Annotated in this window: 58 protein-coding genes (1 of these 58 running past the window's edge); 31 read left to right on the forward strand and 27 right to left on the reverse strand. The window is 60.8% G+C overall.

Going from position 1 to position 55741, the window contains the following annotated elements:
- Positions 1-4 carry the end of a TetR/AcrR family transcriptional regulator gene (locus CKW26_RS17020; protein ID WP_007913599.1) on the forward strand. Its footprint begins 668 nt before the window's first position, so 4 of the gene's 672 nt are visible here — the last part of the coding sequence; its start codon lies off the left edge, out of view; its stop codon occupies positions 2-4.
- A 32-nt stretch (positions 5-36) separates the two neighbouring features.
- On the forward strand, positions 37-891 hold the full coding sequence (locus tag CKW26_RS17025; protein ID WP_095049447.1) for a sulfurtransferase: 855 nt from the start codon (positions 37-39) through the stop codon (positions 889-891).
- Positions 892-969: 78 nt separating this feature from the next.
- Here the strand turns inward: CKW26_RS17025 and CKW26_RS17030 are convergent, their stop codons facing one another.
- The 5 genes from CKW26_RS17030 to CKW26_RS17050 form a co-directional block, all read right to left on the reverse strand.
- Positions 970-1800, reverse strand: a complete 831-nt coding sequence (locus CKW26_RS17030) for an AraC family transcriptional regulator (protein WP_095049503.1) — start codon at positions 1798-1800, stop codon at positions 970-972.
- The gene (locus CKW26_RS17035) at positions 1797-2792 is read right to left on the reverse strand and encodes a hydrolase (RefSeq protein WP_095049448.1); all 996 of its coding nucleotides are present in this window, start codon (positions 2790-2792) and stop codon (positions 1797-1799) included. Before CKW26_RS17035 ends, CKW26_RS17030 begins: the two co-directional genes overlap by 4 nt.
- A 63-nt stretch (positions 2793-2855) precedes the next feature.
- Positions 2856-3470: a 16S rRNA (guanine(966)-N(2))-methyltransferase RsmD gene (gene rsmD, locus CKW26_RS17040; RefSeq protein WP_038358861.1), complete on the reverse strand. Its 615-nt coding sequence runs from the start codon at positions 3468-3470 to the stop codon at positions 2856-2858.
- Positions 3470-4957, reverse strand: a complete 1488-nt coding sequence (locus CKW26_RS17045) for a pitrilysin family protein (RefSeq protein WP_095049449.1) — start codon at positions 4955-4957, stop codon at positions 3470-3472. The genes rsmD and CKW26_RS17045 overlap by 1 nt, the downstream gene beginning before the upstream one ends.
- A complete protein-coding gene (locus CKW26_RS17050) occupies positions 4950-6305 on the reverse strand; it encodes a pitrilysin family protein (protein ID WP_095049450.1) in 1356 nt (451 codons plus the stop codon). The genes CKW26_RS17045 and CKW26_RS17050 overlap by 8 nt, the downstream gene beginning before the upstream one ends.
- Before the next feature lie 344 nt (positions 6306-6649).
- Here CKW26_RS17050 and ftsY point away from each other — a divergent pair, with 344 nt between their 5' ends.
- The 4 genes from ftsY to rpoH all read left to right on the forward strand — a co-directional run bounded on the left by ftsY (position 6650) and on the right by rpoH (position 10808).
- Positions 6650-8149, forward strand: coding sequence for a signal recognition particle-docking protein FtsY (gene ftsY / locus CKW26_RS17055; RefSeq protein ID WP_095049451.1), 1500 nt, complete (start codon positions 6650-6652; stop codon positions 8147-8149).
- Positions 8146-8817, forward strand: coding sequence for a cell division ATP-binding protein FtsE (gene ftsE, locus CKW26_RS17060; RefSeq protein WP_008065082.1), 672 nt, complete (start codon positions 8146-8148; stop codon positions 8815-8817). Before ftsY ends, ftsE begins: the two co-directional genes overlap by 4 nt.
- Positions 8814-9839: a permease-like cell division protein FtsX gene (ftsX, locus tag CKW26_RS17065; RefSeq protein WP_095049452.1), complete on the forward strand. Its 1026-nt coding sequence runs from the start codon at positions 8814-8816 to the stop codon at positions 9837-9839. The genes ftsE and ftsX overlap by 4 nt, the downstream gene beginning before the upstream one ends.
- 114 nt (positions 9840-9953) lie before the next feature.
- A complete protein-coding gene (rpoH, locus tag CKW26_RS17070) occupies positions 9954-10808 on the forward strand; it encodes an RNA polymerase sigma factor RpoH (protein ID WP_003229146.1) in 855 nt (284 codons plus the stop codon).
- Positions 10809-10989: 181 nt separating this feature from the next.
- Here rpoH and mtgA read toward each other — a convergent pair whose 3' ends face one another.
- Positions 10990-11712: a monofunctional biosynthetic peptidoglycan transglycosylase gene (gene mtgA, locus CKW26_RS17075; RefSeq protein ID WP_095049453.1), complete on the reverse strand. Its 723-nt coding sequence runs from the start codon at positions 11710-11712 to the stop codon at positions 10990-10992.
- Between the two features lie 74 nt (positions 11713-11786).
- Here mtgA and CKW26_RS17080 point away from each other — a divergent pair, with 74 nt between their 5' ends.
- The 5 genes from CKW26_RS17080 (at position 11787) to CKW26_RS17100 (ending at position 14986) form a co-directional block, all read left to right on the forward strand.
- Entirely contained in the window at positions 11787-12167 is a 381-nt protein-coding gene (locus tag CKW26_RS17080) for a DUF423 domain-containing protein (protein WP_095049454.1), read from the forward strand.
- A 71-nt stretch (positions 12168-12238) separates the two neighbouring features.
- The gene (gene thiS, locus CKW26_RS17085; RefSeq protein ID WP_167359915.1) at positions 12239-12439 is read left to right on the forward strand and encodes a sulfur carrier protein ThiS; all 201 of its coding nucleotides are present in this window, start codon (positions 12239-12241) and stop codon (positions 12437-12439) included.
- 60 nt (positions 12440-12499) lie between these two features.
- Positions 12500-13294 carry a thiazole synthase gene (locus CKW26_RS17090; protein ID WP_007913621.1) on the forward strand — a complete coding sequence of 265 codons (795 nt, stop codon included), beginning with the start codon at positions 12500-12502 and terminating at the stop codon, positions 13292-13294.
- Between the two features lie 9 nt (positions 13295-13303).
- Entirely contained in the window at positions 13304-14029 is a 726-nt protein-coding gene (gene trmB / locus CKW26_RS17095) for a tRNA (guanosine(46)-N7)-methyltransferase TrmB (RefSeq protein WP_095049455.1), read from the forward strand.
- Positions 14030-14197: 168 nt separating this feature from the next.
- The gene (locus CKW26_RS17100) at positions 14198-14986 is read left to right on the forward strand and encodes a hypothetical protein (protein WP_095049456.1); all 789 of its coding nucleotides are present in this window, start codon (positions 14198-14200) and stop codon (positions 14984-14986) included.
- Between the two features lie 126 nt (positions 14987-15112).
- On the opposite strand, the gene CKW26_RS17105 is transcribed toward CKW26_RS17100, so the two are convergent.
- The 10 genes from CKW26_RS17105 to CKW26_RS17150 all read right to left on the reverse strand — a co-directional run bounded on the left by CKW26_RS17105 (position 15113) and on the right by CKW26_RS17150 (position 22075).
- The gene (locus CKW26_RS17105; RefSeq protein ID WP_007913629.1) at positions 15113-15436 is read right to left on the reverse strand and encodes a DUF3392 domain-containing protein; all 324 of its coding nucleotides are present in this window, start codon (positions 15434-15436) and stop codon (positions 15113-15115) included.
- 22 nt (positions 15437-15458) lie between these two features.
- Positions 15459-16664, reverse strand: coding sequence for a radical SAM family heme chaperone HemW (gene hemW / locus CKW26_RS17110; protein WP_095049457.1), 1206 nt, complete (start codon positions 16662-16664; stop codon positions 15459-15461).
- Positions 16661-17257 (reverse strand): RdgB/HAM1 family non-canonical purine NTP pyrophosphatase, encoded by a 597-nt coding sequence (gene rdgB, locus CKW26_RS17115; RefSeq protein ID WP_095049458.1) that lies wholly within the window; start codon positions 17255-17257, stop codon positions 16661-16663. Before rdgB ends, hemW begins: the two co-directional genes overlap by 4 nt.
- The gene (locus CKW26_RS17120; RefSeq protein WP_095049459.1) at positions 17254-17688 is read right to left on the reverse strand and encodes a DUF4426 domain-containing protein; all 435 of its coding nucleotides are present in this window, start codon (positions 17686-17688) and stop codon (positions 17254-17256) included. The genes rdgB and CKW26_RS17120 overlap by 4 nt, the downstream gene beginning before the upstream one ends.
- A gap of 26 nt (positions 17689-17714) precedes the next feature.
- A complete protein-coding gene (metW, locus tag CKW26_RS17125) occupies positions 17715-18335 on the reverse strand; it encodes a methionine biosynthesis protein MetW (protein WP_007913638.1) in 621 nt (206 codons plus the stop codon).
- A gap of 7 nt (positions 18336-18342) precedes the next feature.
- Positions 18343-19482: a homoserine O-acetyltransferase gene (locus CKW26_RS17130; protein WP_095049460.1), complete on the reverse strand. Its 1140-nt coding sequence runs from the start codon at positions 19480-19482 to the stop codon at positions 18343-18345.
- Between the two features lie 179 nt (positions 19483-19661).
- Positions 19662-19949 carry a DUF167 domain-containing protein gene (locus CKW26_RS17135; protein ID WP_095049461.1) on the reverse strand — a complete coding sequence of 96 codons (288 nt, stop codon included), beginning with the start codon at positions 19947-19949 and terminating at the stop codon, positions 19662-19664.
- The gene (locus CKW26_RS17140; protein WP_095049462.1) at positions 19946-20536 is read right to left on the reverse strand and encodes a YggT family protein; all 591 of its coding nucleotides are present in this window, start codon (positions 20534-20536) and stop codon (positions 19946-19948) included. Before CKW26_RS17140 ends, CKW26_RS17135 begins: the two co-directional genes overlap by 4 nt.
- A gap of 10 nt (positions 20537-20546) precedes the next feature.
- Positions 20547-21365 (reverse strand): pyrroline-5-carboxylate reductase, encoded by an 819-nt coding sequence (gene proC, locus CKW26_RS17145; protein WP_095049463.1) that lies wholly within the window; start codon positions 21363-21365, stop codon positions 20547-20549.
- Positions 21366-21388: 23 nt separating this feature from the next.
- Complete coding sequence (locus tag CKW26_RS17150) at positions 21389-22075, reverse strand: YggS family pyridoxal phosphate-dependent enzyme (RefSeq protein ID WP_095049464.1); 687 nt, start codon at positions 22073-22075, stop codon at positions 21389-21391.
- 56 nt (positions 22076-22131) lie between these two features.
- Between CKW26_RS17150 and CKW26_RS17155 the strand changes: the two genes are divergently transcribed.
- Positions 22132-23166, forward strand: a complete 1035-nt coding sequence (locus CKW26_RS17155) for a type IV pilus twitching motility protein PilT (RefSeq protein ID WP_095049465.1) — start codon at positions 22132-22134, stop codon at positions 23164-23166.
- Between the two features lie 125 nt (positions 23167-23291).
- Here CKW26_RS17155 and CKW26_RS17160 read toward each other — a convergent pair whose 3' ends face one another.
- Positions 23292-23909, reverse strand: a complete 618-nt coding sequence (locus tag CKW26_RS17160; RefSeq protein ID WP_095049466.1) for a C40 family peptidase — start codon at positions 23907-23909, stop codon at positions 23292-23294.
- A gap of 248 nt (positions 23910-24157) precedes the next feature.
- Between CKW26_RS17160 and CKW26_RS17165 the strand changes: the two genes are divergently transcribed.
- Positions 24158-24589 (forward strand): TM2 domain-containing protein, encoded by a 432-nt coding sequence (locus CKW26_RS17165; protein WP_007913651.1) that lies wholly within the window; start codon positions 24158-24160, stop codon positions 24587-24589.
- A 102-nt stretch (positions 24590-24691) separates the two neighbouring features.
- On the opposite strand, the gene CKW26_RS17170 is transcribed toward CKW26_RS17165, so the two are convergent.
- The 7 genes from CKW26_RS17170 to gshB all read right to left on the reverse strand — a co-directional run bounded on the left by CKW26_RS17170 (position 24692) and on the right by gshB (position 30738).
- The gene (locus CKW26_RS17170) at positions 24692-25963 is read right to left on the reverse strand and encodes a dihydroorotase (RefSeq protein ID WP_095049467.1); all 1272 of its coding nucleotides are present in this window, start codon (positions 25961-25963) and stop codon (positions 24692-24694) included.
- The gene (locus tag CKW26_RS17175) at positions 25960-26964 is read right to left on the reverse strand and encodes an aspartate carbamoyltransferase catalytic subunit (protein WP_007913665.1); all 1005 of its coding nucleotides are present in this window, start codon (positions 26962-26964) and stop codon (positions 25960-25962) included. The genes CKW26_RS17170 and CKW26_RS17175 overlap by 4 nt, the downstream gene beginning before the upstream one ends.
- A gap of 27 nt (positions 26965-26991) precedes the next feature.
- A complete protein-coding gene (gene pyrR, locus CKW26_RS17180) occupies positions 26992-27498 on the reverse strand; it encodes a bifunctional pyr operon transcriptional regulator/uracil phosphoribosyltransferase PyrR (protein ID WP_034153653.1) in 507 nt (168 codons plus the stop codon).
- An 80-nt stretch (positions 27499-27578) separates the two neighbouring features.
- Entirely contained in the window at positions 27579-28016 is a 438-nt protein-coding gene (ruvX, locus tag CKW26_RS17185; RefSeq protein WP_064589634.1) for a Holliday junction resolvase RuvX, read from the reverse strand.
- Positions 28016-28588: a YqgE/AlgH family protein gene (locus tag CKW26_RS17190; protein ID WP_095049468.1), complete on the reverse strand. Its 573-nt coding sequence runs from the start codon at positions 28586-28588 to the stop codon at positions 28016-28018. Before CKW26_RS17190 ends, ruvX begins: the two co-directional genes overlap by 1 nt.
- A 171-nt stretch (positions 28589-28759) precedes the next feature.
- The gene (locus tag CKW26_RS17195) at positions 28760-29659 is read right to left on the reverse strand and encodes an energy transducer TonB (protein ID WP_093429840.1); all 900 of its coding nucleotides are present in this window, start codon (positions 29657-29659) and stop codon (positions 28760-28762) included.
- Positions 29660-29766: 107 nt separating this feature from the next.
- Positions 29767-30738, reverse strand: coding sequence for a glutathione synthase (gshB, locus tag CKW26_RS17200; RefSeq protein ID WP_095049469.1), 972 nt, complete (start codon positions 30736-30738; stop codon positions 29767-29769).
- A 225-nt stretch (positions 30739-30963) separates the two neighbouring features.
- Between gshB and pilG the strand changes: the two genes are divergently transcribed.
- The 16 genes from pilG (at position 30964) to madM (ending at position 49358) form a co-directional block, all read left to right on the forward strand.
- On the forward strand, positions 30964-31368 hold the full coding sequence (pilG, locus tag CKW26_RS17205; RefSeq protein ID WP_007913673.1) for a twitching motility response regulator PilG: 405 nt from the start codon (positions 30964-30966) through the stop codon (positions 31366-31368).
- 59 nt (positions 31369-31427) lie between these two features.
- Entirely contained in the window at positions 31428-31793 is a 366-nt protein-coding gene (gene pilH, locus CKW26_RS17210; protein ID WP_026000666.1) for a twitching motility response regulator PilH, read from the forward strand.
- A 10-nt stretch (positions 31794-31803) separates the two neighbouring features.
- The gene (locus CKW26_RS17215) at positions 31804-32343 is read left to right on the forward strand and encodes a chemotaxis protein CheW (protein WP_095049470.1); all 540 of its coding nucleotides are present in this window, start codon (positions 31804-31806) and stop codon (positions 32341-32343) included.
- A gap of 154 nt (positions 32344-32497) precedes the next feature.
- The gene (locus CKW26_RS17220) at positions 32498-34546 is read left to right on the forward strand and encodes a methyl-accepting chemotaxis protein (protein ID WP_095049471.1); all 2049 of its coding nucleotides are present in this window, start codon (positions 32498-32500) and stop codon (positions 34544-34546) included.
- 11 nt (positions 34547-34557) lie between these two features.
- Positions 34558-40455 (forward strand): Hpt domain-containing protein, encoded by a 5898-nt coding sequence (locus CKW26_RS17225; protein WP_095049472.1) that lies wholly within the window; start codon positions 34558-34560, stop codon positions 40453-40455.
- Positions 40448-40918: a chemotaxis protein CheW gene (locus CKW26_RS17230; RefSeq protein ID WP_095049473.1), complete on the forward strand. Its 471-nt coding sequence runs from the start codon at positions 40448-40450 to the stop codon at positions 40916-40918. The genes CKW26_RS17225 and CKW26_RS17230 overlap by 8 nt, the downstream gene beginning before the upstream one ends.
- Positions 40919-41450: 532 nt before the next feature.
- Positions 41451-41816: a DUF6124 family protein gene (locus CKW26_RS17235; RefSeq protein ID WP_095049474.1), complete on the forward strand. Its 366-nt coding sequence runs from the start codon at positions 41451-41453 to the stop codon at positions 41814-41816.
- 295 nt (positions 41817-42111) lie between these two features.
- Positions 42112-43782, forward strand: a complete 1671-nt coding sequence (mdcA, locus tag CKW26_RS17240) for a malonate decarboxylase subunit alpha (protein WP_007913685.1) — start codon at positions 42112-42114, stop codon at positions 43780-43782.
- Positions 43782-44654, forward strand: coding sequence for a triphosphoribosyl-dephospho-CoA synthase (locus tag CKW26_RS17245; protein WP_095049475.1), 873 nt, complete (start codon positions 43782-43784; stop codon positions 44652-44654). Before mdcA ends, CKW26_RS17245 begins: the two co-directional genes overlap by 1 nt.
- Positions 44654-44953 (forward strand): malonate decarboxylase subunit delta, encoded by a 300-nt coding sequence (locus tag CKW26_RS17250; protein ID WP_095049476.1) that lies wholly within the window; start codon positions 44654-44656, stop codon positions 44951-44953. Before CKW26_RS17245 ends, CKW26_RS17250 begins: the two co-directional genes overlap by 1 nt.
- Positions 44946-45797, forward strand: coding sequence for a biotin-independent malonate decarboxylase subunit beta (locus tag CKW26_RS17255; RefSeq protein ID WP_095049477.1), 852 nt, complete (start codon positions 44946-44948; stop codon positions 45795-45797). Before CKW26_RS17250 ends, CKW26_RS17255 begins: the two co-directional genes overlap by 8 nt.
- The gene (gene mdcE / locus CKW26_RS17260; protein ID WP_095049478.1) at positions 45794-46579 is read left to right on the forward strand and encodes a biotin-independent malonate decarboxylase subunit gamma; all 786 of its coding nucleotides are present in this window, start codon (positions 45794-45796) and stop codon (positions 46577-46579) included. Before CKW26_RS17255 ends, mdcE begins: the two co-directional genes overlap by 4 nt.
- The gene (locus CKW26_RS17265) at positions 46573-47193 is read left to right on the forward strand and encodes a malonate decarboxylase holo-ACP synthase (RefSeq protein ID WP_095049479.1); all 621 of its coding nucleotides are present in this window, start codon (positions 46573-46575) and stop codon (positions 47191-47193) included. Before mdcE ends, CKW26_RS17265 begins: the two co-directional genes overlap by 7 nt.
- Complete coding sequence (mdcH, locus tag CKW26_RS17270; RefSeq protein ID WP_095049480.1) at positions 47190-48110, forward strand: malonate decarboxylase subunit epsilon; 921 nt, start codon at positions 47190-47192, stop codon at positions 48108-48110. Before CKW26_RS17265 ends, mdcH begins: the two co-directional genes overlap by 4 nt.
- Positions 48111-48175: 65 nt before the next feature.
- The gene (gene madL, locus CKW26_RS17275; protein ID WP_095049481.1) at positions 48176-48592 is read left to right on the forward strand and encodes a malonate transporter subunit MadL; all 417 of its coding nucleotides are present in this window, start codon (positions 48176-48178) and stop codon (positions 48590-48592) included.
- A gap of 1 nt (position 48593) precedes the next feature.
- Positions 48594-49358, forward strand: a complete 765-nt coding sequence (gene madM / locus CKW26_RS17280; RefSeq protein WP_095049482.1) for a malonate transporter subunit MadM — start codon at positions 48594-48596, stop codon at positions 49356-49358.
- Positions 49359-49547: 189 nt separating this feature from the next.
- Here madM and CKW26_RS17285 read toward each other — a convergent pair whose 3' ends face one another.
- Positions 49548-50468, reverse strand: coding sequence for a LysR substrate-binding domain-containing protein (locus CKW26_RS17285; protein ID WP_095049483.1), 921 nt, complete (start codon positions 50466-50468; stop codon positions 49548-49550).
- Positions 50469-50677: 209 nt separating this feature from the next.
- Here CKW26_RS17285 and CKW26_RS17290 point away from each other — a divergent pair, with 209 nt between their 5' ends.
- Entirely contained in the window at positions 50678-51295 is a 618-nt protein-coding gene (locus CKW26_RS17290; protein WP_047596560.1) for a hemolysin III family protein, read from the forward strand.
- Positions 51296-51406: 111 nt separating this feature from the next.
- Here the strand turns inward: CKW26_RS17290 and CKW26_RS17295 are convergent, their stop codons facing one another.
- The gene (locus CKW26_RS17295; RefSeq protein WP_007913710.1) at positions 51407-52126 is read right to left on the reverse strand and encodes a 16S rRNA (uracil(1498)-N(3))-methyltransferase; all 720 of its coding nucleotides are present in this window, start codon (positions 52124-52126) and stop codon (positions 51407-51409) included.
- A gap of 132 nt (positions 52127-52258) precedes the next feature.
- Positions 52259-53665, reverse strand: a complete 1407-nt coding sequence (locus CKW26_RS17300; RefSeq protein ID WP_095049484.1) for an adenosylmethionine--8-amino-7-oxononanoate transaminase — start codon at positions 53663-53665, stop codon at positions 52259-52261.
- A gap of 223 nt (positions 53666-53888) precedes the next feature.
- Between CKW26_RS17300 and CKW26_RS17305 the strand changes: the two genes are divergently transcribed.
- Positions 53889-55652 carry a flavin monoamine oxidase family protein gene (locus CKW26_RS17305; protein WP_095049485.1) on the forward strand — a complete coding sequence of 588 codons (1764 nt, stop codon included), beginning with the start codon at positions 53889-53891 and terminating at the stop codon, positions 55650-55652.
- Positions 55653-55741: the final 89 nt, after the last annotated feature.

Raw genomic sequence — 55741 nt, forward strand, 5'->3', positions numbered from 1 at the left:
ATAAACCGTTCTGTTGAAATCCCCCAGGAGCCTGTTATGCCGATTGCGCAACTGATCAGCCCCGAAGCACTGGATGCCCGCAAGGGGCAGCCAGGGCTGGTGATTCTCGATTGTCGTTTTGCCCTCGAAGACTCGGTCTACGGTCAGCGCAGCTATGCCGAGGGGCACATTGCCGGGGCGAGCTTTGCCGATCTTGAGCGTGACCTCAGCGGTAAAGTGGTCAAAGGCGTGACTGGCCGTCACCCGTTGCCCGAGCCGGCGGCGTTTATCGAGCGGCTGCAGGCTTGGGGCATCAACAACGACAGCGACGTGGTTTTGTACGACGACGGTCCCGGTGCCTACGCGGCGCGGGCGTGGTGGTTGCTGGCGTGGCTGGGTAAGCGCGATGGCGTGTTCATTCTCGATGGTGGGCTCAAGGCGTGGCATGCGGCGGGGCTGCCGCTGAGCCTGGATGCGCCGACGGATACCCGTGGCAATTTCATTGGCCAGCCGGACACCCGCCTGCTGCTCAGCGCCGAGCAACTGCAACAGCGGCTTGGTCAACCGGCGCTGACGTTGATCGATGCCCGGGCTTTGCCGCGTTTCAAAGGTGAGGTCGAGCCGATTGATCCGGTTGCCGGGCATATTCCCGGTGCGCAATGCGCGGTGTTCACCGACAACCTCGGCAGCGATGGGCGATTCCTGCCGGCGGATCAACTCAAACAGCGTTTTGCCGCGAAGCTGGGTGAGCGTTCGCCAGCGGATCTGGTTGCGTATTGCGGATCCGGCGTGACGGCGTGTCACAACCTGTTTGCGTTGTGTCTGGCGGGTTATCCGTTGGCGGCGTTGTACGCCGGGTCGTGGAGTGAGTGGATCAACGAGCCGGCTCGCGGCATCGCCACCGGAGAATAAGATCAAAAGATCGCAGCCTTCGGCAGCTCCTACATTGGAATGCATTTCCCTGTAGGAGCTGCCGAAGGCTGCGATCTTTTAGCTTTCCATCCGGGCGCTGCGGTACGCGGCGGGGCCGACGCCATAAGCCTGCTTGAACTGCCGGCTCAAATGGCTCTGATCGGCAAATCCCAGTTGCGTGGCGACTTCCACCGGCAAGCAGCCGTGTTGCAGAAGTGCGCGAGCCTGGGCGATGCGTTGCTGCATCAGCCAGGTGTGCGGCGGCATGCCGGTGGCGCGACGGAATACTCGGGCGAAATGGAAGGGCGACAGATTCACCGCCGCTGCGAGCTCTTCCAGCGATGGCGGCGCCGCCAGTTGCGCGTGCAGCAGTTCTTTGCCCAACCGCACCGCGCGGTGTTCTTTACCCGCTCGACCGGGCACCGGCACTGCCGCATGGCGCTGCAACAGCCGCAACATCATCTCGCGCCACACCGTCTGCTGTTGCAGCGCGGTGGTCGGGCTTTCGAGCAAGCGGTGCAACTGCGCAAAGCCGTTGACCAGATCCGCATCGCGATACAACGTGGCGCCGAACGCCGGCAGGTTGCTGGTGGACAGCTCCAGCTCATCCAGCAGCGAAACGATTTGCGCGGTATCGGGATAAAACGCCCGGTACAGCCAGCCGTCCTCGGTGCCCTTGTGCCCGGTGTGCAGCTCGTCCGGATTGATCAGTACCAGCGTGCCGCTGCCCGCCAGGTGCTCGGCGCCGCGATAGCGATAACGCTGGGCGCCGGCCATGATCATGCCGATCACATAGCCGTCATGCACATGCGGGGCGAAGCGATGCTCGATGTAGCGCGCCGACAGCAACTCGACCCCGGCCAGCGGCGCGGTTTGCCAGAAGCGGATCGACTCGCCCTGATCGCTCATGCGGGCACGCGCGCCAGCCACTGCGGGATGCGTCGTTCCAGATAGTAGCCGGGCTGACGCAGCGAGCCGTCGACAAAGCCGACATGCCCACCACGCGCCTGCAGTTCGAAAGCGGTCGACGGCGACAGCTCATTGACCTGCGGCAAACTGTGGGGGAACACGAACGGATCGTCCGCCGCCTGAATGATCAGGGTCTGCGTGCGGATCTCGCCGAGGAAATAGCGGCTTGAGGCGCGACGATAGTAATCCTCGGCATCCTCGAACCCGTGCAACGGCGCGGTTACCCGGCCATCGAAATCCCAAAAGGTGCGCATGTTTTCCAGCGAGCCGAGGGCGGCCAGCGCGGCGAGTCCTTCTTCACGCCCGTCGTGTTGAAACTGCCGCTGCTTGTTCTTGATGTAGGCGACCATCTCGCGCATGAAGTGCGCCTGATAGACCTTGGAAAATCCCTGGCCGATGCGGTCGGCGCATTGATCGAGGCGAAACGGCACTGATACCGCTACGGCGCCGAGCACGCCGCTGGCGCTGCCGGTTTCCCCGAGGTGTTTGAGCAGCACGTTGCCGCCCAGGGAGTAGCCGACGGCATACAGCGGTGCCAGCGGTCGTTTGGCGCGCAGATGTCTGATGGTTTCGGCGAGGTCTTCGCTGGCGCCGGAGTGATAGCTGCGCGGCAGCAAATTCGGTTCGCCAGAGCAGCCGCGCCAGTTCAACGCAACACTGGCCCAGCCTTGATCAGCCAGTGACTTCTGGATGCCCGCTACATAAGGCGAATTGGAGGACCCGGTCAGACCGTGCAATACCAGCACCAGTGGTGCATCGGCGGTGTGCGGGCCGTGCCAGTCGAGATCGAGAAAGTCGCCATCCTCAAGCCACAGGCGTTCGCGTTCACGCTCGATATGTACGGTTTTGCGCCACAGCGGCCCCCACAAGGTTTGCAGGTGCGGATTGCCGAGGCCGAAGGCGGGGTTGAAGCGTTCTGAAGAGGTGGACACGATGGTTCTCGATGCAGAGCGGCGACCCTGTTGGAAGGGGCGCCGCTTATTCAGACCGGTCGGTTAACCGGCGATCTCTGCCGTACGTTGCCACAGCGCGTAGTAAACCCGGCCGGATTTCTGCTCGCGATGCAGGCGCCAGTTGCCCGGCAGGCCCAGCGTCGATGGCGCCGTTTCGCTTTCAGTGTAGATCCACGAGTCCGGCGCCAGCCACTGGCGCTCTTCGAGCAAGGTGCAGACGGCAGGCAGCAGGTTCTGGTTGAACGGCGGGTCGAGGAATACCAGATCGAACGGAGTTGCGGTCTGGGTTTCCAGATAACGCAGGGCGTCGGCGGTCTGTACCTGGCCGTTGGTGCAGCGCAGGGTGCCGAGGTGTTCTTTCAGGCTGGACACGGCAATGTTGCTGGCATCCAGCGCCTGACCCATGGCCGCGCCACGGGACAGCGCTTCGAGAAACAGCGCGCCACTGCCGGCGAACGGATCAAGCACCTTGGCCCCTTCAACGTACGGTGCGAGCCAGTTGAACAAGGTTTCACGCACGCGATCCGGCGTCGGGCGCAGGCCCGGTGCGTCGGGGAAGCTCAGCTTGCGGCTGCGCCATTGGCCGCCAATGATGCGCAACTGGTTCACACCGTTGTGGACGTTTTGCGCAGGTTTTTTAGGCGATCGGGTAGCCATTAGTGCTCCGGAACCCCGAGCGGTTGCTCGGCAGGTTTATCAGATGGGGCCGGTAACGGCTTTTGCGGCACGGTCGGGCCAGCGGTGACGATGACCATTTTGTCCGTGCTCAGGTGTTTGTTCAGGGCGTCGCGGACTTGTTCCACGGTCAGGCTTTGCGACTGACGCATGAAGTCGTCCAGATAGCTCAGCGGCAGATTATAGAAGCCCATCGCGCCGAGTTGGCCGACGATATCGGCGTTGCTCGCGGTGGACAGCGGGAAACTGCCGGCCAGTTCGCGTTTGGCGTCGTCGAGTTCTTTCTGCGTCGGCCCGGTTTTCAGGTAGTCGGCGAGCACGTCCTGCACCAGTTTCAGGGTGCCTTCACTCATTTCCGCGCGGGTCTGCAGGTTGATCATGAACGGGCCGCGTGCCTGCATCGGGCTGAACGCCGAGTACACGCCGTAGGTTAGGCCGCGCTTCTCGCGCACTTCACTCATCAGGCGCGTGCCGAAACCGCCGCCACCGAGGATCTGGTTGCCCATCGACAGCGCCGCGTAATCGGGGTCGTCACGGTCGATGCCCAACTGCGCGAGCATCAGGTTGGTCTGCTTCGACGGGAACTCGATGTGGTTGATGCTGGCCTTCGGTTCCTGCGGCTGAGCGATTTTCGCCAGCGCTGGGCCTTTGGGCAGGGCAGAGGAGACCTGATTGGCAATCGCTTCGGCATCCGCCCGCGACAGGTCGCCGACCAGCGCGATCACCACGTTGCCAGCGGCGTAGGCCTTGGCGTGGAACTCACGCAACTGCGCGAGGGTGATCTTCGGCACGCTCTGCGGGTTACCGTCACTCGAATGCGCGTACGGGTGATCGCCGTACAAGCGCTTCATCAGCTCAAGGCTGGCGAGTTTGCCGGGGTTCTGTTTCTGGTATTCGAAACCGGCGAGCAGCTGGTTCTTGATGCGTGCGAAGGAGTCGGCCGGGAAGGTCGGTTTGCCGACCACCTCCGCGAACAGCTTCAGCGCCGGTTCACGCTTGTCGGTGGCACTCAAGCTGCGTAGAGAAGCCAGCGCCATGTCCTTGAAAGCACCGTTGCCGAAATCCGCACCGAGGCCTTCGAAGCCTTGCGCGATGGCGCCGACGTCTTTGCCGGCGACACCTTCGTTGAGCATCGCGTTGGTCAGCACTGCCAAGCCCGAAGCGCTGCCGTCCTGGCTGCTGCCAGCGGCGAAGATCAGGCGCATGTCGAACATCGGCAGCTCATGGGCTTCGACGAACAATACTTTGGCGCCTTCGGCGGTGTTCCAGGTTTGCACGTCGAGTTTGCGGCTGGCCGGGGCCTTGCCGTCGAGTTCGGTCAGTGATTGCAGCTTCTGGCTGGTCTTGGCGTTGTCGAGGGCTTCGCTGGCATTGCTGTCAGCGCCAGGCGACAGGTAGAGCGCGGCAGAGCCGATCACCGCCACGGCAATCAGGCCGAGTAGCAGGCGTGGGGATTTGCGCTTACTCATGAGTCGTCTCCAGTGGCAGGACGTGGGCGACGCTGAGACGTTCGCGGGTGAAATACAGCTTGGCGGCGTTCTGGATGTCTTGCGGGGTCACGCTTTCCAGATCGGCCAGTTCGGTGTCCATCAGTTTCCACGACAGACCGACGGTCTCGAGTTGACCGATGGCGGTGGCCTGACTGGTGATCGAGTCACGTTCGAAGACCAGACCGGCAATCACTTGTGCTCGCACGCGCTCCAGTTCTTCAGCGGACGGCGCGGTGGTTTTCAGCTGTTCCAGCAGTTTCCACAGACCGGCCTCGGCTTGCGCGATAGTCTTTTTCTTCTGGGTGTTCGGGGTTGCCGACAGGGTGAACAGACTGTCGCCACGGGTATAGGCGTCGTAGCTCGACGAACCGCCGGAGACCAGCTCTTCGCCGCGCTCCAGTTGCGTCGGGATGCGCCCGCTGTAACCGCCGTCGAGCAACGCCGAGATCAGGCGCAAGGCGTTGACCGAGCGTTTGTCTTCAGCCGTGGCAATGCTTGGTACGTTGAAACCGAGCATCAGGCTAGGCAATTGCGTCTGCACGTGCAGGGTGATCTGGCGTTCGCCGGGTTCGGCCAGTTCCAGCGGCTTTTTCGCCGGTGGCACGTCGCGTTTGGCGATCGGGCCGAAATAGCGTTGAGCGAGGTTTTTCACCTCGTCCGGGGTCACGTCGCCGACCACCACCAGCGTGGCGTTGTTCGGCACATACCAGGATTGGTACCAGTGGCGCAGCTCTTCAACCTTCATGCGGTCGAGGTCGGCCATCCAGCCAATGGTTGGCGTGTGGTAGCCGCTGGCCGGGTAAGCCATGGCCTTGTAGCGCTCGTAGGCCTTGGACATCGGCTTGTCATCGGTGCGCAAGCGGCGCTCTTCCTTGATGACTTCGATCTCCTTGGCGAACTCGTCGGCCGGCAGGCGCAGATTGGCCATGCGGTCGGCTTCCAGTTCGAAGGCGACGCCCAGACGGTCGCGGGCCAGTACCTGGTAATAAGCGGTGAAATCGTCGCTGGTGAAGGCGTTCTCTTCGGCGCCGAGGTCACGCAGGATCAGCGAGGCTTCGCCGGGACCGACTTTTTCACTGCCCTTGAACATCATGTGCTCAAGCGCGTGGGACAGACCGGTCTGGCCCGGGGTTTCGTAGCTGGAGCCGACCTTGTACCAGACCTGCGACACCACCACCGGTGCGCGATGGTCTTCGCGCACGACGACCTTGAGGCCGTTGTCGAGGGTGAATTCGTGGGTCGGTTGCGGGTCGGCCGCCAGGGCCGAAAGGGGCAGGCAGACTGTGCTGAGCAGCAGGCCTGCAGCGCGGCGGGCTAGAGCATTCATTCGTTTTTTAACCTGTTGGGCTGCCCGCTTGGTCTTAGCGTCGGCGGGCGAGAGGGTGCTAGGATACTGATCCGTTTTACCGGCGACCACGCCTATCAGGTTTTCAGACCTGATCTGGCTGAATGGGTTTGCGGCAGAAAGCTACAGTTTATCGACTAAACTTCGCTTTTTCGCCGAATTTGCCGGTTTAGTCCTTCGTTTATACGATTCTTTGAGGTGCCGCTGGCGCCTCGACAAAATGTTGCGCGTGAACAAGCTGGATGAAACACAGTCTGTTCTGCATCGAATATTTATTTGCCGGGGCGCCCTTATGGCGCGTCGCTACCGTGAGATAGCCGTCCTCCATGTTTGGTTCCAACGACGACAAGAAGACCCCAGCTGCGGCTGGCGAGAAGAAAAGCCTGTTCGGATGGCTGCGTAAGAAACCGCAGGAACCCGTCGTCGAACAGCCGCCGGTGATTCCTGAGCCAGCGCCTGCGCCGGCGCCGGCTCCAGTCATAGAAGAAGAGCCGGCACCGATTGTGCTGCCGATTGCCGAGCCGGTGTTGCAACCGGTTGAGCCTGAGCCAGAGCCTGAAGCGCCTGTGGCGGCTGAACTACCGCTGACTCCTGCGGCTGAACCGTGGCTGACCTTGCCGGTGGCGGAAGAGCCGGTGGCGTTGGTTGAAGAAGCTGCGCCACACATCACCCCGGAAATTCCAGCGCCTGCTGCGTTGGTGCCCGAGGTGGCTCGGGCGCCTGTGGTTGAGCCGGTTGTCGAGCCTGCGCCGGTTGTTGCTGAGCCTGTTGCGCCGGCGTTTGTTGCTCCGGTCGTTCAACAGCCTGCACCTGCACCGGTCGTCGCTGCGCCAGTTGTGCCGGTTGAAGTGGTTACCGAGTCCCCAGTCGAAGCCCCGCGCACCGAAGAAACCAAAGCCGGTTTCTTCGCCCGTCTCAAACAAGGCCTGTCGAAAACCAGCGCCAGCATCGGCGAGGGCATGGCCAGCTTGTTCCTCGGCCGCAAAACCATTGATGACGACCTGCTCGATGACCTCGAAACCCGTCTGCTCACCGCTGACGTCGGCGTCGAAGCTACCACGCAGATCATCCAGCGCCTGACCCAGAAGGTCGCCCGCAAAGAGCTGGCCGACGCCGACGCGCTGTACAAATCCCTGCAGGCCGAACTGGCAGCGATGCTCAAGCCGGTCGAACAACCGCTGAAAATCGTTTCGCAGAACAAGCCGTTCGTGATTCTGGTGGTTGGCGTCAACGGCGCCGGCAAGACCACCACCATCGGCAAACTGGCGAAGAAGCTGCAACTGGAAGGCAAGAAAGTCATGCTCGCCGCCGGTGACACCTTCCGCGCCGCTGCCGTGGAGCAATTGCAGGTCTGGGGCGAGCGCAACAAGATTCCGGTCATCGCCCAGCACACAGGCGCCGACTCGGCCTCGGTGATTTTCGACGCCGTGCAGGCTGCCAAGGCCCGTGGCATTGACGTATTGATCGCCGACACCGCCGGTCGTCTGCACACCAAAGACAACCTGATGGAAGAACTGAAAAAGGTTCGCCGCGTCATCGGCAAGCTCGACGCCGACGCGCCGCACGAAGTGCTGCTGGTGCTCGACGCCGGTACTGGCCAGAACGCGATCAACCAGGCCAAGCAATTCAACCAGACCGTCGAACTCACCGGTCTGGCGCTGACCAAGCTCGACGGCACTGCCAAGGGCGGCGTGATTTTCGCCCTGGCCAAGCAGTTCGGCTTGCCGATCCGCTACATCGGCGTCGGTGAAGGCATCGACGACTTGCGCACTTTTGAAGCCGAACCCTTTGTCCAGGCACTGTTTGCCGAGCGGGAGCGTTCATGATTCGTTTCGAACAGGTCGGTAAACGCTACCCGAACGGTCACGTCGGCTTGCATGAGCTGAGCTTTCGAGTCCGTCGTGGCGAGTTCTTGTTTGTCACCGGTCACTCCGGCGCCGGTAAATCCACGTTGTTGCGCCTGTTGCTGGCGATGGAGCGTCCGACCAGCGGCAAACTGCTGCTGGCTGGGCAAGACCTGAGCACCATCAGCAACGCGCAGATTCCGTTCCTGCGTCGGCAGATCGGCGTGGTGTTCCAGAATCACCAGTTGCTGTTTGATCGCACGGTGTTCAACAACGTCGCCTTGCCGCTGCAGATTCTTGGCTTGTCCAAGGCCGAAATCGCCAAGCGTGTCGATTCGGCGCTGGAGCGCGTGGCGCTGTCGGATAAAACCGATCTGTATCCGGGCGACCTGTCCACCGGTCAGCAACAGCGTGTCGGCATTGCTCGCGCCATCGTGCACCGTCCGGCCTTGCTGCTGGCGGACGAACCGACCGGTAACCTCGACCCGCGTCTGGCGGCTGAAATCATGGGCGTGTTCGAAGACATTAATCGTCTGGGCACCAGCGTGCTGATCGCCAGTCACGACCTGGCGCTGATCGCGCGCATGCGTCACCGCATGCTGACCCTGCAACGCGGCCGATTGATCGGCGACGGGGAGGCCGGAGAATGAGTGCGACACGCAGTCCGAAGGTTTCCGAACGTGTGGCGCCGAAAGCCGCCGATCCGCAACCACCGAAGAAGAAAAAACACGACGAAGACGATGGCCCGGACTTCGCCACGCTGTTCCGTGCCTGGGTCGAAAGCCATCGCGCCAGTCTGCTCGACAGCCTGCGTCGTCTCGGCAAGCAGCCGATCGGCAGCTTCTTCACCTGCATGGTGATGGCGGTCGCGCTGAGTCTGCCAATGGGCTTGTCCCTGTTGCTCAACAACGTCGAGCGTCTTGGCGGTTCGTGGCAGCGTGCAGCGCAGATTTCGCTGTATCTGCAACTCGACGCCAGCCCGCAGCAGGGCGAGTCGTTGCGCGAGCAGATCAAAGGCATGCCCGGCGTAGCGGATGCTGAATATGTCGGCCGCGATCAGGCGCTGGAAGAGTTTCAGCAGCAATCCGGGTTGGGTGAAGCCCTGCGCGAGCTGCCGGAGAACCCGTTGCCGGGCGTGGTGCTGGTCACCCCGAATGAGGTCGACAAGCCGACGCTGGAAGCATTAAGACAAAAACTTTCCGAATTGCCCAAGGTACAACAGGCGCAACTTGATCTAGTCTGGGTCGAGCGTCTGGCCGCCATCCTCAAGCTTGGCGATCGTTTTGTCTTCGGTCTGACGGTGCTTTTGGTTTCTGCATTACTTTTGGTGATAGGCAATACCATTCGTCTTCATATTGAAAACCGCCGCACCGAGATAGAAGTGATTAAACTCGTCGGCGGCACTGACAGTTATGTGCGTCGCCCTTTCCTTTATATGGGCGCGTTGTATGGCTTCGGTGCGGGGCTATTGTCCTGGGGCGTCTTGGCGTTCGGCCTGAACTGGCTGAACGATGCGGTGGTTGGGCTGGCCGGTTTGTACGGCAGTGATTTCGCTCTGGCCGGAGTGCCAGTTGCCGACGGTCTGTCGCTCTTGCTTGGCGCGGTGCTGTTGGGTTATATCGGTGCATGGATTGCAGTCGCACGCCATCTCAGGGAGCTGGCGCCGAAGTAGAATCTTTTTTGCGCGTGATTGACCTCGCGGTTTTTTGGGAACTTGTATTTGAGTTCCCGGTCAATTTTTCGCAGTGCTGAGAAGCACGAGTATGTAAGTGGGAGGTTTTTTCGCATGACCAATTCTTTGCAACCTGCGTATGCGTTGGTTCCGGGTGCGAACCTGGAAGCCTACGTGCACACCGTCAACAGCATTCCATTGCTGACGCCGGAGCAGGAGCGTGAACTGGCCGAGAGTCTCTACTATGAGCAGGATTTGGGGGCGGCTCGGCAGATGGTGCTCGCCCACCTGCGTTTTGTTGTACATATCGCCCGTAGTTATTCCGGCTACGGTCTGGCTCAGGCTGACCTGATCCAGGAAGGTAACGTCGGCCTGATGAAGGCCGTGAAGCGCTTCAACCCGGAAATGGGTGTGCGTCTGGTGTCGTTCGCTGTGCACTGGATCAAGGCGGAAATTCACGAGTTCATCCTGCGCAACTGGCGCATTGTGAAAGTCGCGACCACCAAGGCCCAGCGCAAGCTATTCTTCAACCTGCGCAGCCAGAAGAAACGTCTGGCGTGGCTGAACAACGAGGAAGTCCACCGTGTGGCGGAAAGCCTCGGCGTTGAACCGCGTGAAGTGCGCGAGATGGAAAGTCGCCTGACCGGCCACGACATGGCCTTCGACCCGGCTGCTGAAGCCGACGATGACAGCGCTTTTCAATCGCCGGCCAACTACCTGGAAGACCACCGGTACGACCCGGCGCGTCAACTGGAAGATGCCGATTGGAGCGACAACTCCAACCACAACCTGCACGAAGCGCTGGAAGTGCTGGACGAACGTAGCCGCGACATCCTCTACCAGCGCTGGCTGGCAGAAGAGAAAGCCACGCTGCATGATCTGGCGCAGAAGTACAACGTGTCGGCCGAGCGGATCCGTCAACTCGAGAAGAGCGCGATGAACAAGCTCAAGTTGTCGATCGCCGCATAACCGGCGAGCAGGCAATAAAAAACGCCCCGATCAGCGATGATCGGGGCGTTTTCATTTCTGGCTTCACACAAAACCAATGTAGGAGTGAGCCTGCTCGCGATAGCGGTGTGACAGTCAGCATTGCCGTCACTGATGTACCGCTATCGCGAGCAGGCTCACTCCTACATTTAGATCCTCGGTGTTATCGCGACCACGGTGCCCGGCGCGAATCGTTGAGCCCCAACAGATAACTATCCCCACCCAACTGACTCATCTGCTGGCGAATCCACCCGGCCCGCCGCGAGACATAAGCGGTCGGATGGCTGGCACTCCAGACACGCGGATTGGGCAGAACAGCCGCCAGATAACTCGCCTGCTGCCGTGACAACGACTTCGCGCTAACACCAAAGTGATGGCGGGCTGCGGCTTCGGCGCCAAACACCCCGTCATCCCACTCGACGCTGTTGAGATACACCTCAAGAATCCGCTGCTTGGGCCAGAACACCTCGATCAGCGCAGTAAACCACGCCTCCAGGCCTTTACGCAGATAGCTGCGACCGGCCCACAGAAACAGGTTTTTCGACACCTGCTGGCTCAAAGTGCTCGCGCCGCGAATCGAGCCGCCAAGCTCGTTGTGGGCCAATGCAGCCTGGATCGCACTGAAATCAAAACCCCAATGCTCGGGAAACTTCTGATCCTCACCGGCCATGACCGCCACTTTGAGGTCGTCGGAGATCTCGTCCCACGGCTTCCACGTGCGTTGCAGGTCAATTGGCTCACCGTCGACCCAGGACTCGATCTTGCGTTCGACCATCAACGCCGTACCCGGCGGCGGCACGAAGCGAAACACCAGCACCAGCAAGACGCTGCCGCCGGCGAACCAGAGCAGGGCCTTCGTGAGACGACGGAAAATAGTACGCAGCATAGAGATGGCTTGGCCGAACCGGTGGAGCGGGCCATTATACAGACCCTGCCGATCGCGTCTGACTGGAGTTCCCAATGCTGCGTGGCTTTTTGATGCTGGCCGCTTTTTTCGGTTTCACCGGGGTCGCCTTGGGTGCATTCGCCGCCCATGGCCTGAAAAACCGTCTGACACCCGAGTATCTGGCGATCTTCCATACCGGCGTCACCTATCAATTGGTGCACACCTTGGCGCTGTTTGGTGTGGCGCTGCTGGCCACACAGATTCAGGGTCGACTGGTCACTTGGGCCGGCGTGTCATTCACCATTGGCATCCTGCTGTTCTCCGGCAGCCTGTACGTGCTGACCACCACCGGCATCAGCAAGCTCGGCATCATCACCCCGTTTGGTGGCCTGGCGTTCCTGATTGGCTGGCTATGCCTGGGCCTCGCCGCCTGGCGCTTGCAACCAACCGCTTGACGCTTGGTGCTGACCTTTAGGTCATGATCGGGCTAGAATGCCAGCCCCTAAAAATGATGGCGGCGTTACGCATGCGCATTCAGTTGAACGGTGAATCCCTTGAACTGCCCGACGGTGAAACCGTTGCGGGCCTGATCACCCGTCTGGAACTGACCGGACGCCGGGTGGCAGTCGAACTCAATCTGGATATCGTCCCGCGCAGCCAGCATGCCGACACCACGCTCAACGACGGCGACAACGTTGAAGTGGTGCACGCCATCGGCGGCGGCTGATCGCCCGCCCCGCAAGGGCACAGAATTCTGCAAGACCCTCACTCCTAAAGAGGATTCCCCATGAGCATCGTTCGTAGCGACAAGCCTTTTGTGCTGGCCGGTCGTACTTACCAGTCGCGTTTGCTGGTCGGTACCGGCAAGTACCGTGACATGGAAGAAACCCGTCAGGCCATCGAAGCCTCGGGTGCCGAGATCGTCACCTTCGCCGTGCGCCGCACCAACCTGGGCCAGATCGAAGGCGAGCCGAACCTGCTCGACGTGCTGTCGCCGGAGCGCTACACCTTCCTGCCGAACACCGCCGGTTGTTACGACGCCATCGAAGCTGTGCGCACCTGCCGCCTGGCCCGTGAGCTGCTCGATGGCCACAACCTGGTGAAGCTGGAAGTACTGGCCGACCAGAAGACCCTGTTCCCTAACGTCATCGAAACCCTCAAGGCCGCGGAAACGCTGGTCAAGGAAGGCTTCGACGTGATGGTGTACACCAGCGATGACCCGATCATCGCCCGCCAACTGGCGGAAATCGGCTGCATCGCGGTCATGCCGCTGGCCGGTCTGATCGGTTCCGGTCTGGGGATCTGCAACCCGTACAACCTGCAGATCATCCTCGAAGAAGCCAAAATCCCTGTGCTGGTCGATGCCGGTGTCGGCACTGCGTCCGATGCGACCATCGCCATGGAACTGGGTTGCGATGCGGTGCTGATGAACTCGGCCATCGCCCACGCCCAGCAGCCGGTGATGATGGCTGAAGCCATGAAACACGCCATCGTTGCAGGCCGTCTGGCCTACCTCGCTGGCCGTATGCCGAAAAAACTCTATGCCAGCGCCTCTTCGCCGCTGGATGGTCTGATCAAGTAAGAGCCATTGATGACTGAATCGAACGACACGCCTGTCCAGACGGAAGAGGGCGACGAGCGCCAACACCGCCGCATCAAGAGCTTCGTGATGCGCGCCGGGCGCATGACCGAAGGCCAGCAACGCGGCCTGGATCAGGGCGCGCCGCTTTACGTGCTGCCGCTGGCCGACACCCCGGTGGATTACGATCAAGTGTTCGGCCGTTCGGCACCGCGCTCGCTGGAGATCGGTTTCGGCATGGGCCACTCGCTGCTGGAAATGGCTGCGGCCGCGCCGGATCAGGACTTCATCGGCGTTGAGGTTCACCGTCCGGGTGTTGGCGCGCTGCTCAATGGCGTGCTGACTCAGGGCCTGACCAACCTGCGGGTCTATGATTGCGACGCGATCGAAGTGCTCAACCGCTGCATCGCCGACAACAGTCTCGATCGCCTGATGCTGTTCTTCCCGGATCCGTGGCACAAGAGCCGTCACCACAAGCGCCGTATCGTTCAGGCCTCGTTCGCTGAGCTAGTGCGCAGCAAGTTGAAGGTTGGCGGCATTCTGCACATGGCCACCGACTGGGAACCGTACGCCGAGTACATGCTGGAAGTGATGAACGTCGCCCCGGGCTACCGCAACCTCGCCGAAGACGGCAAGTGCGTACCACGCCCGGCCGAACGCCCGATCACCAAGTTCGAACGCCGCGGCGAACGACTGGGCCATGGCGTGTGGGACCTGAAGTTCGAAAAACTCGCTTAAGCATCACGCAACACCCCTGTAGGAGCTGCGGCACGCTGCGATCTTTGATCTTGATTTTGAAGATCAAAGATCGCAGCGTGCCGCAGCTCAGTTGTTTCTGGAGTTTGCTCAAGTTTGGCTATGATCCGCCGACAGCTCGAGGCCCCCATTTGTAAAGGAAGACAAATCTTGAAAGCCATTTTTGCCTGCACGCTGGTTCTGGGTCTCATTTGTTGCGCAGCGTGCGAACGGGTAGTCAGTCCCGAGGAATACTTCGCGAGTGCGCAGAGAACGGCGGCAAAGATCGAGCGCGACGCCAATGACCGGATCAAGCGTGAGGCCGCCGGGGAAAGCGTGCAATACACCCCTGAACAGTTGCGCGTTGCCGAAGGTGATCTCGAGGCTCTTGTGGACAACCTCAAGCATGCGTCGGACGGCGGGCACACGCTGGCCACCTATTTTTTGGCCAGCCTGCAGGACAACCCGATGTTTTCCGAGCAGACGCGCTTACAGACCTGTGGTCTTTATCAGCAGGCCATGGATGATGGGGTGTTAGCGGCTGCGGTGGGCTATTACCATTTGTGCGACAAAGCGTATGAACGATTTGATGCGCAAAATCCTGATCATTTGAAATTCTTGCAGTCTCTCGAGCAGTTGCTGCTCAAGCCTGATGCGCATGCTGACGACTATCCGTTGCAGGCCAAACGTTCGCTGTGTTTCGAAGAAAACGGGGCGCCTGCCGGCAAGGTCGGGCCGATGGCCGCCATGCGAGCCCGCGCAGCTGGCTTGGTATTGTCCGAAGACCAGTTTCGGGCTGAGGCCTACTACATACTCGCGTTGACTCGTGTGAACGGCAGCGATATGCGCGACAGCGGCAATATCGAACACTTCGATAAAGCGATAGCGCTGGGCTGCAAGGATTCCGTTGGCCTCAAGGCGATCCTTCAGGCGCAGAGCCGCTTATCGAAGAATCATTGAACCAAGGCCCAATAGTGGGAGCGAGCCTGCTCGCGAAAGCGGTCTGACAATCAACGATGTTGTTGGATGTTAAGACGCCTTCGCGAGCAGGCTCGCTCCCACAGTTGTTTTGGGGCGTTTGCGGAGTCAGCGGCGGTCGGCGACTACGCCGATGAGGACGAGGACTACCAGCAACACAGGCGCCAGGCTGTAGTTGTTGAACTGGCTCAAACCCTTGATCACCCACGGCGTGGCGTAGATCAGCGCGGCGCCGCTGCCGATCACGCACAGTAGGGCCATCAGTGGCACGCGCAGGGCGCCGGCGATGCTGCCCAAGCGTTGCTCGACCCACCCTTTGAAGTCGGCGCCGAACAGCACCAGCAGGCAGCCCACCAGGGCCAGAGCGATTTCCGATAGGTTGCTGCGGCTCCAGCGGGAGACGGTGGCGAGCAGGTCGAGTATCAAATCCATGCGTTTTCCCTTAGCACTGAAGTCAGTTCAGAAATTGTTGCAGCAAGTCGTTGAGGAACAACTGTCCGCGCTCGGTGGCCGCCAGACGTGACGGTTCGACCTGCAACAGACCGCTTTGTTCTGCCGCGGCCCGGCCTTCAGCGAGGCTTTCCAGCGACAGCCCGGTGCGCTCAGGATACAGGTGCGATTCGACGCCTGCGGTCAGGCGCAAAGCGTTCATCAGAAACTCGAACGGCATCTCGTCGTTGGTCAGCGCTTTCTCGCCGGCTTGAAAGCTTTTTGCCGGGTTGAGATAGTCCTTCGGCAAACGGGTTTTCCAGGTGCGAACGATGCGTCCGTCCGGGTGGCTGAGCTTGCCATGCGCACCCGCGCCAATGCCGATGAAGTCGCCAAAACTCCAGTAATTGAGGTTGTGCCGCGCCGGCCGGCCCGCCTGGGCATAAGCCGACACTTCGTATTGCGCATAACCGTGTTCCGCCAGCAGCGCTTGCCCGGCCTCTTGAATGTCCCACAGCGTGTCATCTTCCGGCAGCACCGGCGGCTGGTTCCAGAACACGGTGTTCGGTTCCAGCGTCAGTTGATACCAGGAAATGTGCGTCGGATTCAGTGCGATGGCCTGGCGCAGGTCGCTCAAGGCATCGTCCAGCGACTGGTCGGGCAAACCGTGCATCAAGTCGAGATTGAAGTTATCGAACCCGGCCTGACGTGCCATGCCGGCCGCACGCACCGCTTCGTCACCGTTGTGAATCCGCCCCAGCGCCTTGAGCTTTTCTTGCTGGAAGCTCTGGATGCCGATCGACAGGCGATTGATCCCCAGCTTGCGGTAGGCGACGAACTTCTCTTGCTCGAAGGTCCCGGGGTTGGCTTCCAGAGTGATTTCGATGTCGTGGGCAAACGGAATGCGCTGTTCGACGCCTTCCAGCAGCCGCCCGAGGGCTTCGGCGCTGAACAGGCTCGGCGTGCCGCCACCAAAGAAGATCGAACTGATTTCACGACCGTACACGGCGTGCAGGTCCTGATCGAGATCGGCCAACAGCGCATCAACGTATTCCTGCTCCGGCAAAACCGGGCTGGCGGTGTGTGAGTTGAAATCGCAATACGGACATTTGCGCACACACCACGGGATGTGGATGTACAGCGCCAGGGGCGGCAGCGTCGGCAACGGCGCCCGAGGCGAAGAGGCGGCGCCGCCGACAATCAGCGACGACGCAGAAGAATCACCGGTCATTTCAGGCCCAGACGCTGGCGCAGCAGATCCATTGCACGGGCGCGGTGGCTGATCTGGTTCTTGTCGGCCGGACTCAGTTCGGCGCTGGACACATCACGCTCCGGCACCCAGAACAGCGGGTCATAACCGAAACCGTGCTCGCCGCTGGCAGCGCTCAGTATCCGTCCGTGCCACAGGCCTTCGCAGAGAATCGGCAACGGATCGTCAGCGTGACGCACCAGCGCCAGCACGCAAACGAACTGCGCGCCGCGCTCGGCTTCCGGTACATCCTTCAGCGCGTCGAGCAGTTTGGTGTTGTTCGCCGCATCGCCCTTGCCGTCGGCATAACGTGCCGAATAGATGCCTGGCGCACCGCCAAGGAAATCCACCGCCAGACCGGAATCGTCGGCCAGCGCCGGCAACCCGGAAATGCGTGCGGCGTTGCGTGCCTTGAGGATCGCGTTCTCGACGAACGACAGACCGGTTTCTTCCGGCTCGACCTTGCTCCACTCGCCAATCGAGCGCAGTTGCACCGATTCGCCGAGCATGGCCTGGAGTTCTTTGAGTTTGCCGGCGTTATGGCTGGCCAGTACGAGCTGCTTGATGTTCATCATTCGCCGGGAAAGAGTTCTTGGTTGAAATTGATGGTGTTGATCTTGTCGCCGTTCTGCACCTTGATTTCAAAGGTGCGGGTTTCCTGCTGAGGCACCGGGTACTGGGCGATGTAGTAGATCGCACCCTGCTCGGTGACTTGCTTGAAATTCAGCGGCACGCTCTGGCTGGTCAGGTCTTTGACCGTGCCGGTGACATTGGCGACCAGCGGTTTGCCATCCTTGATCACCGAGACATTGATCACGCCCTGATTTTTGCTGCGAATCAGTTCAGCCGCCTTGGCGATGTCCGGCGTCAGAAACGTCGAGTTGAAAGTGTTGTAGTGCACCGTGACATCGCCGAAGGTTTCCTTGCGTTCGCCCTTGATGACGTCGGCCGCCATGGCGCTGGCGCTCAGGCAGGCAGTCAATAACAACAACGCTAAACGACCCATGATCGTGCTCCTCGAAATGACGGGATTCAGACCGCGACTTTGTGGTCTGCAAGCTGCGGGCTGCTGACGCGGTAGATACCGATCTCACCTAACAGATTAGGCCATAGCTTACTGGCCCACCCGTGGCGGTGCTGTTGATCCACGGCAAGCCGATCAATGACCTTCGCATCACGTTCGCGGCAAAGTTCTTCAAAGTCTTCGAAGGTGCAGAAGTGAATGTTCGGTGTGTTGTACCAGGTGTACGGCAGAAACTCGGACACCGGCATGCGGCCTTTGCTTGCCAGGTACCAGCGGCAGCGCCAGTGCCCGAAGTTCGGGAAGGTGATGATGCACTGACGGCCGACCCGGAGCATTTCGTCGAGGATCTTGTCCGGGTAATGCACAGCTTGCAGGGCCTGGGTCATGACGACGATGTCGAAACTGTTGCTGGCGAAGTTGCCCAGCCCCTTGTCCAGATCCTGTTCGATGACGTTGACGCCTTTGGCCACGCACTGGGCGATGTTGTCGGCGTCGTTTTCCAGGCCATAACCGGTGACGTTCTTGTTGTCGCGCAGCCAGGTCAGCAGCTCGCCGTCACCGCAACCGAGGTCGAGGACGCGGCTGCCGGCGGGGATCCATTCCTGGATGATTTCCAGATCTGCTCTCATGGCTTTCTCACAGCGTGATGCGGTTCATGTAATTGCCGAACGCCTGCAAATAGCGCGGGATCGGAATCAGGAAGGCGTCGTGGCCCTGCGGTGCGTCGATTTCCAGATAGCTGACGTCTTTGCGCGCCGCCATCAGTGCATCCACCAGTTCCCGCGAGCGGGCAGGGGAGAAGCGCCAGTCGGTGGTGAACGACATCACGCAGAACTTGGCCGTGGCGTTTTCAAAGGTTTTCGCCAGGTTATCGTCGAAGTTCGCTGCCGGATCGAAGTAATCCAGCGCCTTGGTCATCAACAGATAGGTGTTGGCGTCGAAGCGTCCGGAGAACTCTTCGCCCTGATAACGCAGGTAGCTTTCGACCTGGAACTCGACGCTGTGGAAGTCGTAGTTGAGCTTCTCGCTCTTGAGGCCACGGCCGAATTTCTCGCCCATGGAATCGTCGGACAGATAAGTGATGTGCCCGACCATGCGCGCCAGCATCAAGCCGCGTTTGGGGATCACGCCGGCTTCCTGGAACGAACCGCCGTGGAATTCCGGGTCGGTGAGGATCGCCTGACGCGCAACTTCGTTGAAGGCGATGTTCTGCGCCGACAGTTTTGGCGCCGAGGCGATAGCCAGACAATGGCGCACGCGGTCCGGGTAAGTGATGGTCCATTGCAATGCCTGCATGCCGCCGAGGCTACCGCCGATGACGGCCGCCCACTGGCCGATGCCGAGCAGGTCGGCCAGGCGCGCCTGGCTGTGTACCCAGTCCTCCACGGTCAGCACCGGGAAGTCGGCACCGAATGGCTTGCCGGTCTCCGGGTTAATGCTGCTGGGGCCGGTGGAGCCGTTGCAGCCGCCCAGATTATTCAGACTAACCACGAAGAACTTGCTGGTGTCGATCGGTTTGCCGGGGCCGATGCAGCTGTCCCACCAACCGGGTTTGCGGTCGTCGGGGCTGTGGTAGCCGGCGGCGTGGTGATGGCCGGACAAGGCGTGGCAGATCAGCACGGCGTTGCTCGCCTGTGCGTTGAGCGTGCCGTAGGTTTCGTAGATCAGGTCATAAGCGGGCAGCGAACGGCCACAGGCCAAGGCCAGAGGTTCGCTGAAGTGCGCCGTTTGCGGCGTCACCAGACCAACAGAATCGGGGGGAAAGGCAGCTGGCATCGACCCTGCTCTCGTTGAAATGAGGCGTAAGTCTAAAGACCGGGGGGGTTAGCGGCAAGCAACTACCTGCGCTCGTTCCCACGCTCTGCGTGGGAATGCCTCATTGGACGCTCGGCGTCCGCTTCGGCAGGGGACGCGGAGCGTCCCGGGATGCATTCCCACGCGGAGCGTGGGAACGATCAGCGCATTAGGTCAGGCAAATCCGGCAACTTCTTCGGCGAGCAGATCTTCACTCGCTTCTGCCGGTTCAACTCGCCACTGAGCAAACTGACTTGGCTTTTGGACACCCCAAACGCCTTGGCCAGAAAGCCCATCAGATAAGCATTGGCCTTGCCCTCAACCGGCGGTGCAGTCAGACGAATCTTCAGGCGATCCCCATGCAGCCCGGCGAAGTCATCGCTGCGGGCTGCCGGTTGCAGGTGACACTCGAGGATCAAGTCGTCACCGTCCCATCGAAACCAGCTCACATCAGCAGACGGAGGATTTCCGGCATCATCGTCATCGCCGCCAGATTGTTGATCACCAGCATGTCGATCAGTTTCAGCGCGAGGAAGGCGAAGATCGGCGACAGATCCAGACCGCCAAGGTTTGGCAGGATTTTGCGGAACGGCGCCAGCGCCGGCTCGCAGATCTGGTTGACCAGCTCAGCACCCGGATTGTGGCTGCCCGGTGCAACCCACGACAGAATCACGCTGATGATCAGGGCGAAGAAGAAGATCTTCAGGAACAGCGCGGTCACGCCGATCAGCGACCAGATAAACAGTTGCAGCGGGTTACCGGTGGTGCCGTAAGTCAGCAGCAGGGTCAACGCCATCAGCGCCAGTTGCACCAGAATCGCCAGCACCAGCGACGACATGTCCAGACCAAACAGGCTCGGAATGATCCGGCGCAGTGGTTTGAGCAGTGGCTGGGTCGCTTTGACGATGAACTGGCACAGCGGGTTGTAGAAGTTCGCCCGCACCAGTTGCAGTACGAAACGCAGCAGCACGATCAGCAGGTACAGACTGCCGAGGGTTTGCAGCACGTAAACCGCTGCGGTATTCAATCCAATCATGTAAGGCTCCTTATTTGCCCAGTTGTTCGGCCATTTCGGCCGAGCGGTGCGCGGCGGCGCCGAGTGCGGTTTCGACCAGTGCTTCAAAGCCATTGGCCTGGAATGATTTGATTGCAGCTTCCGTGGTGCCGTTTGGCGAAGTCACGCGGCGGCGCAGTTCGGCGGCGTCAACGTCGCTGGAGACGGCCATATGCGCGGCGCCCAGTGCGGTCTGCAGGGTCAGTTGTTCTGCGATGTCTTTCGGCAGGCCGAGTTTGACGCCGGCGGCGGTCATGGCTTCGATCAGCAGGAAGAAATAGGCAGGGCCGGAACCTGACACAGCGGTCACGGCGTCCAGTTGCTGTTCTTCCTTCAGCCACAAGGCGATGCCGACGGCGGACAGCAGCTCTTCGGCTTGCTGGCGTTGCTCGGCGGTCACTTTGCTGGTGGCGTACAAGCCGCTGACGCCCTGACGCAGCAGCGCCGGGGTGTTGGGCATGCAGCGCACGATCGGCTGCTCGCCGAGCCACGCAGTCATGCTGGCGCAGGTGATACCGGCAGCAATCGAAACCACCAATTGATTGGGTTTCAGGCTTGGGCGAATCGCTTCGCACACGGTTTTCATTGCCTGCGGCTTGACCGCCAGTACGATCACATCGACGCCGTCGATGGCCTGAGCGTTATCGGCGAAGGTTTCGATGCCGTGTTCGGCACTGACCTTGGCGCGGGTTTCTTCACCCGGGTCGCTGGCACGGATCTGCCCGGCTTCCAGCCCCTTGGCGCGCAGGCCGCCAATCAGACTGGCCGCCATGTTGCCCGCACCGATAAACGCAATACGTGTGTTGCTCATGTGTGGTCCTTATCTGGAAACGTTCAAGATTGGGAATAGTCGCGGGCGCCAAACAGGGCCGTACCGATACGAACCCAGGTGGCGCCTTGGGCGATGGCCGACTCAAGGTCGTGGCTCATGCCCATGGAAAGTGTGTCGAGCGGCAGATCAAGGCTCGCCTGCAATTTCTGCACGGCGGCGAAGGCCGCGTCTTGCTCGGCGCGGTCGTCGGTCGGCTCGGGAATCGCCATCAGGCCGCGCAGTTTCAGGCGCGGCAGTGCGCTGATCGCGGCGGCCAATGCCGGCAGGTCAGCCGGAGTGCAGCCGGATTTACTGGCTTCGCCGCTGACATTGACCTGAACGCAGATGTTCAGCGGCGGCAGTTCAGCCGGGCGCTGTTCGGACAAGCGTTGAGCGATTTTCAGGCGATCCACGGAATGCACCCAGTCGAAATGCTCGGCGATGGCGCGAGTCTTGTTCGATTGAATGGGGCCGATGAAGTGCCAGATCAAGGGCAGGTCAGCCAGTTCGAGCTGTTTGCCTATGGCTTCCTGCAGGTAGTTCTCGCCAAAGTCACGCAGGCCGGCGGCATATGCTTCGCGCAGGGCCTGGGCGGGTTTGGTCTTGCTGACCGCGAGCAACTGGACGCTGTTTTCAGCGCGGTTTGCAGCTGTTACCGCTGCCTGGATGCGCGAACTAACCAGTTGGATGTTGTCTGCTATCGTGGACATCAAGAGGCGCCAGCGGTCGGAAGGTTCGCGGCATTCTACTGGAATTGAGGAGCGCTATGGATATCACTGAACTGCTGGCCTTCAGCGCCAAACAAGGCGCTTCCGACCTGCACCTGTCGGCCGGTCTGCCGCCGATGATCCGTGTCGATGGCGATGTGCGGCGGATCAATCTGCCGGCGCTGGATCACAAGCAAGTGCACGAACTGATCTACGACATCATGAACGACACCCAGCGGGTCGACTTCGAGAAACATCTGGAAACCGACTTTTCCTTCGAAGTGCCGGGTGTGGCGCGTTTCCGCGTCAACGCTTTCAACCAGAACCGTGGCGCAGGCGCCGTATTCCGTACCATTCCGTCGAAAGTGCTGAGCATGGAAGACCTCGCCATGGGCGACGTCTTCCGCAAGATTACCGATGCGCCGCGCGGTCTGGTGCTGGTCACCGGGCCGACCGGTTCCGGCAAATCAACCACGCTGGCGGCGATGATCGATTACCTCAATACCCACCGGCATCACCACATCCTGACTATCGAAGATCCGATCGAGTTTGTTCACGAATCGCGCAAATGCCTGATCAATCAGCGTGAAGTCCACCGTGATACCCGCAGTTTCGCCACTGCGTTGCGCTCGGCACTGCGTGAAGACCCGGACGTGATTCTGGTCGGCGAGATGCGTGACTTGGAAACCATCCGCCTGGCGCTGACCGCTGCCGAAACCGGGCACTTGGTATTCGGCACGCTGCACACCACCTCGGCGGCGAAAACCATCGACCGCGTGGTCGACGTGTTCCCCGGTGACGAGAAGTCGATGGTACGTTCGATGCTGTCCGAGTCGTTGCTGGCGGTGGTCTCGCAGACGTTGATCAAGAAGATCGGCGGCGGGCGGGTGGCGGCGCACGAGATCATGCTGGGCACGTCGGCGATCCGTAACCTGATCCGTGAGGACAAGGTGGCGCAGATGTATTCGGCGATTCAGACGGGTGGGTCGTTGGGCATGCAGACACTGGACATGTGCCTGAAGGATCTGCTGACCAAGGGCTTGATCAGCCGCGAGCATGCGCGGGAGAAGGCGCGGACGCCGGATAATTTCTGAGGGAGTGATCGTTCCCACGCTCTGCGTGGGAATGCAGCCCGGGACGCTCTGCGTCCCTGCCGAAGCGGACGCGGAGCGTCCATTGAGGCATTCCCATGCGGAGCATGGGAACGATCGGTATGGTGTTAGCGCTGAACCACGCGCATCTGGTTTTGCTCTTTCGGCAACACACGCTTGGCAACCACGTAATGCTGCTGCCAGTACGGCTTGTTCAGCGTATCGATGCTCACCGCTTTGCCACGACGTGGCGCGTGGATAAAGCGGTCGTTGCCCAAGTAGATGGCAACATGGTTGACCCGACGGCTCTTGATGTTGAAGAAAATCAGGTCGCCCGGCTTCAGATCCTTGCGCTCGACTTTCTCGCCGTGACCGCTGGCCATGGCGTTGGAGGTGCGTGGTAGGTCGAACGTAGCGTCGTTGAACGCGTATTTCACCAGACCGCTGCAATCAAAACCTTTACTTGGGCTGCTGCCGCCCCAACGATAAGGGGTACCGAGGACGTTCACCGCACGGCTCAGCACATTGCTGCTTTCCTTGCTCGCCATCGGTGGCACCAGCTTGCTGTGGCTCTTGCTGCTCAGCGTGGTGGTTTTGCTTTTGCTGCTTTTGCTCGATGGAGCCGAAGCATGGGATTTAGGGGTAAAGCCGTTAACGTTGGGAAGACGTTGCTCACGATTGGTGGCGTGGGCGGCCAATGGCATTAATAGGCAGATGGTTAGCCATGTCTTGAAAAATGGTCGCATTAGGCGTGGCTCTTTAGTGATAGCGCGCAACTTTATAACAGAGTTTTTTTTCATTCCGAGTCCGTTGGTCGATTCAGTTGGAGGCCAACGGAACCAAATAAGCGGCAAATGGACGCAATTGTCGGACAGAAGTCAGGTGCTATAAGGCTTTGACGGTAGCAACGGTAACATTTGCCGTACGTCGGCTACCTGTAAAAAAGTCACAAAGAATTCAAGAATATTTATCTATCGTGTGAATCGAGGTCTTCATGAACCCCTATCAACAATTTGTTCAGCAGCAAGATACGCACAGCAAAATCATCGGTTATCTGCTGTGGATTTTCGGTTTTACCGGTGCTCACCGCTTCTATTACGGCAAGCCGGTGACCGGGACGATCTGGTTTTTCACCTTCGGTTTGCTGGGTATTGGCTGGCTGATCGATCTGTTCTTGATCCCGGCAATGGATCGCGAGGCGGATCTGCGTTTTACCGCAGGGCCGATCGAGTACAACGTGGCGTGGATTCTGCTGACGTTCCTTGGCGCACTGGGCGTGCACCGGATGTATCAGGGCAAGTGGATCAGTGGACTGATCTATCTGCTGACAGGCGGGTTGTTCTTTCTGGGGGTGCTGTATGACTTCTGGACGCTGAATGATCAGGTATCCGTACGCAACGCCGAAGGCAGAGGCGCCTTCCAGTAAGCCATCGCTGGCAAGCCAGCTCCCACAGGTTTTTGCGCTAACCCAAAGATAGCGCAAGACCTTGTGGGAGCTGGCTTGCCAGCGATTGGGGGCAACCCGGTATCAAGCCTGGTGACTGATCCGCCCATCCACCAGCGTATAGCGAACCACACCCGGCAGACTGTGCCCAATGAACGGGCAGTTCTCACCCTTCGACAACCAGTTCTCACCGGCCACCGTCGAAGCCTGCGGATCGAACAACACGATATCCGCCGCACCACCTACCGCCAGTTTGCCGGCCGGCAGACGCAACGCTTCAGCCGGGCCTGCACTCAGACGCGCCAGCAAGGTCGGCAGATCCAGCAACCCATCCTCAACCAGCGTCATCGCCAGCGGCAGCAACAGTTCAACACTGCTGATGCCCGGCTCGGTCGCGCCGAACGGCGCCAGTTTGGCGTCGCGTTCGTGCGGCTGGTGATGGCTGGAAATCGCCGAGACCACACCGGACTTCACCGCTGCACGCAGGCCATCACGGTCAGCACGCGTACGCAGCGGCGGTTGCACGTGGTACAGGCTGCTGAAGTCGATCAGCGCTTCATCAGTCAGAATCAACTGATACAGCGCGACATCCGCCGTCACCTTCAAACCACGGGCCTGAGCCTGAGCAATCAGGGCAACACCGCGAGCACTGGTCAACTGACTGAAATGCGCACGTACGCCGGTCTGCTCAACCAGCAGCAGGTCACGGGCAAGGGCCACGGTTTCAGCGGTTTCTGGAATCCCCGGTAAGCCGAGGAAACTGGCGACAGCGCCTTCGTGAGCCAAGCCACCTTCAGCCAAGTCGTGATCCTGCGAATTGAAGATCACCGTCAGGTCGAAGGTCGCCGCGTATTCCAGTGCCCGGCACAGGGTGCGGGTGTTGCGGAAGCTCTCCAGACCGTTGCCGAACGCCACGCAACCAGCGTCGCGCAGCGCCACCAGTTCGGCCAGTTGCTCGCCGTCCAGGCCTTTGCTCAGCGCGCCGATCGGGAACACCTTGGTGTTGCCGGCCTCGCGAGCGCGATCGAGGATCAGCTCGGCCACGGCCGAGGTGTCGAGCACCGGTTTGGTCTTTGGCGGGCAGCACAGGCTGGTCACGCCACCGGCCGCAGCAGCGCGGGTTTCGCTGATGATCGAACCTTTGCGGCTGTAGCCCGGCTCGCGCAGGGCAACGTTGAGGTCGACGAGGCCTGGAGCGGCGACGAGGCCTTGGGCGTCGATGGTTTCTACTGCGCTGAAACCGGCCGGGGCCGCGCCGAGGGCGACGATCTTGCAGGCTTCAACGTGAATGTCGGTGATTTGATCCAGGCCGCTGCTTGGATCGATGACGCGTGCGCCGAGAATGCTGAGCTTCACTGGGCGTTCTCCTGCTCGAATTGACGCTGCGCGGTTTGCCCGCTCATGGCCATGGACAACACAGCCATACGAATTGCGATGCCGTAGGTCACCTGATTGAGGATCACCGAGTGCGGGCCGTCGGCCACTGCGGACTCGATTTCCACCCCCCGGTTGATCGGCCCCGGGTGCATAACGATGCAATCGGGTTTGGCCCCGGCCAGACGCGCGGTGGTCAGGCCGAACAGTCGGTAGAACTCACCTTCGCTCGGCAACAGGCCGCCGGTCATGCGTTCACGCTGCAGGCGCAACATGATCACCACGTCGACGTCTTTCAGGCCTTCGGTCATGTCGGTGTAGACCTTCACGCCGTATTGCTCGATGCCGATCGGCAGCAGGGTCTTCGGCGCAATCACGCGGATGTCCGGGCAGCCGAGGGTCTTCAGCGCGAGCATGTTCGAGCGCGCAACCCGCGAGTGCAGGATGTCGCCAACGATGGCCACCGAGAGGTTTTCGAAACCGCCCTTGTGCCGACGGATGGTGAGCATGTCGAGCATGCCCTGCGTCGGGTGGGCGTGACGGCCGTCGCCGCCGTTGATGATTGCCACTTGCGGGCATACATGTTCGGCGATGAAGTGCGCGGCGCCGGAATCACCGTGGCGTACGACGAACATGTCGGCGGCCATGGCTTCGAGGTTGCGCAGGGTGTCGAGTAGGGTTTCACCTTTACTCGCCGACGAGGTCGACACGTTCAGGGTAATTACGTCTGCCGACAGCCGCTGGGCCGCCAGTTCGAAGGTGGTGCGGGTGCGCGTGGAGTTTTCGAAGAACACGTTGCACACGGTTTTGCCGCGCAGCAACGGGACTTTCTTCACCGCCCGGGCACCGACTTCGAGGAACGAGTCGGCGGTGTCGAGGATTTCCGTCAGCAACTCGCGGCGCAGGCCGTCGAGCGAGAGGAAGTGGCGCAGCTGGCCCTGATCATTGAGCTGCAGCGGGCGCTTGGTATCTAGAGGCGTCATCGCGAAGGGGACTCTCAATAGGGCGGATTAAAGGTTGAAGTCTTGCAGTTCGAGCGTCAGCGGCTCGGGGCCGGACAGCTTCACCCGTTCATGTGCGGCCAGCGACAGCGTCGCGCCAACCACGTTCGGGCGGATCGGCAGCTCGCCGGCGTCGAGGTCCAGCAGGCAGACCAGGGTCACGCTGGCCGGGCGGCCGTAGTCGAACAATTCGTTCATGGCGGCGCGGATGGTGCGGCCGCTCATCAATACGTCGTCGATCAGCACCAGATGCTGGCCTTCGATCTCGAAGGGCAGGGCGGACGGGCGCACTTGCGGGTGCAGGCCGTTCTGGCTGAAGTCGTCGCGGTAAAAGGACACATCCAGCGTGCCCAGTGGCGCATCGCTGCCCAATTCCTTAAGCAAGGCCTGCGCGACCCAGATGCCGCCGGTGCGAATGCCGATGTAACGCGGTTCAGTGATTTCACGCTGGGCAAGGTGCGCCTTGAGGCGGGTCGCCATCTGGCTGATCAGATCGGCGGGATTTGGCAGGCTCATGGTTGCTCCTTGTTGGGGGCGAATCGGGTCCTTGGACACGACTCGGTTTTTCACTCAAAAGAAAAGCGCCGAAGCGCTTGTCAGGATTCAAACAATGCAGTGTTTTCATCGAGCCAGCCCTGCAACAGCAGAGCGGCGGCGATGGCGTCCACCGGGTTGTCGCGGTAACTGCCTTTTTGACCGCCACGGGCCAGTCGCTCGCCTTTGGCTTCAAACGTGGTCAGGCGTTCGTCGTGGGTATAGAAGGGCAGATTGAAGCGGCCATTGAGGCGGCGGGCAAACTTTTCCGCGCGTACGCACATGTCGCTCGGGGTGCCGTCCATGTTCAGCGGCAGTCCGACAACAACGGCATCGGGTTTCCATTCTTTTATAAGGGCTTCGACCTGGTTCCAGTCCGGCACGCCGTTCTGTGCCTTCAAGGTGCACAGCTCACGGGCCTGGCCGGTAATCACCTGGCCGACCGCGACGCCGATCTGTTTGGTGCCGTAGTCGAAGCCGAGAATCAGGCGCAGGGCCATCAGGCGTGACCTGCCTGGCTGGTCAGCAGGCTGAGGTTGATCCCCAGGTGCCGGGCCGCCGCTTCCAGACGCAATTCACTGCTGGTGTTGAACAGGATGTCGGCGTCGTACGGGCAGTTCAGCCAGGCGTTGTCGGCGAGTTCCGCTTCCAGTTGCCCGGCTTCCCAACCGGCGTAACCGAGGGCAATCAGGCTTTTTGCTGGGCCGACGCCGTCAGCGATGGCGAACAGCACGTCCTGCGAGGTCGAGAGGGCCAGATCACCCTCCAATTGCGCGGTGGCCAGAAAGGTCTTGCCCGCCGGGTGCAGAACAAAACCGCGATCGGTCTGCACCGGGCCGCCAATGAAGATCGGCACATGCTGGCAGAGTGCTGGCGGGTCAATGTCCGGACGTAATTGCTCAAGGATGTCGGCCAGATTCAGCTCTTGCGGCCGGTTGACCACAATCCCCATAGCGCCATTGGCCGTGTGCTCGACGATGTAGGTCAAGGTGTGGGCAAAGTTCGGGTCGGCCATGTGTGGCATGGCGATCAGGAATTGATGCTTGAGGTAGCTGGGGCTGACGTTTTTCATGTGCGCTAGTGTGGCGTTCGGGGGGCAAACTGACAAGCTGGAGATGCTGACAGCAACACAGATCCATTGTAGGAGTGAGCCTGCTCGCGATAGCGGTGTGCCAGAATCGAAATTGTTGACTGATACACCGCTATCGCGAGCAGGCTCACTCCTACAAGGGGTTGCGGTGTGTCAGTTGCTTGAGAGCTTGTCGCCCCGGGCAAATTTCCAGGTACGAATGATTTCCAGACGGTCGATGTCCGACAAGTCCCCGGTAAACGGCGCAAACGGTGCCGCCAGTCGGACAATGCGCTGCGCCGCCTGATCCAGCAGCGGCTGGCCGGAGGATTCCAGCACCAGCACTTCATACAGCGAACCGTCGCGGTTGATCGAAACCATCAGGCGCAGATTGCCGTAGATCTGCTTGCGCCGTGCTTCTTCGGGGTAATTGAGGTTGCCGATGCGCTCGACCTTCTTGCGCCAGTCGTCTTTGTACCAGGCGCCCTTGTCGCGCATGGTCGACGCCGCGCTCAAACGGTGGATGCGCGGGCGCTTGGCGTACAGCTGTTGTTCCTTGGCCAGTTCGGCTTCAAGACTGGCGATGTCGCTGGACAGCTGTGAGCTGTCGAACTCCGGCGCGTCGACTGTCGGTTTGACTTCGGTTTTGGCTTCTTCTTTCTTGGTCGGCGCTTTTTTAGGTTTCGGCGCGACGGTGGTCACCGCAGCTTTGGGTGCGGCTTCCTGCACTTGCGGTTTGGCGGCCGGTGGCGGGGTGACTTTTTTGACCTGATTGTCCTGGAACGGCGCCACCTCAGTGGTCTTCGGAATCGCCTTCTTGTCCAGCGTGCCGCTGCCTTCCTGATGCTGTTGAGCGAGAAAGTCAGCCTTCTCCGGCTTCTTTTCGCTCTTGAAGGTGGCGAGGGTGATTTCCAGGGTTTTGCTGATTTGCTTGGGCTCGACCATCGTGAAGCCGACGCCGAGCAGCAGCGCCAAATGGATCAGCGCCGCGAGAAACAGGGTAAAACCGAGGCGATCGGCCGGGCGCACGCCACGGTGGGCGAGTTCTGCGGGCAGATCGGACGGGAGGGTCATGACAAGAAAACCAACATCGCGTTTTTCAGAGGCTGCGCATGATAACGCAATGTTGGTTTCACGCCTTGGGCTTCACGCTTCAAGCGACAGACTGCATGTGACGTGCATCAAGCTTTTGGCTTTTTGCCGGCGGCTTGCAGCTTCTTGGCGATGGCGTCCATCAGCATGCCGCCGATATCAGTGCCAAACGCATTGTCGATTTCACGGATGCAGGTCGGGCTGGTGACGTTGATTTCGGTGAGGCTTTCGCCGATCACATCGAGGCCAACGAACAGCAGGCCTTTCTCACGCAACGTCGGGCCGACCTGCGCGGCGATCCAGCGATCCTTGTCGGTCAGCGGGCGCGCTTCACCACGGCCACCGGCAGCCAGGTTGCCACGGGTTTCGCCCTGCGCCGGAATCCGTGCCAGGCAGTAATCCACCGGCTCGCCGTCGATCATCAGGATGCGTTTGTCACCGTCCTTGATCGCCGGCAGGTAGGCCTGGCCCATGATCTGCTGGCCACCGAGGGCGGTCAGGGTTTCCAGAATCACCGACAGGTTCGGATCGCCCGCGCGATGACGGAAAATCGAAGTACCGCCCATGCCGTCCAGCGGCTTGAGGATCACGTCACCGTGTTTGGCAGCGAATTCACGCAACACGTCAGCGCGGCGGCTGACGATGGTTGGCGGCGTGCACTGCGGGAACAGCGTGGCGAACAGTTTTTCATTGCAGTCGCGCAGGCTCTGCGGTTTGTTCACCACCAGCACGCCAGCGGTTTCAGCCTGTTCGAGCAGGTAGGTGGAGTAAACGAACTCCATGTCGAACGGCGGATCCTTGCGCATCAGTATCACGTCCAGATCGCTCAGCAGGTTGTCCTGCTCGGCGTCCAGTTCGAACCATTTTTCCGGGTTGGCGAAGACTTTCAGCGGCTTCATGCGCGCCCGTGCCTGACCTTCGCCCTGATACAGGTCGCGCTGTTCCATATAGAACAGTTCCCAGCCGCGCTTCTGCGCGGCCAGCAGCATGGCCAGCGAGCTATCCTTTTTATAGGAGATGCTGGCGATAGGGTCCATGACAATCCCGACGCGAACGCTCATTGGGTTTTCCTCGAAAATTGGCTACCGGATCGGTATTGAAAAAGTGCCGCCAGAGTGGCGCCGGGCGGGTTTTCGGTCAAGGAAAAACCCGTCGATAGATTGCATCTGGAGACTGTGCTAAAAAGGCTGGCGTAGCGTGCTGGCCCTTGAGCATCAAGGGTTTCGAGCCATTGATAACCGCAAAACGGACAAATTGATTCGCAAAGGCGACGGTAGAGCCCTCTTATGGAACAGCAGTCCAGCGCCTTGAAGGTCATGGTGATCGACGACTCGAAAACGATTCGTCGCACCGCCGAAACATTGTTGAAGAATGTCGGTTGCGAAGTGATCACGGCGATCGACGGTTTCGACGCTCTGGCGAAGATCGCCGACAACCATCCCGGGATCATTTTTGTCGACATCATGATGCCGCGTCTGGATGGTTATCAGACCTGCGCTTTAATCAAGAACAACAGCGCGTTCAAGGCCACACCGGTGATCATGCTGTCATCGCGTGACGGGCTGTTCGACAAGGCCAAGGGGCGGATTGTCGGTTCTGATCAATTTTTGACCAAGCCTTTCAGCAAGGAAGAACTGCTCAACGCGATTCAGGCCCATGTTCCGGGCTTCGCCGCCGTTTTGCCGCAGTAAGACACGTACAGAGATACGCGGCCAGCGGGCCGCGCGTCGACAAGAAAATGGGGAAAACCATGGCACGTATCCTGATCGTCGATGATTCGCCGACTGAAATGTACAAACTCACCGGCATGCTCGAAAAGCACGGCCATGAAGTGTTGAAGGCCGAAAACGGCGCCGACGGCGTGGCTCTGGCTCGGCAGGAAAAACCCGACGCGGTACTGATGGACATCGTCATGCCGGGCCTCAATGGTTTCCAGGCGACCCGTCAGCTGACCAAAGACCCGGAAACCGGACATATCCCGGTGATCATCATTACCACCAAGGATCAGGAAACCGACAAGGTCTGGGGCACCCGCCAGGGCGCCAAGGATTACCTGACCAAACCGGTCGACGAAGACACCCTGATCAAGACCCTGAACAACGTGCTCAAAGGCTGATCGCGCAACCATGAGCGAATCGCTGACCGCGTTCGAACTGCTCTGGCAGATCGACCAGCGCTGCCGCTTGCTGGCGGCGGACCTGCCGTCGCAACCGGCGCGCCAGGATCGCTGGAGCGGCATCGGCTTTCGCCTCGGCGAGCATTGGTATGTGGCGCCGATGGGCGAAGTCAGCGAAGTGCTGCATGAACCGCGATTTACCCAGTTACCCGGGGTCAAGCCGTGGGTCAAAGGCGTGGCTAACCTGCGCGGGCGGTTGCTGCCGATCATGGATCTGTGCGGTTTCTTCGGCCATGAACTGTCGCCGTTGCGTAAACAGCGGCGGGTATTGGTGGTCGAGCATGGCGATGTGTTTGCCGGGCTGATGGTCGATGAAGTCATCGGCCTGCAGCACTTTGAGCAGAACAGCTTTGAACCGCTATCGATCAGCAAACGCCAGGGCTCGAAGGCCGAGTTCGTCAAAGGCTATTTCCGGCGCGAGCAGAACTGGCGGGTGTTCAGCCTGTTTGCGCTGGCCAAATCCCCGGTGTTCATGAGCGTTGCGATATAACAGATTCAACACCGTCCCCTGTGGGAGCGAGCCTGCTCGCGAAGAGGGCGTGTCAGGCAAGATAAATATTGGCTGACCCAGCGCTTTCGCGAGCAGGCTCGCTCCCACAGGGATTGCAGCAGGCCTCAAAGGTGTGGGTTAAGGGCGAGGACCGATGACAAAAGCAAAAACAGGCAAGCCGGCGGAAGGATCGCGCAGTCGCTCGCAGATCATCGTGCTGTTCATCGCACTGATCGTGTTCATCATGCTGCTGTTCGCCAACTTCGCTTACCTCAACACCCAGGCGAACTACGACAAACAGTACATCGGCCACGCCGGTGAGCTGCGCGTGCTCTCGCAACGTATCGCCAAGAACGCCACCGAAGCCGCCGCCGGCAAGGCGGCTGCGTTCAAGTTGCTCAGTGATGCGCGCAACGATTTCGCCCAGCGCTGGGGTTACCTGAAGAAGGGCGACCCGGCCACCGGCCTGCCGCCGGCACCCGCCACCGTGCGCCCGGAAATGCGCGCCGTGCAGTTGGATTGGGAGCGCCTGCTGAAAAACACCGACGCGATTCTTTCCAGCGAGCAGACCGTGCTGTCGCTGCATCAGGTCGCCGCGACGCTGGCCGAAACCGTGCCGCAGTTGCAGATCGAATACGAAAAAGTCGTCGAAATCCTCCTCCAGCGTGGCGCCCCAGCCACGCAAGTGGCGATGGCCCAGCGTCAATCGCTGCTCGCCGAACGTATCCTCGGCGCGGTCAACACCGTGCTCGCCGGCGACGAAAACTCCCAGCAAGCCGCCGATGCCTTCGGCCGCGACGCCACCCGTTTCGGCCAAGTGCTCAACGGCATGCTGCAAGGCAACCCGGCGTTGAAAATCAGCCAGGTCGAAGACCGCGACGCCCGTGCGCGTTTGAGCGAAATCTCCGAGCTGTTCCAATTCGTTTCCGGCTCGGTGGATGAAATCCTCGAAACATCGCCGGAGCTGTTCAAGGTTCGTGAATCGGCGAGCAATATCTTCAGCCTCTCGCAAACCCTGCTCGACGAAGCCTCGCACTTGGCCACTCGCTTCGAGAACCTTGCCGGTGGGCGCAACACTGACACCATCGGCGGTTACGTCCTCGGTTTGCTGGCGCTGGCCTCAATCATCCTCATCGGTCTGGTCATGGTTCGCGAAACAAATCGCCAGTTGCGCGAAACCGCCGAGAAGAACGAGCGCAACCAGAACGCGATCATGCGTCTGCTCGATGAAATCGAAGACCTCGCCGACGGCGACCTCACCGTGACCGCTTCGGTGACGGAAGACTTCACCGGCACCATCGCCGACTCGATCAACTATTCCGTCGATCAGTTGCGCGATCTGGTCGCCACCATCAACCTTACCGCCGGCCAGGTCGCCGCAGCGGTGCAGGAAACCCAGGCCACCGCCATGCATCTGGCCCAGGCTTCGGAGCATCAGGCCCAGCAGATTTCCGAAGCCTCGACCGCGATCAGCGACATGGCCGAATCCATCGATCAGGTCTCGGCCAACGCCGCCGAGTCTTCTGCGGTAGCGGAGCGTTCGGTGGAAATCGCCAACAAGGGCAACGAGGTGGTGCACAACACCATCCACGGCATGGACAACATTCGCGAACAGATTCAGGACACCGCCAAACGCATCAAGCGTCTCGGCGAGTCGTCGCAGGAAATCGGTGACATCGTCAGCCTGATCGACGACATCGCCGACCAGACCAACATCCTCGCCCTCAACGCGGCGATTCAGGCGTCGATGGCCGGTGATGCCGGGCGCGGTTTCGCCGTGGTCGCCGATGAAGTGCAGCGGCTGGCCGAACGCTCGTCCGCCGCCACACGGCAGATCGAAACCCTGGTGCGGGCGATTCAGACCGACACCAACGAAGCGGTCATCTCGATGGAACAAACCACTACCGAGGTGGTGCGTGGCGCGCGACTGGCGCAGGATGCCGGTGTGGCCCTGGAAGAAATCGAAGGCGTGTCGAAGACCCTCGCGGCGCTGATTCAAAGCATCTCCAACGCAGCGCAGCAGCAGACGACTTCGGCCGGGCAGATTTCGCTGACGATGAACGTGATCCAGCAGATCACCTCGCAGACCTCGTCCGGCTCCACGGCCACCGCCGAGAGCATCGGCAACCTGACGAAAATGGCCAGTCAGCTACGGCGTTCGGTGTCCGGTTTCACCTTGCCGGCGGCGACAGATAAAGCGTGAGTGGAGTGGTTATGGGTGATCGGCACGACTATGTGGCCCTCGAATGGGTCAAAGGCGAAATTGCCGAAACGCTGAAACAGGCGCATCAAGCAATTGAAGCCGTGCTCGACGACCCGCAAGCCTTTCCCGGGCTGGACGAGTGCCTGGATTACATCCATCAGGTCCACGGCAGTTTGCAGATGGTCGAGTTCTACGGCGCAGCCTTGCTCGCCGAAGAAATGGAACATCTGGTCGAAGCCTTGCAGCACGAGCGCGTCAGCCATCGCGACGAAGCCCTGCACCTGTTGCTGCAAGCCCTTGGGCAATTGCCGATTTACCTCGACCGCGTGCAGAGCGCCCGGAGAGATTTGCCGTTGGTGGTGCTGCCGCTGATCAACGATCTGCGCAGCGCCCGTGGCGAAAGCCTGCTCTCGGAAACCAGCCTGTTCAGCCCGCAATTGCCCGAACTGGCACCGCTAAACGCAGAAGCGTTGGCACTGCTGGAGCCGGCAGAACTGCCGAACGTACTGCGCAAATTACGCCAGATGCTGCAAATGGCTTTGGTCGGTTTGCTGCGTGAACAGGATGACCAGACCCACCTCGGTTATCTGGCCAAAGTCTTCACCCGCCTCGAAGCGCTGAGCGGTGATTCGCCGCTGAGCCCGCTGTGGCAAGTCGCCTCGGCGCTGGTCGAAGGCATGCGCGAGGGCGTGATCGCCAACAGCCCGGCGCTGCGCAGCCTGTTCAAGGACGCCGACAAAGAACTCAAACGCCTGCTCGATCAGGGCATGGCTGGCCTCAATCAGCCGGCGCCTGCCGAGCTGCTGAAAAGCCTGTTGTTCTATATTGCCAAAGCCGAACATCCCACCGGGCAGATGCTGACCATGAAAGATCGCTACTCCCTGGACGACGCGTTGCCCGACAGCGCGATGGTCGACGAAGAACGCGCGCGCCTGGCCGGCCCCGACCGCGATGCGATGCGCTCGGTGCTGTCGGCGTTGTGTGAAGAACTGGTGCGGGTCAAGGAGCGCCTCGACCTGTTCGTGCGTAGCGACCGTCAGCACACCTCGGATCTGGAAAGCCTGCTCGCACCGCTGCGACAGATTGCCGACACCCTCGCGGTGCTCGGTTTCGGCCAGCCGCGCAAAGTGATCATCGATCAATTAGCTGTCGTGCTCAGCCTCGCCCAGGGCCAGCGCGAACCGAATGACGCGATCCTCATGGACGTTGCCGGTGCGCTGCTTTACGTCGAAGCGACGCTGGCCGGGATGGTCGGCACCGTCGAGCCGGAAAGCCCGGAAGATTCGCGCCTGCCGACCACCGACCTGACGCAGATTCATCAGATAGTGATCAAGGAAGCGCGCATCTGCCTGCAACAGGCCAAGGACATGATCGTCGACTACATCGACGCCGATTGGGATCGCCAGCACCTGCAACCATTGCCGGCGCTGCTGACTCAGGTGCGCGGGGCGCTGGCGATGATTCCGTTGAACCGCGCGGCAAGTCTGGTCGAGGCGTGCAACGGGTTTATCCGTGAGCATCTGTTGCTTGATCCGCACGAACCGGGTTGGGAAGCGCTGGATCATCTGGCCGATGTCATCAGCAGCCTCGAGTATTACCTCGAACGTCTGAGCGACGATCCGCAGGCATCGAGCGAGCAGTTGCTGGATGTCGCGCAGAAGTCCCTTGCGAGTCTGGGTTTCTTTCCAAATGAGCCGCATGTGCCCGTGCTCGAAGACGTGCTCAGCCCCAGCGAAGCGCTGGTGATGCAGGACATGCAAGCGCTCGATGACCCGGAAACCGTGCAGTCGCTGGCCGATGTTCTGGCCAGCCCGGTTTCGGCGCTCAACCCGCCAGCGCTGATCACCCCCGGCAGCCTGATGCCGCCGCCGGCCGATGAAGAACCGGTCGACGATGAGCTGCGCGAGGTGTTCCTCGAAGAGACCGACGAGGTCCTCGAAGTTCTCCACGAATACCTGCCGCGCTGGTCGGCCAATCCGCAGGATCGTGATGCGCTGACCGAACTGCGCCGCGCCTTCCACACCTTGAAAGGCAGCGGGCGCATGGTCCGCGCGCTGATCCTCGGTGAACTGGCCTGGGCGGTGGAAAACCTGCTCAACCGTGTGCTCGAACAAAGTGTCGAACCGGGCTCAGTGGTGCAGCAAGTGCTGACCGACACCGCGCTGTTGCTGCCCGAGTTGATCAGCGAATTCGCCACTAGTAACCAGCGCCAGCGCGGCGATGTCGATCAGCTCGCGGCCCGTGCTCACGCCTTGGCCAAAGGTGACGAGCCATTGGCCGCCGAAGACGTGGACGATGTCGCGGCGCTCGATCCGCTGTTGCTGGAAATCTTCCGCAAAGAAGCCGAGACCCACCTCGCCAGCCTCAACCGCTTTCTCGATCAGGCCGCCGAGCATGTGCCGCTGCAGGCCAGCGACGAACTGCAGCGCGCTTTGCACACGCTCAAGGGCAGTGCGTCGATGGCCGGCGTATTGCCGATTGCCGAACTCGCTGCACCGCTCGATCAACTGGCCCGCGAGTTCAAGGCGCACCAGTTGCCGCTGGACCTCGACGAAGTGGAGTTGCTACTTGAAGCCGAGGGCCTGTTCCGTGTCGGCCTGCGTCAGCTCAAGCATGATCCGCTGGCGCCGATTGTCGGTGCGCAGTCGCTGATCAAGCGCTCGGAAACCCTGCTCGCCGAGCGTCTGGCCTCGATCCTCGATGCGCCCAATACCGGCCTGCGGATCAAGCGCGATCCGCAACTGATCAATAACTTCCTCGCTCAAGGCATGGACATCCTGCTGGATGCTGAGAGCCTGCTACAGCGCTGGCAGCAACACCCCGGCGAGCGTCAGGAACTCAGCGCCTTGCTGGATGAACTGACCACCCTTGGCGAAGGCGCGCATTTGGCGGATTTGCTGCCGGTGGATGTGTTGTGCGAAGCCTTGCTCGATCTCTACGGCGCCGTGGAAGAAAGCAGCCTGGCGGTCAGCGAGCAGTTTTTCCAGGAAGCGCAGAACGCCCACGAAGCGCTGATCAACATGCTCGACGAACTGGCCGCTGGGCAGGAAGTCACGCCGCAGCCAGAGCGGATTCGGGCGTTGCATGATCTGCTCGATCAGAGCCTCGACCCATCGTCCATGGGCCTGATTCGCAGCGATGGCAGCCGCACCCTGAGCATCCGTGAACTGGGCAGCGCCACCGCTGAGTTGCAGCAAAAGGCAACGGCGCTTGAACACGATGACGAGATTGTCGGGATCTTCCTTGAAGAAGCGGTCGATATTCTCGACAGCTCAGGCCAGGCCTTGCAGCGCTGGTTGAGCGACCCGGACAATGCCGCGCCGCTGTCCTCGTTGCAGCGCGATTTGCACACCCTCAAGGGCGGCGCGCGGATGGCCGAAGTCGAGGCCATTGGCGATCTGGCTCAGGAGCTGGAAAGCTTTTACGAAGGCTTGGTGGATCGTCGCTACAACTACAGCGAAAGCTTGGGGCGCTTGTTGCTCAAGAGTCATGAGCGTTTGGCGCTGCTGCTTGAACAACTGCAACAGCATCAGCCACTGACCCCGGCACAGGATCTGATCGACGTTATCCGTCAGGTCCGCCAAGGCCAGAATGTTGCCGAAACTCCGCCAGCAACAGCCGGGCACGACAGCGCTGGCCACGATCCCGAGTTGCTGGAAATCTTCCTCGAAGAAGGTTTCGACATCATCGAAAACTCCGGCGCCGCGCTGCTGCGCTGGCAGGCCGAGCCGGGCAATCGTCAGGAAGTGGAAACCCTGCTGCGCGATCTGCACACCCTCAAGGGTGGCGCGCGGATGGTCGAGATCGGCCCGATCGGCGACCTCGCGCATGAGCTGGAATACCTTTACGAAAGTCTTTCCAGCGGCGCTTTGCAGCCGTCGGCGGAGCTGTTTGCGCTGGTGCAGCGCGGGCATGATCGCTTGGCGCAAATGCTCGATGGCGTGCGCGCCGGGCAACCGTGTCCGCCGGCTGATCGGCTGATCAATGCGATCCAGAATTTCAGCCATCCGGTGACGGTAGAAACGCCGCCAGTGCTACCTGTGCCGGTCAAGACTGACGCGGCGCCGCCAGCTGCCGACGCTGGCGCGGACATGGTCAAAGTCTCCGCCGAACTGCTCGATGAGTTGGTCAATCTGGCCGGGGAAACCTCGATCTTCCGTGGCCGTATCGAACAGCAGGTCAACGACGCGCAGATCGCGCTGAACGAGATGGAAACCACCATCGAACGGATGCGCGATCAGTTGCGCCGCCTCGACACAGAAACTCAGGGGCGGATTCTCAGCCGCCAGCAAGTCGATGCCGAACGTCTCGGCTATGAAGAATTCGATCCGCTGGAAATGGACCGCCATTCGCAGTTGCAGCAACTGTCGCGGGCGCTGTTCGAATCCGCCTCTGACTTGCTCGACCTCAAGGAAACCCTCGACCGCCGTAATCACGACGCCGAGAACCTGTTGCAGCAACAGGGCCGCATCAACACCGAATTGCAGGAAGGCTTGATGCGTACGCGCATGGTGCCGTTCGAACGGATGTTGCCGCGTTTGAAACGCATCGTCCGCCAGGTCGCTGAAGAGCTGAACAAAGACGTCGCGTTTGTCGTCGGCAACGCCGAAGGCGAGATGGATCGCAATGTGTTGGAGCGCATGGCTGCGCCGCTGGAACACATGCTGCGCAATGCCGTCGATCATGGTCTGGAGTCCGCCGAGGTGCGGCTGGCGGCGGGTAAACCGGCGCAGGGCACGATAAGCCTGGACCTGTCCCGCGAGGGCGGCGACATCGTTTTCGACATTCGCGATGACGGCGCCGGGGTGCCACTGGAAGCGGTGCGGCGCAAGGCGATCAAGCGCGGCATGCTCGCGCCGGATGCCGAGATCAGCGACCGCGACGTGTTGCAGTTCATCCTTCAGCCGGGGTTTTCCACAGCGGAAAAGATCACCCAGATTTCCGGACGTGGCGTCGGCATGGACGTGGTGCACGAAGAAGTGCGGCAACTCGGCGGCAGCATGAGCATCGACTCGGTGCCGGGGCAGGGCGTGCATTTCCGCATTCGGCTGCCGTTCACCGTGTCGGTCAACCGCGCGTTGATGGTGCAGTGTGGCGAGGATCAATACGCGATTCCGCTGAACACCATCGAAGGCATCGTCCGCGTGTTGCCGAATGATCTGGAAGCTCACTTCCGGGTTGATCCGCCGCGCTATCAGTACGGCGGCCAGACCTACGAACTGTGCTATCTCGGCGAACTGCTGAAAACCGCGCCACGACCGAAACTGCTGGGGCAGAACCTGCCGTTGCCGGTGCTGCTGGTGCACTACAACGACCGGCGCATCGCGGTGCTGGTCGATACCATGGCCGGCACCCGCGAGATTGTGGTCAAGAGTCTTGGCGCGCAATTCGCGGCGGTGCAGGGCGTGTCCGGGGCGACGATTCTGGGCGATGGCCGGGTGGTGCTGATTCTCGATTTGCTCGCACCGATTCGGGCGATGCAAGCGCGGGTTGCGCAGACACCGACGGTGCCGGAGATCGACAGCGAACCGCAGAAACCGCTGCTGGTGATGGTGGTCGACGACTCGGTCACCGTACGCAAGGTCACCAGCCGTTTGCTCGAACGTCACGGCATGAACGTGCTCACGGCCAAGGACGGTGTCGACGCCATGCTGCTGCTCGAAGAACACATGCCCGACCTGATGCTGCTCGACATCGAAATGCCGCGCATGGACGGCTTCGAAGTCGCCACCCAAGTGCGCAACGACGAACGCCTGCAACACCTGCCGATCATCATGATCACCTCACGTACCGGACAGAAACACCGCGACCGCGCCATGGCGATTGGCGTCAACGACTACCTCGGCAAGCCGTATCAAGAGTCGGTGCTGCTTGAAAGCATTGCCCACTGGAGCAAGAAACATGCATGAGCGCCGGCATAATCAGCGCAGCAGCCAACTCACTGGTCTGTTGTTGCCGTTGGCGGATCGCAATTTGATCCTGCCTAACGTCGCTGTCGCTGAGTTGATCGATTACCAGGCCAGTGCCTTCGATCTGGACACGCCGCCGTGGTATCTCGGCAAGGTTACGTGGCGTGAGCGGCAGATTCCGTTGCTGAGTTTTGAATCGGCGTGCGGGCAGAAAATCGTCATTGGCGAGCGGGCGCGAATCGTGATTTTGAATGCCCTCGGTGGGTTGCCGGAGTTGAAGTTCATTGCCCTGCTGGTGCAGGGGATTCCGCGGTCGTACAAGCTTGATAGTCAGTTGAGTTATGTCGATGTGCCGTTGTGTGGGCTGGAGCAGGCGGCGGTGCAGGTCGGGGAGCAGGTGGCGAAGGTGCCGGATTTGTTGGGGTTGGAGAAGTTGTTGGTGGATGCTGGGCTGGTTCACTGATCCAGAATTCGTGTCGCTCTGACTGGCCTCATCGCTGGCAAGCCAGCTCCCACAGGTTTTTGTGTGGTTCACAGAATTCGAATACAACTCGGACACTGTGGGAGCTGGCTTGCCAGCGATGGGGCCAGTAGCACCAGCAAATTCTTACAGGCAAATCCTCAATTTCTGCAGTGCAATAGACACCCTTTAACCCCGTTGTTTAAAGACACTCTGTGTTACGGCTCCCTAGCCTACAAATCCTTGCGCCGCTGCCTACGCATGCACCAGAATCCGCCGGCTTGTGCGCCTTTGGCATGCTGCGTAACTTGATTCCGTCACTGATTTCCAGTGATCGGGTTTAGTAGCCCGTCATATTTGGGGCGTATAGCTCATCAGACAGTCAGGTACTCCATGCCTGCACTTTTTATGGTGGTTGTGCGCAGGGCGCTTCGGCGCGCCGGTTTCCCAGATCCCCGGTCTACTAACCTGCGCACAGCTGCCTCCACTTCTTTTAGTAGAGAAGCGGTGGCTAGCTCAAATGAGGATCTGGTAAATGTTCAAAGTAACGCCTAACCCGCCGGTCACCGACCCGGCATCCCCCTACGAATCCCCCGACTCCAGGAAATTCCACGAAGCCGCCGAACGCGCCCTCGATCATTACCTCGGCCCGACCAACGCCGACCTCATGGCCACGCCTTACACCCCCAACACGCTGTACATGGCCAATCCCAAGGCCGACACCGAATCCTTGCTGGCCGACGCCAGTGAAACCCTCGGTTCGGCTACGGTCATGCTCAACAATCACGCGGCAACGGTGGACGGCACGCACCGCAAGACTGTGCAGGGTATTGCGCAGGTGGTGATGGTGGCGGAGATGGCTGTTAACCGTTTGTTGGATAGGTTGGTGCCGACGGAGTGACTTAAAAGCTGACCCTCACCCCAGCCCTCTCCCGGAGGGAGAGGGGGCCGACCGTGGGATGCTCACAAGTTACGCCGACCTGAAAATACTGCTGTGAATCCATAATCGACTCGGTGGGGCTGGTCGATGTATGGCGCCAGACACCTCGGTCGGTCCCCTCTCCCTCCGGGAGAGGGCTAGGGTGAGGGCGCTCTTGATCATTACGCTCAGCGTAATGATTCACCACCGCGCTTGATTGATGCCCCCACCCCACACGCCTACCTTAGCTCCACGACAGCGAACCCGTGGAGTGAGCATGACAACAACAATTTCCCCCGACTCGCGCTGGACGCGGCGGCGCGATGAGAAGCAGCGCCGGCTCGACAAGGTGCGCGGGCTGGCCGACGGTGTGGTGTTGCCCACCGACAAGATCGTCGCCGCGCTCGAAGCGCTGATCCATCCCGGTGACCGTGTGGTGCTGGAGGGCAACAACCAGAAGCAGGCGGATTTTCTTTCGCGCTCGCTGGCCAAGGCCGACCCGGAAAAGCTCCACGACCTGCACATGATCATGCCCAGCGTCGGTCGCTCCGAGCACCTCGACCTGTTCGAACGCGGCATCGCCCGCAAGCTAGATTTCTCCTTCGCCGGCACCCAGAGCCTGCGCATCAGCCAGTTGCTTGAAGACGGCTTGCTGGAAGTCGGCGCGATCCACACTTACATCGAACTCTACGCGCGGCTGGTGGTGGACCTGATCCCCAATGTCGTGCTCTCCGCCGGGTTCATGGCCGACCGCGCCGGCAATATCTATACCGGCCCGAGCACCGAAGACACGCCGGCACTGATCGAACCGGCGGCGTTCAGCGACGGCATCGTCATCGTCCAGGTCAACCAGTTGGTCGACGACGTCAGCGAACTGCCCCGCGTGGACATCCCGGCGTCGTGGGTCGATTTCGTCGTGGTGGCGGACAAGCCGTTCTACATCGAACCGCTGTTCACCCGCGACCCACGCCATATCAAACCGGTGCACGTGTTGATGGCGATGATGGCGATTCGCGGGATCTACGAAAAACACAACGTGCAGTCGCTCAACCACGGCATCGGTTTCAACACCGCCGCCATCGAATTGATCCTGCCGACTTACGGCGAGTCTCTTGGCTTGAAGGGCAAAATCTGCCGCAACTGGACGCTCAACCCGCACCCGACGTTGATCCCGGCGATCGAGAGCGGCTGGGTCGAAAGCGTGCATTGCTTCGGCACCGAACTCGGCATGGAAAACTACATCGCCGCGCGTCCGGACGTGTTCTTCACCGGCCGCGACGGCTCGTTGCGTTCCAACCGGATGTTCTGCCAACTCGCCGGGCAGTACGCGGTGGATCTGTTTATCGGCGCGACGTTGCAGGTCGATGGCGATGGCCATTCCTCGACCGTCACCCGTGGCCGTCTCGCCGGTTTCGGTGGCGCGCCGAATATGGGCCACGACCCGCGCGGTCGGCGTCACGGCACCCCGGCGTGGCTGGACATGCGCCACGACGATTCGCAGCAACCGATGCTCGAACGCGGCAAAAAACTCGTGGTGCAAATGGTCGAGACCTTCCAGGAAGGCGGCAAACCGACCTTCGTCGAAACCCTCGACGCGGTCGAAGTGGCGAAGAAAAGTGGCATGCCGCTGGCGCCGATCATGATCTACGGCGACGACGTCACCCACTTGCTCACCGAAGAAGGCATCGCCTACCTGTACAAGGCGCGCTCGCTGGAAGAGCGCCAGGCAATGATCGCCGCGGTCGCCGGCGTTACCGCCATCGGCCTGCGCCACAACCCGAAAGACACCGAACGCATGCGCCGCGAAGGCCTGATCGCTTTGCCCGAAGACCTCGGCATCCGCCGCACCGACGCCACCCGCGAACTGCTCGCAGCAAAAAGCGTGGCCGATCTGGTCGAGTGGTCCGGCGGCCTGTACAACCCGCCCGCCAAATTCAGGAGCTGGTAATGCACGCACTTAACCTGCAAGCGCAACCGCTGTCCCTGGCTGATCGATTGGCTGATCTGGCGGTGGACGCGCTGATCGACGAAGCGGATCTGTCGCCGAAACCGGCGCTGGTCGACCGTCGCGGCAATGGCGCGCACACCGATCTGCACCTGGGCCTGATGCACGCTTCGGCGCTGTCGTTGTGGCCGGCGTTCAAGGAAATGGCGGAAGCGGCGGTTGCAATCGGCGAAGTCGATTCAACGTTACGCGAAGCGATTGGCCGCATCGGCCGTGAAGGCGAGCAAGCCATGCTCGCCACCACCAACGGTGTGAACACACATCGCGGTGCAATTTGGGCGCTGGGATTATTGGTGACGGCCGCTGCACTGGAACCGCAATCCTCCAGCGCCAATGCCGTCACCCTGCGCGCTGCACGTCTTGCCTTATTGGATGACCGCTACGCGCCGAAGCCGTTGAGCCACGGCGCCCAGGTCGCCCTGCGTTATGGCGCACGCGGCGCGCGTGAAGAAGCGCAACTCGGCTTCCCCTCGGTGCTGCAACGCGGCCTGCCACAACTCAAACGCAGCCGCGCTAACGGCCACGGCGAACAGAACGCCCGGCTCGATGCCTTGCTCGCGATCATGACGAATCTGGCCGACACCTGCGTGCTCTACCGCGCTGGTGAAGAGGGCCTGCACGCCATGCAGTCCGGCGCGCAAGCGGTGCTCGATGCCGGTGGCAGCGCCAGCCTCAGCGGTCGCCGTCGCTTGCACGAACTCGATCAACAACTCATCGCATTGAATGCCTCGCCCGGTGGCGCCGCCGACTTGCTCGCCGCCACGCTGCTGCTCGACCGTATCGAGCGCGACGGCATCCTTCAGGGAGCGTTTTGATGGAAACCCTATCGTTTGAATTCCCCGCCGGGCAGCCGCCACGCGGTCGTGCGCTGGTCGGTTGTGTCGGCTCGGGTGATCTGGAAGTGCTGATCGAACCGGGTCTGGCCGGCAAGCTGACGATCAATGTGCAGACCTCGGTGAACGGCGCGCAACTGCGCTGGCAGCACCTGTTTGCGCGGATTTTCGACGGCACCACGCCGCCGGCGATGGCTATTGATATCCACGACTTCGGCGCGACGCCGGGGGTGGTGCGTTTGCGTCTGGAGCAAGGTTTCGAGGAGATCGGCCATGACTGACAGCGCCGCGTTGCTCAACAAATACAGCTTCGTCGAACTCGGCGCGCGGCAACGGGCGAAGGCCTTGCTCGATGCCGGCAGTTTTCGTGAGTTGCTCGATTCGTTTCAACGGGTGATGTCGCCGTGGCTTGAACGTCAGGGCGTGGTGCCGCAGGCCGATGACGGCGTGGTGATTGCCAAGGGTAGTCTCGACGGTTTGCCAGTGGTCATTGCCGCAATTGAAGGCGCGTTTCAGGGCGGCAGTCTTGGCGAAGTCGGCGGGGCGAAGATTGCCGGCGCGCTGGAACTGGCGGCTGAAGACAACCGCAAGGGCATCCCGACGCGCGCGGTGTTGCTGCTGGAAACCGGTGGTGTGCGTTTGCAGGAAGCCAATCTTGGGTTGGCGGCGATTGCTGATATTCATGCGGCGATTGTCGATTTGCAGCAGTACCAACCGGTGGTTGGGGTGGTGGCGGGCAGCGTTGGTTGTTTCGGCGGTATGTCGATTGCGGCGGCGCTGTGCAGCTATTTGCTGGTGACTCAGGAAGCACGCCTCGGTTTGAACGGCCCGCAAGTGATCGAGCAAGAAGCCGGGATCGAAGAATACGACTCCCGCGACCGGCCGTTCATTTGGAGCCTGACCGGTGGCGAGCAGCGTTTCGCCAGTGGTCTGGTGGATCGGTATGTCGCCGATGATGTGGCGAGGATTCGTCAGCAGGTCGGCGAATTGCTGCAGCAAGGTTTGCCGGCGCAACCGCGTAGCCAGCGCGCCGAATGGTTTCTGCAACGCCTCGGCAGTCTGAACACTGACCCGCAAATCGAACCGTCGGTGGTTCGCGATCTGTATCAAGGAGAGCGCTCATGAGCGGTTATTCGCTGCGCGGTTTGAACTGGTTCAACGCCTTGAGCGCGGGCGCTGTGGTGGTTGAAGGTCTGCCGGCCTCGTTGAAGGTTGCTGACGGTGATCTGGGGCGTTTTATCGCTGTGGTCGCTGACCCGGACAATCGTTTTCCACGTGCTCGCAATGGCGAAGTCGGCTTGCTTGAAGGCTGGGGGCTGGCCAAGGCTGTGGATGACGCGATCACGGCTGACCGCGACAAAGCGCAGAAACGCCCGATCATCGCCATCGTCGATGTGCCGAGCCAGGCTTATGGTCGGCGCGAAGAAGCGCTTGGCATTCATCAGGCGCTGGCCGGTGCGGCGGACAGTTATGCCCGCGCACGTTTGGCCGGGCATCCGGTGATTGCATTGCTGGTGGGCAAGGCGATGTCCGGGGCGTTTCTGGCGCATGGTTATCAGGCCAACCGTTTGATTGCGTTGCGCGATCCCGGCGTGATGGTGCATGCGATGGGCAAGGCGTCGGCGGCGCGAGTGACGTTGCGCAGTGTTGAAGAGCTGGAAGCGCTGGCCGCCAGTGTGCCGCCGATGGCTTATGACATCGACAGCTACGCGAGCCTCGGATTGCTCTGGGAAACCCTGTCGGTGCAACAGATTGAGCAGCCGACGGCGGAGGATCTATCGAGAGTTAACGAGTGCCTTAAACAAGCCATCGGAGATATCGCCAGCACTGACTTGAGCAATCGCCTCGGCGCTAAAAATCGTGCTGCTTCCAGCCGTGTGCGCGAACTGTTGAGGGCGCAGTGGTGAGCACGCCTCTGGCCCACGATCTGCTCTGGGGCATGACCCCGGCGCAGTTGCCGGCAGATGCGCCGCTGTGGGCAGTCGAGTCATTGGCCGCCGGGCAACCGGTGGCAGTGCGGCGGGCGTTGAGTGCTGAAGGTTTTGTCGCGGTGGGCGTTCGCGGTGTGTTGCGCGAGCAGCGGCTGGCGGCGTTTATGGCGCTCGATTCGATTGCCTGTCGGGTCAGCCCCGAAGCGCTGTGTCACGTCGACTGCGAGCGCGATCTGCCGGTCATGCAGGCGCTCAAACAGCTGCGGCCGATGCTCGACGATTGCGGTTGGGTCTGGGGTGTCAGCGGCAGTGTCGGGTTTGAATTGGCCAGTGGTTTTACCGCGATGCACGCGGCCAGCGATCTCGATTTGATTCTGCGTACACCGCAACTGATCACGCGTAATCAGGCACGCAAATTGGTTGCGGTTTTTGATCAGGCCGTGTGCCGGGTCGACCTGCAATTGCAGACGCCATTCGGTGCTGTGGCGTTGCGTGAATGGGCTAGCGGTTCGGCGCGGGTGCTGCTGAAAAATGCTCATCAGGCTTGCCTGGTGATCGATCCGTGGAACCCGCAGGAGCAGGCAGCGTGAGCAGTCTGCTGGTGTTCCCCGGCCAGGGCGCGCAGCAGGCGGGCATGCTGCAGCGCTTGCCTCGGGAAACGTTGACCGAGGCCAGCGATGTGCTCGGTGAGGATGTCTCGTTGCTCGATTCTGCTGAAGCATTGCGCACGACGAGGGCGGTTCAGCTGTGCCTGCTGATCGGCGGCGTCGCTGCATCGCGGCAGTTATTGCAGAACGGGTTCATGGCGGATTACGTGGCTGGCTTGTCCATCGGTGCTTATCCGGCAGCGGTGGTTGCCGGCGCCTTGAGCTTCAGCGACGCGTTGCATCTGGTCAGCCTGCGTGGCGGGTTGATGCAACAGGCTTATCCACAAGGCTACGGCATGACCGCGATCATCGGCCTGCAATTATCCACAGTCGAAACGTTGCTGGCGCAGGTGCACAGCGAAGAATCGCCGGTGTACCTGGCCAACATCAATGCGGATAACCAAGTAGTGATTGCCGGCAGCGACAAAGCCATGCAAACCGTGGCCGAACTGGCGCGCAGTCGTGGTGCCGGCCTGGCGAAACGTCTGGCAGTGAGTGTGCCGTCGCACTGTCCGCTGCTGGAAAAACCGGCGCAAACCCTCGCAGAAGCTTTCGCCAAGGTCGAACTGAAAAACCCGAAAATCGCTTACCTGAGCGGCAGTCGCGCGCGCCCTGTGAGCAAAGTCGAAGCGCTGCGCGACGACCTTGCTTTCAACATGTGCCGCGTGGTGGATTGGCGCGGCACCGTACAAAGCGCCTACGAGCGTGGCGTACGTTTACAGATCGAACTGCCGCCCGGTGCGGTGCTGACCGGGCTGGCGCGCCGGGTGTTCGAGCAGGGCACGGTCACGGCCTTCGACAGTGCGCGTCTCGACACCTTGCAGGCGCTGTTGCGTGAGGAGGGTGGCCGCCAACTCTAAAACCGCCGACTCAAGCTTCGAACAACAAAAACAACATTCGACGATGCACTTTGAGGACTACAACAATGATTATTTACGGTGTGGCGCTGCTCGCGATCTGTACGCTGGCAGGGGTGATCATGGGTGACATGCTCGGCGTGTTGTTGGGCGTCAAATCCAATGTCGGCGGGGTCGGCATTGCCATGATTCTGCTGATCTGCGCGCGGTTGTGGATGCAGAAACGCGGCGGCATGACCAAGGATTGCGAGATGGGCGTCGGCTTTTGGGGCGCGATGTACATTCCGGTGGTGGTGGCGATGGCCGCGCAACAGAACGTCGTCACCGCGCTGCACGGCGGCACGGTCGCAGTGCTGGCGGCGATTGGTTCGGTGGTGGTCTGCGGTTTTACGATTGCCCTGATCAGCCGCACTCACAAGGGCGAGCCACTGCCTGACGAGCCGGTGGAAATCTCCCCGGTCGGCACGCCAGTAGGAGGCCGCTGATATGTGGGATCTCATCGAGAAAGGTCTGGAACACAACGGCTTGGTCACTGCCTTCGCTTTTGTCGGCGTGATCATGTGGGTGTCGGTGATTCTGTCCAAACGCCTGACGTTCGGACGCATTCACGGCTCGGCGATTGCCATCGTCATCGGTCTGGTATTGGCGTGGGTCGGCGGCACCATGACTGGCGGGCAGAAAGGCCTGGCGGATCTGACGTTGTTCTCCGGCATCGGCCTGATGGGCGGGGCGATGCTGCGTGACTTTGCGATTGTGGCCACGGCGTTTGAAGTGCAGGCGACCGAGGCGAAGAAGGCCGGGTTGATTGGTGTGATTGCGCTGCTGTTGGGCACGATCCTGCCGTTTATTGTTGGCGCGTGCATGGCCTGGGCGTTTGGTTATCGCGATGCGGTGAGCATGACCACTATTGGCGCGGGCGCGGTGACTTACATTGTCGGGCCAGTGACGGGCGCGGCGATTGGCGCGACGTCGGATGTGATGGCCTTGTCGATTGCCACCGGGTTGATCAAGGCGATTCTGGTGATGGTCGGCACGCCGGTCGCGGCGCGCTGGATGGGCTTGGATAACCCGCGTTCGGCGATGGTGTTTGGTGGTTTGGCCGGGACTGTCAGCGGTGTTACAGCTGGGTTGGCGGCGACGGATCGGCGGTTGGTGCCTTATGGGGCGTTGACGGCTACGTTCCACACCGGGCTTGGGTGCTTGCTGGGGCCATCGCTGTTGTTCTTCATTGTTCGCGGGATTGTGGGTTGAAGATCAAAAGCCCCTCACCCTAGCCCTCTCCCGGGGGGAGAGGGGACTGACCGCGTTGGATGTTGGAGGTATGCCGACCTGAAATTTCCGAGTCGAACTCAGGTCTTGAAATCTCCCCGATCTGCTCCCCTTCCCCCTCTACCCCTTGGGGGAGAGGGCTGGGGTGAGGGGGTAGCTCTTGATCTTGATCTAAACCCCAGCCTGCCGATTGGCATACATCCGACACTCCGCCAGCAACGCCAGCAAATTCGGATCCCTCTCCTTAGCCTTCAAGAACACCACGCCAATGTGCTGCTGCAACCGGTACTTCTCCTGCAACGGAATCAACTTCACCCGATTCTCATACACCGCCGCAATCCGCCCCGGCAGCAATGCATAACCCACCCCCGAACTGACCATGCTCAACAGCGTGAAAATGTCATTCACCTGCATCGCCACCTTCGGTTCAAACCCCGCCTGCCTGAATACCCGGTTACCGTCCTGATGCGTGGCAAAACCCTGAGTCAGGGTGATGAAAGTCTCATCGCGCACTTCAGCCAGATCCACTTCACTGCGTTGCGCGAACTTTGAATCCGCCGGTGTGGCGAGGAAGATGTCGTCGGAAAACAGCGCAATCTGCTCGCAATCCGGGTCGTTGATGCTGTCGTCCAGCGATACCAGAATCGCGTCGACTTCCATGTTTTTCAGCTTGTAGAGCAGGTCGATGTTCGAGCCGAGGATCAGGTCGATGTTGAGTTCGCTGCGGCGGATCTTCAGGCCCATGATCAGTTGCGGTACGGTTTTCACTGTCAGTGAATACAGCGAACCGAGTTTGAAGCGTTCGGCGGAGAACCCGGCGGCTTCGCGGGTCAGGCGTACGCTTTCGACGACGTCATTGATCAGCTTCTGCGCCCGTTCTTCGAGTACATAAGCGCTTTCCAGCGGCGTCAGGTTGCGCCCTTCGTGTTTGAACAGCGGGCAGCGCAGGGCGCTTTCCAGCGAGTGGATTGCGCGGTGCACGCTGACGTTGCTGGTCTGCAACTCGGCAGCGGCGCGGGCGAGGTTGCCGGTACGCATGAAGGCGAGGAACACCTCGAGTTTTTTCAGGGTCAATTCTTCGTCGATCAGCATGGCGCGGACTCTTTTTGGAATGCGTCGATTGTGCCTTGAACATCAAAAGATCGCAGCCTTCGGCAGCTCCTGCATTGGAATGCGATCACCTGTAGTAGCTGCCGAAGGCTGCGATCTTTTGATCTTGGCGTTGAACAGAAACATTGCGCTTTTACGCTCAAGGCCCGAGCCTTGCGCGCTGCGGTAACGAATATTGAGGTGAGCGATACATGTATCACGGAGAAAAACTCAACGCCTGGACGCATTTGGTCGGGGCAGTGGCAGCGTTTATCGGCGGCGTCTGGATGCTGGTGATCGCCAGCCTCGACGGCAGCCCGTGGAAGATTGTCAGTGTGGCGATCTACGCGTTTACCTTACTGGTGCTCTACAGCGCCTCGACCGTGTACCACAGCGTGCGCGGGCGCAAGAAAGCGATCATGAAGAAGGTTGATCACTTTTCGATCTACCTGTTGATCGCCGGCAGTTACACGCCGTTCTGCCTGGTGACCCTGCGCGGACCGTGGGGCTGGACGTTGTTCGGGATTGTCTGGGGGTTAGCGCTGATTGGCATCCTGCAGGAGATCAAACCGCGTTCGGAAGCGCGGATTCTGTCGATCGTGATTTATGCGGTGATGGGCTGGATTGTGTTGGTGGCGGTCAAACCGCTGATTGCGGCGCTGGGTACGACAGGTTTTGCCTGGCTGGCGTCGGGCGGGGTTTTGTACACGGTGGGGATTATCTTTTTTGCCCTGGATCACCGGCTGCGGCATGCGCATGGGATCTGGCATTTGTTTGTGATTGCGGGGAGTTTGCTGCACTTTGTCGCGATCTTGTTTTACGTCCTATAGACCGAGGCGCGGCTAATCGCTGGCAAGCCAGCTCCCACAGGGTTTAGCGTTGTTCACGGATGTTGTGGCCAACAAAGATCCTGTGGGAGCTGGCTTGCCAGCGATGGGGCCTTAGAAATCACCCCAAAGCTGTTGGGCCACCGCCAGTGCAACCACCGGCGCAGTTTCAGTGCGCAGCACGCGCGGGCCGAGGCGGGCGGCGTGGAAACCGTTGCCTTTGGCTTGCTCGACTTCGGCATCCGTCAAACCGCCCTCAGGCCCGATCAAGAACGCCAGCGTCGCCGGTTTGGCATGACTCACCAACGGCTCCGCCACCGGGTGCAGCACCAGTTTCAACTCGGCTTCGGTTTGCTTGATCCAGTCCGCCAACAAAACCGGCGGATGAATCACCGGTACCCGCGAACGCCCACATTGCTCGCAAGCGCTGATCGCCACCTGACGCCAGTGCAGCAGGCGTTTGTCGGCGCGTTCGTCCTTGAGGCGGACTTCGCAGCGGTCGCTGAAGATTGGGGTGATTTCATTCACGCCCAGTTCGGTGGCTTTCTGAATGGCCCAGTCCATTCGCTCGCCACGGGACAGGCCCTGGCCGAGGTGGATGTGCAGCGGCGATTCGACCTGCCCCGCGAATTGCTCGTCGATCTGCACGGTCACGCGTTTCTTGCCGACTTCCAGCAGGGCGCCGCGAAACTCATGGCCGGAACCGTCGAACAGCTGCACCGCATCGCCCTCGGCCATGCGCAGTACGCGGCTGATGTAATGCGCCTGGGCCTCGGGCAATTCGTGTTCGCCGGTGCTCAGGGGGGCGTCGATAAAGAAGCGGGACAGTCTCATTTCGGGTCTCTCAGATTAGATCGTTCCCACACTCTGCGTGGGAATGCCTCAATGGACGCTCTGCGTCCGCTTTGGGACGCGGAGCGTCCCGGGCTGCATGCCCACGCGGAGCGTGGGAACGAGCGGTCACGGTTAGCCTGGGTCACGGAAGCCGGGATGGAAGTCTTTCGGCACGGCGACGCTGACGCTGTCACGCGTAGCGATGTCGATGCCTTCGCTGGCCACTTCGGCGAGGAAGTCGATCTGCTCCGGGGTGATCACGTACGGCGGCAGGAAATACACCACGCTACCGAGCGGGCGCAGCAACGCGCCACGTTCCAGCGCATGCTGGAACACTTTCAAACCGCGACGTTCCTGCCAAGGGTAGGCCTCTTTCGTGGCTTTATCCTTGACCATCTCGATGGCCAGGACCATGCCGGTCTGCCGCACTTCGGAGACGTTCGGGTGATCGACCAGATGCGCCGTCGCCGAGGCCATGTGCTGGGCCAGGGCCTTGTTGTTCTCGATGACGTTGTCCTGCTCGAAGATATCCAGCGTCGCCAGTGCCGCCGCGCACGCCAGCGGGTTGCCGGTGTAGCTGTGCGAATGGAGGAAGGCGCGCAGGGTTGGATAGTCGTCGTAGAACGCGCTGTAGACCTCATCGGTGGTCAGGCACGCCGCCAACGGCAGATAGCCGCCGGTCAGCGCCTTCGACAAGCAGAGGAAGTCCGGACGAATACCGGCCTGCTCGCAGGCAAACATCGTCCCGGTGCGACCGAAGCCGACGGCGATTTCATCGAGGATCAGGTGCACGCCATAACGGTCGCAGGCCTCGCGCAGCAACGTCAGATACACCGGGTGATACATGCGCATGCCGCCGGCACCCTGAATCAACGGCTCGACGATCACTGCCGCGACGCTGTCATGGTTCTCGGCCAAGGTCTGTTCCATGGCCGCGAACATGTTGCGCGAATGTTCCTCCCAACTCATGCCTTCGGGGCGCCCGTAGCAATCCGGGCTCGGCACCTTGATGGTGTCCATCAGCAGCGCTTTGTAGGTCTCGGTGAACAGCGGCACGTCGCCGACCGCCATCGCCGCCATGGTTTCACCGTGGTAGCTGTTGGTCAGGGTGACGAAGCGCTTTTTGTTTGGCTGGCCGCGGTTGAGCCAGTAGTGAAAGCTCATTTTCAGCGCGACTTCGATGCAGGACGAACCGTTATCGGCGTAGAACACCCGGTTCAGGCCTTCCGGGGTCATCTTCACCAGACGCTCGGACAGTTCGATCACCGGTTGATGGCTGAAGCCAGCCAGAATCACGTGCTCCAGCTGATCGACCTGATCCTTGATGCGTTGGTTGATGCGCGGGTTGGCGTGGCCAAACACGTTGACCCACCACGAGCTGACGGCGTCGAGGTAGCGCTTGCCTTCGAAGTCTTCGAGCCAGACGCCTTCGCCGCGCTTGATCGGGATCAGCGGCAGCTGTTCGTGGTCTTTCATCTGGGTGCAGGGATGCCACAACACCGCGAGGTCGCGTTGCATCCACTGGTTATTCAGGCCCATTTACAGTCTCCTCGAGGCGGCTCGCGTCAGGCGCGGGCAAACAATCGCGCAAGCCTATGCAATGCGTCGCGCGGGGACAACCCATTGTGTCGATTGAGCTACTTTGTATGAGCCGATAGACGTCGCTGGCGGCGTTTTGATGGCTAACGTATTCTTCGCGGTTCTTTGGGTCGTCTGACCCGCAAAACTGCTTTTTCCTACGTGTATTTCCGGAGTTCGCTGAATGTCTGTCGGTTGGCTGCGCGCCTGTGCGCTGGTGATGTTGGGGCTGTTCAGCGTTACAGCGCTGGCCAAGGATAAAACTGCAATCGTGATCGGCGGCGGCCTGTCGGGCCTGACCGCCGCTTATGAGCTGCAAAACAAAGGCTGGCAGGTCACCCTGCTGGAAGCCAAACCGAGCCTGGGTGGTCGCTCGGGCATGGCCACCAGCGAGTGGATCGGCAACGACAAGACCCAGCCAGTGCTGAACAAGTACGTCTCGACGTTCAAGCTGGGCACCACGCCGGCGCCGGAATTCGTGCGTACCCCGGGCTACCTGATCGACGGCGAGTATTTCTCTGCCGCCGATCTGGCGACCAAGCAGCCGGCCACCGCCGATGCCTTAAAGCGCTACCAGAAAACCCTCGATGATCTGGCGCGTTCGATTGACGACCCGCAAAACCCGGCGGCAACCAGCACCCTGCACGCGCTGGACCAGATCACCGTATCGAGCTGGCTCGACAAGCAGAACCTGCCAGCCACTGCGCGCCAGTTGATCAACCAGGACATCCGCACTCACTACGACGAGCCTTCGCGTCTGTCGCTGCTGTACTTCGCGCAGCAGAACCGCGTGTATCGCGGCATCTCCGACCGTGACCTGCGCGCTTCGCGTCTGGTCGGCGGCAGCCAAGTGCTGGCGCAGGCGTTCGTCAAACAGATCAAAACCATCAAGACCAACTCGCCGGTGTCGGCGATCACTCAGGACAAGGACGGCGTGACCGTCAAGGTCGGCAGTGTTGGCTATCAGGCCGACTACGTTGTGCTGGCTGTGCCGCTGCGTGCATTGAACAAGATTGCCCTGACCCCGGCGCTGGACGCTCAGCATCTGGCGGCGATCAAGGGCACCAACTACGGCTGGCGCGACCAGATCATGCTGAAGTTCAAGACGCCGGTGTGGGAAAGCAAGGCGCGCATGTCCGGCGAGATCTACAGCAACACCGGTCTCGGCATGTTGTGGATCGAGCCAGCCCTGAAGGGCGGCGCCAACGTGGTGATCAACCTGTCCGGCGACAACGCTCGTGTGATGCAGGCGTTTGGCGACAAGCAAATGGTCGATCAGGTGCTGATTCGTCTGCACGCGTTTTATCCACAGGCCCGTGGTTCGTTCACCGGTTATGAAATCCGCCGCTACAGCACCGACCCGTCGATGGGCGGCGCGTACCTGGCTTACGGCCCGGGCCAGATCAGCAAGTTCTGGCGTCTGTGGGAGCGTCCGCTGCAACGCGTGACGTTCGCCGGCGAACACACCGACACCTTGTACCCGGGCACCCTGGAAGGCGCGCTGCGCACCGGTCAGCGGGCGGCGAGTCAGGTTGAAGATCTGGCGGCAGGCAAATCGTTTGAGCCAGCCAAAGTAGTGCCGGCTGCAGCAGCGGCGGGCGCGGCGGGTGCCGTGGCGGCGAAGAAGGGCAACTTCTTCAGCAACCTGTTCGGTGGTTCGGATGACGAGAAGAAGCCTGAGCCAGTGAAGGCGCCAGAGCCGGCTCCTGCTCCGGTCGCACCAGCGCCGACTCCGGCACCTGCGCCAGCTCCGGTGGAACCGCCGAAGCCTGCGGCACCAGTGAAAGCTGAACCGGCGAAGAAAGCAGCGGCCAAGCCAGCGGTGAAGAAACCAGCGGCTAAAACCGAGGCGAAAAAGCCTGCCGCGAAACCGGCAGCGAAGAAGGCTGAGCCGGCGAAGAAGCCAGCGGCCAAGCCGGCAGCCACCACTGAGACCAAGGCGCAGTAGGCCTTTGCTTCAATAAAAAAACGCGGCCACACGGGCCGCGTTTTTTTTTGCCAGAAGCGCGCACTTCGATCCTTCCCGGTGCAGTCTCA

It is taken from the genome of Pseudomonas sp. Irchel s3h9 (assembly GCF_900187475.1).
Classification (GTDB): Bacteria; Pseudomonadota; Gammaproteobacteria; order Pseudomonadales; family Pseudomonadaceae; genus Aquipseudomonas; species Aquipseudomonas neuropathica.

Excerpts from the sequence above, each read along its gene's own strand:
- CKW26_RS17195 (WP_093429840.1), bottom strand. The coding sequence starts at position 29,659 with ATGACCCTCCCGTCCGATCTGCCCGCAGAACTCGCCCACCGTGGCGTG.
- CKW26_RS17300 (WP_095049484.1), bottom strand. The coding sequence starts at position 53,665 with ATGGGCCTGAATAACCAGTGGATGCAACGCGACCTCGCGGTGTTGTGG.
- CKW26_RS17215 (WP_095049470.1), top strand. The coding sequence starts at position 31,804 with ATGAGCGAATCGCTGACCGCGTTCGAACTGCTCTGGCAGATCGACCAG.
- CKW26_RS17255 (WP_095049477.1), top strand. The coding sequence starts at position 44,946 with ATGACTGACAGCGCCGCGTTGCTCAACAAATACAGCTTCGTCGAACTC.
- rsmD (WP_038358861.1), bottom strand. The coding sequence starts at position 3,470 with ATGGCTACCCGATCGCCTAAAAAACCTGCGCAAAACGTCCACAACGGT.
- madM (WP_095049482.1), top strand. The coding sequence starts at position 48,594 with ATGTGGGATCTCATCGAGAAAGGTCTGGAACACAACGGCTTGGTCACT.
- gshB (WP_095049469.1), bottom strand. The coding sequence starts at position 30,738 with ATGAGCGTTCGCGTCGGGATTGTCATGGACCCTATCGCCAGCATCTCC.
- CKW26_RS17050 (WP_095049450.1), bottom strand. The coding sequence starts at position 6,305 with ATGAATGCTCTAGCCCGCCGCGCTGCAGGCCTGCTGCTCAGCACAGTC.
- pilG (WP_007913673.1), top strand. The coding sequence starts at position 30,964 with ATGGAACAGCAGTCCAGCGCCTTGAAGGTCATGGTGATCGACGACTCG.
- ftsY (WP_095049451.1), top strand. The coding sequence starts at position 6,650 with ATGTTTGGTTCCAACGACGACAAGAAGACCCCAGCTGCGGCTGGCGAG.
- hemW (WP_095049457.1), bottom strand. The coding sequence starts at position 16,664 with ATGACCGGTGATTCTTCTGCGTCGTCGCTGATTGTCGGCGGCGCCGCC.
- trmB (WP_095049455.1), top strand. The coding sequence starts at position 13,304 with ATGACTGAATCGAACGACACGCCTGTCCAGACGGAAGAGGGCGACGAG.
- CKW26_RS17150 (WP_095049464.1), bottom strand. The coding sequence starts at position 22,075 with ATGTCCACGATAGCAGACAACATCCAACTGGTTAGTTCGCGCATCCAG.
- CKW26_RS17160 (WP_095049466.1), bottom strand. The coding sequence starts at position 23,909 with ATGCGACCATTTTTCAAGACATGGCTAACCATCTGCCTATTAATGCCA.
- thiS (WP_167359915.1), top strand. The coding sequence starts at position 12,239 with ATGCGCATTCAGTTGAACGGTGAATCCCTTGAACTGCCCGACGGTGAA.
- mdcA (WP_007913685.1), top strand. The coding sequence starts at position 42,112 with ATGACAACAACAATTTCCCCCGACTCGCGCTGGACGCGGCGGCGCGAT.
- rpoH (WP_003229146.1), top strand. The coding sequence starts at position 9,954 with ATGACCAATTCTTTGCAACCTGCGTATGCGTTGGTTCCGGGTGCGAAC.
- CKW26_RS17140 (WP_095049462.1), bottom strand. The coding sequence starts at position 20,536 with ATGATTGGATTGAATACCGCAGCGGTTTACGTGCTGCAAACCCTCGGC.
- CKW26_RS17290 (WP_047596560.1), top strand. The coding sequence starts at position 50,678 with ATGTATCACGGAGAAAAACTCAACGCCTGGACGCATTTGGTCGGGGCA.
- mtgA (WP_095049453.1), bottom strand. The coding sequence starts at position 11,712 with ATGCTGCGTACTATTTTCCGTCGTCTCACGAAGGCCCTGCTCTGGTTC.
- CKW26_RS17025 (WP_095049447.1), top strand. The coding sequence starts at position 37 with ATGCCGATTGCGCAACTGATCAGCCCCGAAGCACTGGATGCCCGCAAG.
- ftsE (WP_008065082.1), top strand. The coding sequence starts at position 8,146 with ATGATTCGTTTCGAACAGGTCGGTAAACGCTACCCGAACGGTCACGTC.
- CKW26_RS17250 (WP_095049476.1), top strand. The coding sequence starts at position 44,654 with ATGGAAACCCTATCGTTTGAATTCCCCGCCGGGCAGCCGCCACGCGGT.
- rdgB (WP_095049458.1), bottom strand. The coding sequence starts at position 17,257 with ATGATGAACATCAAGCAGCTCGTACTGGCCAGCCATAACGCCGGCAAA.
- CKW26_RS17045 (WP_095049449.1), bottom strand. The coding sequence starts at position 4,957 with ATGAGTAAGCGCAAATCCCCACGCCTGCTACTCGGCCTGATTGCCGTG.
- CKW26_RS17175 (WP_007913665.1), bottom strand. The coding sequence starts at position 26,964 with ATGACGCCTCTAGATACCAAGCGCCCGCTGCAGCTCAATGATCAGGGC.
- CKW26_RS17220 (WP_095049471.1), top strand. The coding sequence starts at position 32,498 with ATGACAAAAGCAAAAACAGGCAAGCCGGCGGAAGGATCGCGCAGTCGC.
- CKW26_RS17245 (WP_095049475.1), top strand. The coding sequence starts at position 43,782 with ATGCACGCACTTAACCTGCAAGCGCAACCGCTGTCCCTGGCTGATCGA.
- ftsX (WP_095049452.1), top strand. The coding sequence starts at position 8,814 with ATGAGTGCGACACGCAGTCCGAAGGTTTCCGAACGTGTGGCGCCGAAA.
- CKW26_RS17090 (WP_007913621.1), top strand. The coding sequence starts at position 12,500 with ATGAGCATCGTTCGTAGCGACAAGCCTTTTGTGCTGGCCGGTCGTACT.
- metW (WP_007913638.1), bottom strand. The coding sequence starts at position 18,335 with ATGAGAGCAGATCTGGAAATCATCCAGGAATGGATCCCCGCCGGCAGC.
- CKW26_RS17190 (WP_095049468.1), bottom strand. The coding sequence starts at position 28,588 with ATGAAAAACGTCAGCCCCAGCTACCTCAAGCATCAATTCCTGATCGCC.
- pilH (WP_026000666.1), top strand. The coding sequence starts at position 31,428 with ATGGCACGTATCCTGATCGTCGATGATTCGCCGACTGAAATGTACAAA.
- proC (WP_095049463.1), bottom strand. The coding sequence starts at position 21,365 with ATGAGCAACACACGTATTGCGTTTATCGGTGCGGGCAACATGGCGGCC.
- mdcE (WP_095049478.1), top strand. The coding sequence starts at position 45,794 with ATGAGCGGTTATTCGCTGCGCGGTTTGAACTGGTTCAACGCCTTGAGC.
- CKW26_RS17230 (WP_095049473.1), top strand. The coding sequence starts at position 40,448 with ATGCATGAGCGCCGGCATAATCAGCGCAGCAGCCAACTCACTGGTCTG.
- madL (WP_095049481.1), top strand. The coding sequence starts at position 48,176 with ATGATTATTTACGGTGTGGCGCTGCTCGCGATCTGTACGCTGGCAGGG.
- CKW26_RS17305 (WP_095049485.1), top strand. The coding sequence starts at position 53,889 with ATGTCTGTCGGTTGGCTGCGCGCCTGTGCGCTGGTGATGTTGGGGCTG.
- ruvX (WP_064589634.1), bottom strand. The coding sequence starts at position 28,016 with ATGGCCCTGCGCCTGATTCTCGGCTTCGACTACGGCACCAAACAGATC.
- CKW26_RS17030 (WP_095049503.1), bottom strand. The coding sequence starts at position 1,800 with ATGAGCGATCAGGGCGAGTCGATCCGCTTCTGGCAAACCGCGCCGCTG.
- CKW26_RS17080 (WP_095049454.1), top strand. The coding sequence starts at position 11,787 with ATGCTGCGTGGCTTTTTGATGCTGGCCGCTTTTTTCGGTTTCACCGGG.
- pyrR (WP_034153653.1), bottom strand. The coding sequence starts at position 27,498 with ATGAGCCTGCCAAATCCCGCCGATCTGATCAGCCAGATGGCGACCCGC.
- CKW26_RS17235 (WP_095049474.1), top strand. The coding sequence starts at position 41,451 with ATGTTCAAAGTAACGCCTAACCCGCCGGTCACCGACCCGGCATCCCCC.
- CKW26_RS17295 (WP_007913710.1), bottom strand. The coding sequence starts at position 52,126 with ATGAGACTGTCCCGCTTCTTTATCGACGCCCCCCTGAGCACCGGCGAA.
- CKW26_RS17285 (WP_095049483.1), bottom strand. The coding sequence starts at position 50,468 with ATGCTGATCGACGAAGAATTGACCCTGAAAAAACTCGAGGTGTTCCTC.
- CKW26_RS17165 (WP_007913651.1), top strand. The coding sequence starts at position 24,158 with ATGAACCCCTATCAACAATTTGTTCAGCAGCAAGATACGCACAGCAAA.
- CKW26_RS17225 (WP_095049472.1), top strand. The coding sequence starts at position 34,558 with ATGGGTGATCGGCACGACTATGTGGCCCTCGAATGGGTCAAAGGCGAA.
- CKW26_RS17120 (WP_095049459.1), bottom strand. The coding sequence starts at position 17,688 with ATGGGTCGTTTAGCGTTGTTGTTATTGACTGCCTGCCTGAGCGCCAGC.
- CKW26_RS17155 (WP_095049465.1), top strand. The coding sequence starts at position 22,132 with ATGGATATCACTGAACTGCTGGCCTTCAGCGCCAAACAAGGCGCTTCC.
- CKW26_RS17105 (WP_007913629.1), bottom strand. The coding sequence starts at position 15,436 with ATGGATTTGATACTCGACCTGCTCGCCACCGTCTCCCGCTGGAGCCGC.
- CKW26_RS17130 (WP_095049460.1), bottom strand. The coding sequence starts at position 19,482 with ATGCCAGCTGCCTTTCCCCCCGATTCTGTTGGTCTGGTGACGCCGCAA.